58 protein-coding genes, 1 tRNA gene and 1 other annotated feature (1 of these 60 only partly in view) are annotated in these 57671 nt (G+C 37.5%); of the genes, 43 read left to right on the top strand and 16 right to left on the bottom strand.

All coding sequences use genetic code 11. From position 1 onward, the window contains the following. Positions 1–85 carry the 3' portion of a serine hydrolase domain-containing protein gene (locus IGM09_RS01760; protein WP_010821382.1) on the top strand. Its footprint begins 905 nt before the window's first position, so only the last 85 of its 990 coding nucleotides appear in the window; its start codon lies beyond the left edge, outside the window; its stop codon occupies positions 83–85. Positions 86–94: 9 nt separating this feature from the next. Next, positions 95–514 (top strand): PTS sugar transporter subunit IIA, encoded by a 420-nt coding sequence (locus tag IGM09_RS01765; RefSeq protein WP_016617052.1) that lies wholly within the window; start codon positions 95–97, stop codon positions 512–514. Between the two features lie 178 nt (positions 515–692). Here IGM09_RS01765 and IGM09_RS01770 read toward each other — a convergent pair whose 3' ends face one another. Next, positions 693–1502 carry a DUF1189 domain-containing protein gene (locus tag IGM09_RS01770; RefSeq protein WP_002355344.1) on the bottom strand — a complete coding sequence of 270 codons (810 nt, stop codon included), beginning with the start codon at positions 1500–1502 and terminating at the stop codon, positions 693–695. A 193-nt stretch (positions 1503–1695) separates the two neighbouring features. On the opposite strand from IGM09_RS01770, the gene IGM09_RS01775 reads away from it, so the two are divergent. From IGM09_RS01775 to IGM09_RS01805, 7 genes are all read left to right on the top strand, one after another. Next, on the top strand, positions 1696–2304 hold the full coding sequence (locus IGM09_RS01775) for a superoxide dismutase (RefSeq protein WP_002361201.1): 609 nt from the start codon (positions 1696–1698) through the stop codon (positions 2302–2304). A gap of 147 nt (positions 2305–2451) precedes the next feature. Next, positions 2452–3432 carry a diaminopimelate epimerase gene (dapF, locus tag IGM09_RS01780; protein WP_010775544.1) on the top strand — a complete coding sequence of 327 codons (981 nt, stop codon included), beginning with the start codon at positions 2452–2454 and terminating at the stop codon, positions 3430–3432. A 149-nt stretch (positions 3433–3581) separates the two neighbouring features. Beyond that, on the top strand, positions 3582–4790 hold the full coding sequence (locus IGM09_RS01785) for an LCP family protein (RefSeq protein ID WP_002383706.1): 1209 nt from the start codon (positions 3582–3584) through the stop codon (positions 4788–4790). Between the two features lie 129 nt (positions 4791–4919). Next, positions 4920–5621, top strand: coding sequence for a glucosamine-6-phosphate deaminase (gene nagB, locus IGM09_RS01790; RefSeq protein WP_002355352.1), 702 nt, complete (start codon positions 4920–4922; stop codon positions 5619–5621). A 95-nt stretch (positions 5622–5716) separates the two neighbouring features. Further along, positions 5717–6418: an MgtC/SapB family protein gene (locus tag IGM09_RS01795; RefSeq protein ID WP_002355354.1), complete on the top strand. Its 702-nt coding sequence runs from the start codon at positions 5717–5719 to the stop codon at positions 6416–6418. A 299-nt stretch (positions 6419–6717) separates the two neighbouring features. Next, positions 6718–7287 (top strand): LemA family protein, encoded by a 570-nt coding sequence (locus IGM09_RS01800; protein ID WP_002385314.1) that lies wholly within the window; start codon positions 6718–6720, stop codon positions 7285–7287. 45 nt (positions 7288–7332) lie between these two features. After that, entirely contained in the window at positions 7333–8619 is a 1287-nt protein-coding gene (locus tag IGM09_RS01805; protein WP_033624805.1) for a TPM domain-containing protein, read from the top strand. A gap of 39 nt (positions 8620–8658) precedes the next feature. On the opposite strand, the gene nrdF is transcribed toward IGM09_RS01805, so the two are convergent. From nrdF to IGM09_RS01825, 4 genes are all read right to left on the bottom strand, one after another. Then, the gene (gene nrdF, locus IGM09_RS01810) at positions 8659–9624 is read right to left on the bottom strand and encodes a class 1b ribonucleoside-diphosphate reductase subunit beta (RefSeq protein ID WP_002355357.1); all 966 of its coding nucleotides are present in this window, start codon (positions 9622–9624) and stop codon (positions 8659–8661) included. A 200-nt stretch (positions 9625–9824) separates the two neighbouring features. Then, a complete protein-coding gene (gene nrdE / locus IGM09_RS01815) occupies positions 9825–11984 on the bottom strand; it encodes a class 1b ribonucleoside-diphosphate reductase subunit alpha (RefSeq protein ID WP_002355358.1) in 2160 nt (719 codons plus the stop codon). Then, positions 11965–12342, bottom strand: coding sequence for a class Ib ribonucleoside-diphosphate reductase assembly flavoprotein NrdI (gene nrdI, locus IGM09_RS01820; RefSeq protein WP_002355359.1), 378 nt, complete (start codon positions 12340–12342; stop codon positions 11965–11967). Before nrdI ends, nrdE begins: the two co-directional genes overlap by 20 nt. Before the next feature lies 1 nt (position 12343). Next, a complete protein-coding gene (locus tag IGM09_RS01825) occupies positions 12344–12568 on the bottom strand; it encodes a redoxin NrdH (RefSeq protein ID WP_002355360.1) in 225 nt (74 codons plus the stop codon). A 512-nt stretch (positions 12569–13080) separates the two neighbouring features. On the opposite strand from IGM09_RS01825, the gene IGM09_RS01830 reads away from it, so the two are divergent. The 12 genes from IGM09_RS01830 to IGM09_RS01885 all read left to right on the top strand — a co-directional run bounded on the left by IGM09_RS01830 (position 13081) and on the right by IGM09_RS01885 (position 27811). Next, complete coding sequence (locus tag IGM09_RS01830; protein WP_033597419.1) at positions 13081–13554, top strand: ferrous iron transport protein A; 474 nt, start codon at positions 13081–13083, stop codon at positions 13552–13554. Further along, a complete protein-coding gene (gene feoB / locus IGM09_RS01835) occupies positions 13551–15701 on the top strand; it encodes a ferrous iron transport protein B (protein WP_002355363.1) in 2151 nt (716 codons plus the stop codon). Before IGM09_RS01830 ends, feoB begins: the two co-directional genes overlap by 4 nt. A 6-nt stretch (positions 15702–15707) precedes the next feature. Beyond that, the gene (locus IGM09_RS01840; RefSeq protein ID WP_002355364.1) at positions 15708–15845 is read left to right on the top strand and encodes a hypothetical protein; all 138 of its coding nucleotides are present in this window, start codon (positions 15708–15710) and stop codon (positions 15843–15845) included. Positions 15846–15926: 81 nt separating this feature from the next. Next, positions 15927–16000, top strand: a tRNA-Lys gene (locus tag IGM09_RS01845). A gap of 278 nt (positions 16001–16278) precedes the next feature. Beyond that, positions 16279–17154: an aldo/keto reductase gene (locus tag IGM09_RS01850; RefSeq protein WP_033921793.1), complete on the top strand. Its 876-nt coding sequence runs from the start codon at positions 16279–16281 to the stop codon at positions 17152–17154. Between the two features lie 22 nt (positions 17155–17176). Continuing rightward, positions 17177–17659, top strand: coding sequence for a VOC family protein (locus tag IGM09_RS01855; protein ID WP_033624808.1), 483 nt, complete (start codon positions 17177–17179; stop codon positions 17657–17659). 166 nt (positions 17660–17825) lie between these two features. Beyond that, on the top strand, positions 17826–19271 hold the full coding sequence (gene cls, locus IGM09_RS01860) for a cardiolipin synthase (RefSeq protein ID WP_002355443.1): 1446 nt from the start codon (positions 17826–17828) through the stop codon (positions 19269–19271). Between the two features lie 291 nt (positions 19272–19562). Beyond that, positions 19563–19777: a binding site (T-box leader), on the top strand. Between the two features lie 191 nt (positions 19778–19968). Further along, a complete protein-coding gene (gene tyrS, locus IGM09_RS01865; RefSeq protein WP_002355444.1) occupies positions 19969–21225 on the top strand; it encodes a tyrosine--tRNA ligase in 1257 nt (418 codons plus the stop codon). Positions 21226–21523: 298 nt separating this feature from the next. Further along, on the top strand, positions 21524–23386 hold the full coding sequence (gene tdc, locus IGM09_RS01870) for a tyrosine decarboxylase (RefSeq protein ID WP_002355450.1): 1863 nt from the start codon (positions 21524–21526) through the stop codon (positions 23384–23386). A 202-nt stretch (positions 23387–23588) separates the two neighbouring features. After that, positions 23589–25007 (top strand): tyrosine-tyramine antiporter, encoded by a 1419-nt coding sequence (gene tyrP, locus IGM09_RS01875; protein WP_002355453.1) that lies wholly within the window; start codon positions 23589–23591, stop codon positions 25005–25007. Positions 25008–25131: 124 nt separating this feature from the next. Next, positions 25132–26538: a Na+/H+ antiporter NhaC gene (nhaC, locus tag IGM09_RS01880; protein WP_002363118.1), complete on the top strand. Its 1407-nt coding sequence runs from the start codon at positions 25132–25134 to the stop codon at positions 26536–26538. Between the two features lie 355 nt (positions 26539–26893). After that, positions 26894–27811, top strand: a complete 918-nt coding sequence (locus IGM09_RS01885) for a hypothetical protein (protein WP_033624809.1) — start codon at positions 26894–26896, stop codon at positions 27809–27811. A 52-nt stretch (positions 27812–27863) separates the two neighbouring features. On the opposite strand, the gene IGM09_RS01890 is transcribed toward IGM09_RS01885, so the two are convergent. From IGM09_RS01890 to IGM09_RS01900, 3 genes are all read right to left on the bottom strand, one after another. Then, the gene (locus IGM09_RS01890) at positions 27864–28313 is read right to left on the bottom strand and encodes a YehR family lipoprotein (protein WP_002355456.1); all 450 of its coding nucleotides are present in this window, start codon (positions 28311–28313) and stop codon (positions 27864–27866) included. Positions 28314–28463: 150 nt separating this feature from the next. After that, on the bottom strand, positions 28464–28970 hold the full coding sequence (locus tag IGM09_RS01895; protein ID WP_002355457.1) for a phosphatidylglycerophosphatase A family protein: 507 nt from the start codon (positions 28968–28970) through the stop codon (positions 28464–28466). Positions 28971–29101: 131 nt separating this feature from the next. Further along, positions 29102–30055: an L-lactate dehydrogenase gene (locus tag IGM09_RS01900; RefSeq protein ID WP_002358635.1), complete on the bottom strand. Its 954-nt coding sequence runs from the start codon at positions 30053–30055 to the stop codon at positions 29102–29104. Positions 30056–30222: 167 nt separating this feature from the next. Here IGM09_RS01900 and IGM09_RS01905 point away from each other — a divergent pair, with 167 nt between their 5' ends. Both IGM09_RS01905 and IGM09_RS01910 read left to right on the top strand, forming a co-directional pair. Further along, positions 30223–30585 (top strand): DUF4809 family protein, encoded by a 363-nt coding sequence (locus IGM09_RS01905; protein ID WP_002363122.1) that lies wholly within the window; start codon positions 30223–30225, stop codon positions 30583–30585. 15 nt (positions 30586–30600) lie between these two features. Further along, positions 30601–31011 (top strand): DUF4809 family protein, encoded by a 411-nt coding sequence (locus IGM09_RS01910; protein WP_002367972.1) that lies wholly within the window; start codon positions 30601–30603, stop codon positions 31009–31011. A 46-nt stretch (positions 31012–31057) separates the two neighbouring features. Here the strand turns inward: IGM09_RS01910 and IGM09_RS01915 are convergent, their stop codons facing one another. Then, positions 31058–31885: a LysR family transcriptional regulator gene (locus IGM09_RS01915; RefSeq protein ID WP_010713921.1), complete on the bottom strand. Its 828-nt coding sequence runs from the start codon at positions 31883–31885 to the stop codon at positions 31058–31060. A gap of 141 nt (positions 31886–32026) precedes the next feature. Here IGM09_RS01915 and IGM09_RS01920 point away from each other — a divergent pair, with 141 nt between their 5' ends. Continuing rightward, on the top strand, positions 32027–32995 hold the full coding sequence (locus tag IGM09_RS01920; RefSeq protein WP_002355462.1) for a TDT family transporter: 969 nt from the start codon (positions 32027–32029) through the stop codon (positions 32993–32995). Positions 32996–33015: 20 nt separating this feature from the next. Then, positions 33016–33975: a GDP-mannose 4,6-dehydratase gene (locus IGM09_RS01925; protein WP_033624811.1), complete on the top strand. Its 960-nt coding sequence runs from the start codon at positions 33016–33018 to the stop codon at positions 33973–33975. A gap of 152 nt (positions 33976–34127) precedes the next feature. Here the strand turns inward: IGM09_RS01925 and IGM09_RS01930 are convergent, their stop codons facing one another. After that, positions 34128–34478 (bottom strand): winged helix-turn-helix transcriptional regulator, encoded by a 351-nt coding sequence (locus IGM09_RS01930; protein WP_002409129.1) that lies wholly within the window; start codon positions 34476–34478, stop codon positions 34128–34130. Between the two features lie 111 nt (positions 34479–34589). Between IGM09_RS01930 and IGM09_RS01935 the strand changes: the two genes are divergently transcribed. After that, positions 34590–35207 carry a nitroreductase family protein gene (locus IGM09_RS01935; RefSeq protein ID WP_002355466.1) on the top strand — a complete coding sequence of 206 codons (618 nt, stop codon included), beginning with the start codon at positions 34590–34592 and terminating at the stop codon, positions 35205–35207. Positions 35208–35394: 187 nt separating this feature from the next. Beyond that, positions 35395–36408, top strand: a complete 1014-nt coding sequence (locus IGM09_RS01940; RefSeq protein WP_002389569.1) for a lipoate--protein ligase — start codon at positions 35395–35397, stop codon at positions 36406–36408. A gap of 70 nt (positions 36409–36478) precedes the next feature. Here IGM09_RS01940 and IGM09_RS01945 read toward each other — a convergent pair whose 3' ends face one another. Continuing rightward, positions 36479–37333: a M48 family metallopeptidase gene (locus IGM09_RS01945; protein WP_002382951.1), complete on the bottom strand. Its 855-nt coding sequence runs from the start codon at positions 37331–37333 to the stop codon at positions 36479–36481. A gap of 182 nt (positions 37334–37515) precedes the next feature. After that, a complete protein-coding gene (locus IGM09_RS01950; protein WP_002409133.1) occupies positions 37516–37794 on the bottom strand; it encodes a hypothetical protein in 279 nt (92 codons plus the stop codon). 291 nt (positions 37795–38085) lie between these two features. On the opposite strand from IGM09_RS01950, the gene IGM09_RS01955 reads away from it, so the two are divergent. From IGM09_RS01955 to IGM09_RS01990, 8 genes are all read left to right on the top strand, one after another. After that, on the top strand, positions 38086–38370 hold the full coding sequence (locus IGM09_RS01955; protein ID WP_002382953.1) for a hypothetical protein: 285 nt from the start codon (positions 38086–38088) through the stop codon (positions 38368–38370). 4 nt (positions 38371–38374) lie between these two features. Further along, a complete protein-coding gene (locus IGM09_RS01960) occupies positions 38375–39310 on the top strand; it encodes a LacI family DNA-binding transcriptional regulator (protein WP_002361227.1) in 936 nt (311 codons plus the stop codon). Positions 39311–39480: 170 nt separating this feature from the next. Beyond that, entirely contained in the window at positions 39481–40077 is a 597-nt protein-coding gene (locus IGM09_RS01965; protein ID WP_002355475.1) for a nitroreductase family protein, read from the top strand. Between the two features lie 42 nt (positions 40078–40119). Then, positions 40120–40965: a VOC family protein gene (locus tag IGM09_RS01970; protein WP_002358647.1), complete on the top strand. Its 846-nt coding sequence runs from the start codon at positions 40120–40122 to the stop codon at positions 40963–40965. A gap of 128 nt (positions 40966–41093) precedes the next feature. After that, entirely contained in the window at positions 41094–41855 is a 762-nt protein-coding gene (locus IGM09_RS01975) for a DeoR/GlpR family DNA-binding transcription regulator (protein WP_002375902.1), read from the top strand. Between the two features lie 12 nt (positions 41856–41867). After that, the gene (locus tag IGM09_RS01980; RefSeq protein WP_033624812.1) at positions 41868–43268 is read left to right on the top strand and encodes a M24 family metallopeptidase; all 1401 of its coding nucleotides are present in this window, start codon (positions 41868–41870) and stop codon (positions 43266–43268) included. Positions 43269–43355: 87 nt separating this feature from the next. After that, a complete protein-coding gene (locus IGM09_RS01985) occupies positions 43356–44006 on the top strand; it encodes a uracil-DNA glycosylase (protein ID WP_002355481.1) in 651 nt (216 codons plus the stop codon). A 174-nt stretch (positions 44007–44180) separates the two neighbouring features. Beyond that, positions 44181–45521, top strand: a complete 1341-nt coding sequence (locus tag IGM09_RS01990) for an MATE family efflux transporter (RefSeq protein ID WP_033624813.1) — start codon at positions 44181–44183, stop codon at positions 45519–45521. 24 nt (positions 45522–45545) lie between these two features. Here IGM09_RS01990 and IGM09_RS01995 read toward each other — a convergent pair whose 3' ends face one another. After that, positions 45546–47372, bottom strand: coding sequence for a M3 family oligoendopeptidase (locus IGM09_RS01995; RefSeq protein ID WP_002399760.1), 1827 nt, complete (start codon positions 47370–47372; stop codon positions 45546–45548). A gap of 127 nt (positions 47373–47499) precedes the next feature. Here IGM09_RS01995 and IGM09_RS02000 point away from each other — a divergent pair, with 127 nt between their 5' ends. From IGM09_RS02000 to IGM09_RS02010, 3 genes are all read left to right on the top strand, one after another. Then, on the top strand, positions 47500–48009 hold the full coding sequence (locus IGM09_RS02000) for a VanZ family protein (protein WP_002366143.1): 510 nt from the start codon (positions 47500–47502) through the stop codon (positions 48007–48009). Positions 48010–48139: 130 nt separating this feature from the next. After that, positions 48140–48868 carry a YebC/PmpR family DNA-binding transcriptional regulator gene (locus IGM09_RS02005; protein ID WP_002409141.1) on the top strand — a complete coding sequence of 243 codons (729 nt, stop codon included), beginning with the start codon at positions 48140–48142 and terminating at the stop codon, positions 48866–48868. A 52-nt stretch (positions 48869–48920) separates the two neighbouring features. Further along, on the top strand, positions 48921–49391 hold the full coding sequence (locus tag IGM09_RS02010) for a C-GCAxxG-C-C family protein (protein WP_016617067.1): 471 nt from the start codon (positions 48921–48923) through the stop codon (positions 49389–49391). 74 nt (positions 49392–49465) lie between these two features. On the opposite strand, the gene IGM09_RS02015 is transcribed toward IGM09_RS02010, so the two are convergent. Beyond that, on the bottom strand, positions 49466–49639 hold the full coding sequence (locus tag IGM09_RS02015; protein ID WP_002355495.1) for a hypothetical protein: 174 nt from the start codon (positions 49637–49639) through the stop codon (positions 49466–49468). A 112-nt stretch (positions 49640–49751) separates the two neighbouring features. Next, the gene (locus tag IGM09_RS02020) at positions 49752–50726 is read right to left on the bottom strand and encodes a ring-cleaving dioxygenase (protein WP_002358652.1); all 975 of its coding nucleotides are present in this window, start codon (positions 50724–50726) and stop codon (positions 49752–49754) included. A 30-nt stretch (positions 50727–50756) separates the two neighbouring features. On the opposite strand from IGM09_RS02020, the gene IGM09_RS02025 reads away from it, so the two are divergent. Beyond that, a complete protein-coding gene (locus IGM09_RS02025) occupies positions 50757–51329 on the top strand; it encodes an alpha/beta hydrolase (protein WP_002358653.1) in 573 nt (190 codons plus the stop codon). A gap of 65 nt (positions 51330–51394) precedes the next feature. Here the strand turns inward: IGM09_RS02025 and IGM09_RS02030 are convergent, their stop codons facing one another. Continuing rightward, positions 51395–52921: a UDP-N-acetylmuramoyl-L-alanyl-D-glutamate--L-lysine ligase gene (locus IGM09_RS02030; protein ID WP_080270518.1), complete on the bottom strand. Its 1527-nt coding sequence runs from the start codon at positions 52919–52921 to the stop codon at positions 51395–51397. 203 nt (positions 52922–53124) lie between these two features. Here IGM09_RS02030 and IGM09_RS02035 point away from each other — a divergent pair, with 203 nt between their 5' ends. The 4 genes from IGM09_RS02035 to IGM09_RS02050 all read left to right on the top strand — a co-directional run bounded on the left by IGM09_RS02035 (position 53125) and on the right by IGM09_RS02050 (position 57543). Further along, a complete protein-coding gene (locus IGM09_RS02035; protein ID WP_002364837.1) occupies positions 53125–54774 on the top strand; it encodes a putative polysaccharide biosynthesis protein in 1650 nt (549 codons plus the stop codon). 108 nt (positions 54775–54882) lie between these two features. Continuing rightward, positions 54883–55617, top strand: a complete 735-nt coding sequence (locus tag IGM09_RS02040) for a pseudouridine synthase (RefSeq protein WP_033624815.1) — start codon at positions 54883–54885, stop codon at positions 55615–55617. 133 nt (positions 55618–55750) lie between these two features. Next, positions 55751–57166 carry a dipeptidase PepV gene (gene pepV, locus IGM09_RS02045; protein ID WP_002371462.1) on the top strand — a complete coding sequence of 472 codons (1416 nt, stop codon included), beginning with the start codon at positions 55751–55753 and terminating at the stop codon, positions 57164–57166. A 143-nt stretch (positions 57167–57309) separates the two neighbouring features. Next, complete coding sequence (locus IGM09_RS02050; RefSeq protein ID WP_002373309.1) at positions 57310–57543, top strand: hypothetical protein; 234 nt, start codon at positions 57310–57312, stop codon at positions 57541–57543. Positions 57544–57671: the final 128 nt, after the last annotated feature.

Consider the following 57671-nt stretch of genomic DNA (forward strand, 5'->3'; position numbering starts at 1 on the left):
TTTGTTGACGAATCGGATTCATCCCACTCGTGAAGAACGTGGCTTTCTGAAAGCGCGAACAAAAATTTATCAGCAGTATTTTTAGGAGGATATGATGAAACCAAAATTAATTTTAATGAGCCATGGACGGATGGCAGAAGAAACCTTAGCTTCTACTCAAATGATTGTCGGGGAATTAGCAAATGCTGCGATTGTGTCAATGACCGCAGAAGATGGCTTGAGCGGCACGCAAGCAAAACTGGCAGCAATCTTAAAAGAAGCTGGCAATGTCCCGACGCTTGTATTAGCTGATTTAAAAGGAGGAACACCTTGTAATGTGGCTATGATGGCCATGGGCACTTATCCGCAATTGCGAGTAGTCGCTGGACTTAATTTAGCAATGGCAATTGAAGCAGCCGTCTCACCTGTGGAAAATGTGGATGAATTAGCTGCATATTTAACACAAATTGGCCAATCTGCGGTGACCACGATTGACTTACCTGAATTAACAGATGAAGAAGAATTTGAAGAATAGAAAGAGGTCGGGACGGAACCGTTTAGCTCCGAGAAATAAGAAGGAATTTCCGAAAATTGCTTTTTAATTTTTGGAGAATTTCGGCTTATTTCCGAAGGAGTTGGTTCTGTTCCCGCCGTTTATCAGGTTTTGAGCCTGGAACAAAAATCCAAAGTGATTTTTGTCCCAGGCTCTTTTTTTAAGAACCAGGGATATTCCGCGGTTCGTTTTTGGTTGTAACAAAGAAAAAGAACAGACTCAGTAAAATAACTAGGATGCCATCGTTAAACATCGGATTTACGAAGTTTAAAATAGCACTTAAGATGACCGGCACGGTAGCACAATACGTAATAATTTTTAAACAATCAATCAAACGTAAAGAATAAAAACGTAATTTTGAATAGAGAGATGCACCGATAGCGGCAATCAGTAAGTCTAAAACTAAACCGATTAGAACAGGGTAGATAGCCACTAAAAAGACAATGAGTTTTGTCCACCAAGGGATTGCTGCTTCACTTAGCGCAGTCTTGATACTCTGAGCGTTAACGCCATCTAAGGTTCCTTTGCTATAGGGGAAGATAAATTGGTCGGTGCCTAGAATTGATTCAGTTGCGCCTGAATTTGGTAAGGCGACTACAAATTCATCTTGTAAAAAAGCCAAACCAAACGCATTACCAATTAAATCTTTTTGGACATCAGCGGCTGTACGCTTTCCATCTGGATCAAACGTAAAAATAATCGAGTCGGTTTGATAAATAAAGCCAGATTCTTTAGCCTTTGTTTGCAACGTGCCATTTTCAATAGAAAAGTCAGGCAACTTTTCTGCAATTTTTTGGCCATCTTGTTGCACCTCTTGTAGCACAGAAAAGACTTGTTTGGTAATAGGTAGTGCTAAAATAGCACTTAAAAAAACAGCATAGAGAATTACTTTCCAAAACGCCATTTTTTTCGCATGCCGTAATTCTGAAACTGAAAAAAAGGCCTGCTTAAATAATTGCAATGTATTCATTTATTTACTCCTCACATCATTCTTCTACAGGTCATTCTAGCGAATTTATGAGGGAAACACAAGGTAATCTCCCTCTTTTGTAAAACTTTTCTTTTGGCAAGCAAACTATTTTGTAGAAAGCGGTTCACTCTGTTATCATAATAGTTGTATGAAAGACGTATGTTACATACTAAAAAATAGGGGGATTTAAAAAATGACTTACACATTACCAGAATTACCATATGCTTATGATGCATTAGAACCTTACATTGACGTGGAAACAATGCACTTACACCATGATAAACACCACAACACTTATGTGACTAACTTAAACGCAGCGATTGAAAAACATCCAGAATTAGGCGAAAAATCTGTAGAAGACCTAATTTCAGATATGAATGCTATTCCTGAAGATATCCGTACTGCCGTTCGTAACAATGGTGGCGGTCACGCAAACCATACATTCTTCTGGGAAATTATGGCACCAAATGCTGGTGGACAACCAACTGGCGCTATTAAAGAAGCAATCGATGAAACATTTGGTAGCTTTGATGAAATGAAAGCTGCTTTCAAAACAGCTGCAACTGGCCGCTTTGGTTCAGGTTGGGCTTGGTTAGTTGTGAATAACGGTAAATTAGAAATCACTTCAACACCAAACCAAGATTCACCATTAATGGATGGTCAAACACCTGTTTTAGGTCTTGACGTTTGGGAACATGCGTATTACTTAAAATATAAAAACGTTCGTCCAGATTACATTGAAGCATTCTGGAACGTTGTTAACTGGGATAAAGTAAACGAACTTTTTGCAGCAGCAAAATAAGTTTGCCAATTGTGAAGGAAAGAGTCAAATGACGGCTGTCATTTGACTCTTTCCTTTTACAAATCCAGGGTCGAAATAGTTGTTCGTTTATGGCATACTAAAGTAAGTAGGGAAAGATAACGGATACATAAAGAAGGAGCTAAAAAAATGAATGTTATGATGCAAAAAGTACACGGGTCAGAAAATGATTTCTTTTTATTGGATGAAACACAGTTTGAGCGTTCTTTAACCGCTGAGGAAATTGAGCAATTGCGCATCCAGTTATGTTCGCGGGAAACAGGATTATTGGCGGGAGCAGATGGGTTACTTTTGGTAGGAGAAGGGACTCACGGCACGTCCAATGCTAGAATGCGAGTGATTAACAGCGATGGTAGTGAAGCAAGCATGTGCGGGAACGGCTTGCGTACGGTTGCCCGTTATTTAGCTGAAAAAAACCAAGAAAAATCATTTACAGTTGAAACAATGTTTGCAGATTTGAAAGTACGTCAAGCCCCCAATTTAGCTGAAGAAGTAGCGACTTACCAAGTGGAAATTTCGCCAGTAAGTTTTGAAGCAGTCACTATCCCAATGCATTTAGGGGTCCAAACATTAATTGATGAAATCGTACCAGCCTTATCTAAAACCATTCGCTTTACAGCGGTAGCAGTGCCTAATCCGCACCTTGTAGCATTTGTGGATCACGAAACCTTAAATGGTCCAGAATTTGAACGAATCGCTACCTATGTAAATAATGAAAATCCATATTTTCCAGAAGGGATAAATGTGAGTTTTGTTGAAATTCTTGGCAAAAATCAACTATTTGTTCGAACGTATGAACGTGGTGTAGGTTTTACAAGTGCTTGTGGGACAGCTATGTGCGCAAGTAGTTTACTTTATACGTTATTGAAAGATGGTGTTTTTTATGAAGAAATAACCGTCAAAAATGCTGGAGGTATGGTGAAAACAGTCGTCCACGAAACGTCTGATGGCAGTTATTGGATGGAATTAATTGGGAATGCCACGATTACGCATTTGATTGAAGGATCACTGACTGATTTACTAAACGGTGCATTTGAGAAAATAACTATCACTGAAACGAATGAACAGAAATATTATCAAGAATTTCTGCAAACACTTTCTCAAAAATAACAATTGTTCCTTGATAAAGCGCTCTTTTATTTTACAATTGTGTTAAGTTCTTGTTCCAAAAAATAAAAAATATTGCTTGAATAAGCAAACTATGAGAAAATAAAGGGCATGAATTAAGAATTATTCTTAGATAAACGAGGAAGTGTCTTATGAAACTATGGAAAAAAGTAGTACTGGGCTTCTTGAGCGTCTTGCTAGTGGTAGTAGCTGGGGTATGTGCTTACGGGATTAAGATGTATTCAGATGCCAATTCAACAATTAATGGGATCTATCAATCAGTTAACCGTAAGTCCAATAAAGGAGCCACGGCCAATATTGATGCGCAAGAACCATTCTCTGTTCTTTTAATGGGGATTGACACAGGCGATTTAGGCCGAACAGAACAAGGTCGTTCAGATACTACAATGGTTGTAACCATCAACCCGAAAGAAAACAAGTCCACAATGATCAGTTTGGATAGAGATATTCTAACAGATATTGTTGGAAATGACACACAAGACAAATTGAACCATGCCTATGCATTTGGTGGCGCCGAAATGGCGATTAATACAGTCCAAGAATTACTGGATATTCCCATCCATCACTATGTATCCATCAATATGAAAGGGTTAAAAGACCTGATTGATGCGGTAGGCGGTATTGAAGTAGATAATACGATTGGTGAATTTACGTTGGACGGTATTACTGTTCCAGCAGGTAAAATCAAGTTAGATGGCACGACAGGTTTGGCTTATGCGCGGATGCGTCACGAAGATCCTGAAGGAGATGTGGGTCGTCAACGCCGCCAACGAGAAGTTGTTGAGAAAATCGTGCGCAAAGTCATGAGTTTTGATGGTGTTTCAAAATATCGAAAAATTCTTGATGCTGTTGAAGCCAACGTAAAAACAGACTTAACTTGGGATGACATGATGGACATCCAATCAAAATATTTATCTGCCTTTAAAACAATTGACTCTGAACAATTACAAGGATACAGTGCAACCATTGATGATATTTATTATCAAGTCCTAGATCCAAATAGCTTATACAAAACACAAACAACGCTTAGAAAACAACTTGGTTTAAAAGAACATGCTTCTGAACGTGAAAAAGATTTAGCCTTTTATAATCAGTTTAGCTATGCTGTTACAGATACTGCACTGATTGGTGAATCTGGTGATTCAAGTGCCAATAGCTCTACTAGTTCGAGTAGCACAGCGGACACCACAGCCGGTCAAACAGAATACAACGGCAATACGCAACAAGCAGCAGAAGGAGCCTATGATCCGAATACGTACGTTGACCCAAATACGTACACAGATCCAAACGCTTATGCTGATCCAAATACGTATGTGGATCCCAACGCACCACAATATTAATCTGTTAAACAAGCTCGAAAACTTCTATTTCTGATGGAAATAGAAGTTTTTTTCTTTTATTCTAGAAATTTTTTTCAGAAGGTGTTATAATTGGACTATACCAAAATAAACCGTAAGGAGCGTGTCAAAATGCAAATTATCCGTGTAGCAAATGCAGAAGAAGGCGGCAAAAAAGCGTTTGAATTAATTAAAGAAGGTATGAACAATGGTGCGAAAGTTTTAGGCTTAGCAACAGGTAGTACACCAGAAACATTATATAAAGAAATGACAGCAAGTGATGTCGACTTTACAGAAATGACTTCTGTAAACTTAGATGAATATGTTGGTTTAGGTGGCGAAGATGAGCAAAGTTACCGTTATTTCATGAACAAACACTTATTTGACAAAAAACCATTTAAAGAAACATTTGTACCAAATGGTAAAGCAGAAGATTTAGATGCTGCTTCCGCAGAATATGAAAAAATTATCGATGCACATCCAGTAGATATCCAAATCTTAGGTATTGGTCAAAATGGACACATTGGTTTCAACGAACCAGGCACACCTCTAGATAGCTTAACACATGTCGTTGAGTTGACTGAATCAACAATCAACGCAAACAAACGTTATTTTGACAAAGTAGAAGATGTCCCAACACGTGCTGTTTCTATGGGGATTGGCTCAATCATGAAAGGTAAAAAAATGATTTTAATGGCTTATGGCGAAGCAAAAGCAGAGGCCATTAAAGGAATGATTGACGGACCAGTAACAACAGACATGCCAGCAAGTGCATTACAAAACCATCAAGATGTTGTTGTAATCATTGATGATGCAGCTGCAAGTAAATTATAATCGTTGATTAAAAAGAACTTGAAACATAAGGATTTCCTTATGTTTCAAGTTCTTTTTTTGTTATACTGGAAGTAATAGAAGAAGAGGTGAAAAGGATGTTACAGCTAACAATTCCAGAAATTATTTTACGGTTAGTCCTAGCGATGGTGATGGGTGGCGCAATTGGTTTTGAAAGACAATATAAGAATCGCCCAGCAGGGATGCGCACTCACATTTTAGTTTGTATGGGCGCGGCTATTATTGCGTTAATTCAGTCGCAAATTGCAATCAATGCATTGAAAGATGCGTTAGCTAATCCGGCTTTGACGGGGGTCATTCGTTCAGATCAAGCAAGATTGATCGCACAAGTTGTAAGTGGAATCGGCTTTTTAGGTGCTGGAACCATCATTGTAACGAAACAAAGTGTCACCGGATTGACGACAGCAGCGTCACTATGGACCGTTGCTGGTTTAGGGATCGCGGTGGGCATGGGCTACTATACGATTGCCTTAACAAGTTTTATCGGTGTATTATTTGCCTTAACCATTGTCAAACGAATTATTCACGTACCAACAATCAAAAAATTAGAAATTCGCTATCAACATAAACAAGAAACCAAAGAATTTATTAATCAGTATTTTGAAGAAAAACATATTGAAATTTATGATGTGAACTTCAATGTTTCTTGGGTGGATGATACAAAAATCTATACGAATATCTATACTATTGATTTGCCTAAAGGCCTAACGTATGCCGATGTTATCGAAGATCTATCTGTTTCAAATAATGTAACAAAATTACGATTGATTAATGTGTAGAAACATCTATTTATAATTAATGACAAGAGGTCGGGACAGAACCGTTTAGCTCCGAGAAATAAGAAGGAATTTCCGAAAATTGCTCTTTAATTTTTGGAGAATTTCGGCTTATTTCCGAAGGAGTTGGTTCTGTTCCCGCCGTTTATCAGTTTTGAGCGTGGAACAAAAATCCAAAGTGATTTTTGTCCCACGCTCTTTTCTTCTAGGACCTAGGACTGATTTTTTAAGTTTAATATTTCAAAAAGATTACAAAAGAGTTATGATTGTATTACGAGTTAGAAAGAAAGGTGATAAGTAAGATGAATAAAAAAAATAAATTTCTTAGTATTATTGTTGTTGTCGTTGTGATTATTGGTGCATTTGTGATGAAAGCTTATAATCAATTGATTACTTTAGATAATAAAGTCGAAGCAGAATGGTCACAAGTAGAGAATGTAATGCAAAGACGTGCTGATTTAATTCCGAATCTTGTCAGTAGTGTTCAAGGCAGTATGACTCAAGAAAAAGAAGTTTTAAAAGAAATAACGGAAGCACGTAAAGCATACGCAGGAGCAAAATCTTCTTCTGAAAAAGGGCAAGCAAATGAGCAAATTGAAAAAGGATTAGGTAATTTTGTTACAGTATTGAATGAAGATTACCCAAAGTTAGCTTCTTCTGAAAATGTCAAAACCTTAATGACTCAATTAGAAGGATCTGAAAATCGAATTTCTGTTGAACGCCGTAACTATATACAAGCTGTTGAAACATATAACCAACAGATTTCAAAATTCCCTGATAAAATAATTGCAAAACTTTTAGGATTTGAGAAGAAAACTAACTATGTTGCGACAGAGCAGGGAAAAGAAGTGCCACAAGTAAAATTTAAATAAAAAAATTATAGAAAATTTGGGTTAAAAAGAAAGAAGTGAGGAAGGTTGGATAAAAAAGTCGAAAAAATTCAAGAAAAAGTTCGTTTGTTTTATAAAAAGCATCAGCGGAATACAACGATTGTTGTGGTAATTAGTTTAAGTATGATTTTAATATTAGGAATGGCTGCTTGGCATGAAGGAAAGGGAATCTCCTATGAAGCAAAACAAACTGCACTGAGAGAGAAGCAACAAGTCTTACAAAAAAAGAGAGACGATATTTTAGCAGGGAAAATGACTGAAGCGTCAACCCAGACAACAATAAATAACTTTTCTAAACAAGAAATAACTGGTGAAAATGAATTAGTGACAATTACTGGAACGAATGGGCAGTTGAACATTAATGATGCTAATATCTATGTTTCAGATAATGCAGGTATTGTCTCAAATCAACTTAAACAGAAAATGTTTCAATTGAATCAACAATTGTTGGAAAATGCGAATGGCGCACAATTTATGCTTATTACCGTTCCTGCGTTACCTAGTGGGGAATCTGTTGAATCTTACAGCAATAAGATTGCTAATCAATTAGGTGTAGGGGATCGTGAAAAAAATAATGGTGTGGTTTTTCTAATGGCAATTGAGGATCGCGAGTCTCGCTTGGAAGTTGGATATGGCTTAGAGAGTATTTTAACGGATAGCTATGCGGATGATATTATTAATAATGAAGAAGTAAAAGAGACTTTTAGAGACGAGGATTATAATACAGGTCTCAATAAAATTATTGATCAAGTATCGGCTGCAATCAATTCAAAAACCGCACAAGTGGATAATGAATTAACAAATATACAAGCAGAGTTAAACACTAACACAACGAAAAGAAATGTTCTTTTAATGGCAAGTATTGCTGGGATGCTCATTTGTGCTGTTTATATTTTACAAATTTTAAGAACAAGAAAACTTGTTAAAAAAATGTATCAAGATTATTTGAATTGTTTACCAACAAAGGCTGTCCTAAATAACTCAGAACAGACAAAGAAAGTATTAAATAAGATGAAAAAGACTTCTTTTTATTGTTTATATCTTAATGGAGCAACGTTATTTGCCACAAAAGGGAAAATAAGACGTGCCACTAAGCGTGGTTCTTTACTAAGTATATATCCAAATGCAAAAAAACAATCTTTTGGGCGTTTATTAGTAGGAGATACTTTATATAGTTATGATGGTAGTGTTTTGACGTATGCTTATTTAAACTCACAATACAATCCGTCTAATCATAGTAGTTCTGGTAGCAGCAGTGGTGGTTCATTCGGTGGCGGCTCATTCGGCGGTGGCGGTGCCTCTGGAAGTTGGTAAAATAAAAAGCTAGAAACGTTAATCGTTTCTAGCTTTTTGCTATTTATCTAAACCGTAAAGATAGTCATCATCTTTCATGGCTTCAACTGTTCCTAGTAAATAGCCATTTCCTACTTGAGAGAAGAAGTCATGGTTGCTAGTTCCTGTCGAAATACCATTCATTACAATCGGGTTCACATCATTGGCTGTATCCGCAAATAAGGGATCCATACCTAAGTTCATTAAAGCTTTGTTGGCGTTGTAACGTAAAAAGGTTTTTACTTCTTCGGTCCAACCTAAGTCATCATATAATTCTTCTGTATAACGTTCTTCGTTTTCGTACAATTCGTAAAGTAAATTATACATCCAGTCTTTTAGTTTATCTTGCTCATCTTCTGGTAATTCATTAAATCCTAATTGGAATTTATAGCCAATATACGTGCCGTGCACTGATTCATCACGGATAATCAATTTAATAATTTCAGCGACGTTCGCTAGTTTATTGTTTCCTAAATAGTAAAGGGGAGTGTAGAACCCAGAATAGAATAAAAACGTTTCTAAAAATACACTAGCAATTTTTTTCTCTAACGGAGTACCGTTTTTATAAATTTCGTTAATCCGTTCTGCTTTATATTGCAGATGTTTATTGGTATTTGTCCACTCAAAAATATCATCAATCTCTTTTTTTGTATTTAATGTACTGAAGATAGAAGAATAACTTTTGGCATGGACAGATTCCATGAATTGGATGTTATTTAAGACGGCTTCTTCATGGGGCGTCCGCACATCATTTCTCAGTTGATCCATGCCGCTTTCTGATTGAACAGTATCTAATAAAGTTAAACCGCCGAAGACGTAGCCGACAGTAGTTTTTTCTAAATCGGAAAGAGTCCGCCAATCATCTAAGTCATTGGATAACGGAATCCGTGTATCTAACCAAAATTGTTCGGTTAATTTTTCCCAAGTGGATTTATCAATGACGTCTTCAATGGCGTTCCAGTTAATTGCTTCATAATACGTTGCCATGGTTATTCCTCCTGTATGCTGGGACAGCAGTCTGTTTGACTAGTTGTCTCGTTTCTTCGCTTAAAACGTTCTACAGAGTCCAAATAGGAGCGTGCAGCCGTTCTTCTTTGTCCAGTATATCTGAAAATGTCCTGTTTAAAAAGAGAACATTCCTAAAAAATAAGACGCTCAAGCAGAACGCCTTATTTAAGTGCTTTTCATTAAATCACGCAAGACTCACATTGATTGCTGCCAATTTCTTCAGCATCATCTGTAAATGTACGAATATAGTAAATTGATTTAATCCCTTTGTTGAACGCATAATGACGTAAAATGTTCAAGTCACGGGTTGTTTGTTTTGGTGTTTCTTTCCATTCATACAAGCCTTCAGGGATTTCTGAACGCATAAACAAGGTTAAACTCATTCCTTGATCAACGTGTTGTTGCGCTGTTGCGTAGACATCAATCACTTTGCGCATATCCATGTCGTAAGCAGAAGTATAGTAAGGGATTGTATCATTAGCTAAATAAGGCGCTGGATAGTAAATCTTACCAATTTTCTTCTCTTGACGTTCTTCAATCATGCGAGTAATTGGATGAATGCTGGCACTAGTATCATTAATATATGAAATTGAACCATTTGGCGCTACGGCTAAACGATTTTGATGATAAAGACCATCTTTTTTCACAGCATCGCGTAACGCAGCCCAATCTTCAGCCGTTGGAATCTGAATGTCTTTGAAGATTTCTTTCACTTTATCAAATTTTGGTGTAAAATTGCCTTCAATATATTTATCGAAGTAAGCACCAGAAGCATAATCTGATTTTTCAAAATTATGGAAGACTTGGTTACGTTCTTTCGCAATTTGGTTACTTTCCATTAAAGTCCAGTAATTTAATAACATGAAATAAATGTCTGTAAAGTCTAATGATTCTTCAGAGCCGTATTCCATATGATTTTTAGCGAAGAAGGTGTGTAAGCCCATTGCGCCTAGTCCGATTGTATGGCTTAAACGATTTCCATTTTGGATAGTTGGCACGACATCAATTTCAGAAGCATCTGTTACAAAAGTTAACGCACGCGTCATAGCGCGGACAGATTTTCCAAAGTCAGGACTTTCCATTAAATTAACAATGTTAGTTGAACCTAAGTTACAACTAATATCTGTTCCTAAAACTTCATATTCTTGTTTCCCATTAATAACAGAAGGCGTTTGAACTTGAAGAATTTCAGAACATAAGTTACTCATGATAATCTTGCCATCAATCGGATTGTTTTTGTTAGCTGTATCAATATTGATGATATAAGGATAGCCAGATTCTTGTTGTAATTTAGAAATTTCATTTTCTAAGTCACGGGCTTTAATTTTACGTTTACGTATGTTTGGATTGGCCACTAGGTTATCATATTCTTTGGTAATATCTACATAGGAATAAGGTACACCATATTCACGTTCCACACTATAAGGACTAAATAAATACATATCTTCGTTGTTACGCGTTAATTCGTAAAATTTATCTGGAACAATAACACCAAGAGACAACGTTTTTACACGGATTTTTTCATCAGCGTTTTCTTTTTTAGCAGATAAGAACATTTCAATATCTGGATGGAAGACGTTTAGATAAACCACACCAGCACCTTGACGTTGACCTAGTTGGTTAGAGTAGCTAAAGCTATCTTCAAATAATTTCATAACAGGGACAACACCACTTGCTGCGCCATCATAACCTTTGATTGGTGCGCCCGCTTCACGTAAGTTTGAAAGAGTAATCCCTACGCCACCGCCGATTCGTGATAATTGAAGGGCAGAATTAATTGAACGCCCAATGCTATTCATATCATCTGTTACTTGAACTAAGAAACAAGAAACCAATTCACCTCGACGTTTACGCCCAGCGTTTAAGAAAGAAGGTGTGGCTGGTTGATACCGTTGATGGATCATTTCATCCGCCAATGTTAAAGCCAACTCTTCATCGCCATCCGCAAAATACAAGGCATTAAAGGCAACCCGATCTTCATATGTTTCTAAATACTCTGTTCCGGCGTTGTTCTTTAAAGCGTATTGAGAATAAAATTTATAAGCCGCCATGAAAGACTTGAATTGGAAATGTTGTTCATCTAAGAAAGCATATAATTTTTCAATAAAGTCCATTGAATATTTTTCGATGAATTCAGTTTCAATAAAATCTTCTTTCATTAAAAAGTTGATTTTTTCTTCAGCAGAGCTGAATTTACGTGTATTCGGTTCTACATTTTCTTTAAAGAAGGCTGCGAGTGCTTCTTTATCTTTATTTAAAGGGATTTGACCATCAACAGGACGGTTAATCTCGTTATTCAGTTTGAAATAGCTGACATCTTTAATTTCTTTTAGACTCAATTTCTTCCACTACTTTCTTAAAGGTCTCCACGTCTTCGTCTGTTCCGCTAAACTCAAAGGAGTATAGAAGCGGAACGTGGTAATCGCGGGCAATATCTTTGGCGGTATAGACAAATAATTCAGCAAAATTACGGTTGCCCCCACCAGCTACACCAACTAACAGTTCTTGGTTACTTTTATAATCAAGAAAGTCATTCACTACCTCTGTAATTTCTGCATCATAGGTAGGAATGACAAGAATAAAAGGCTCATTTATTTCAAAAAAAGGATTCGCTGGCTCAAGTTCATAAGCAGGCAAATCCAATTTTTTAATAAAGCGCCTTGTTTGACCGGTGACTGAAAAATAAACAAGTTTCATCTTAGCTAGCCAATTGTTTTAATTGGTCTGGACGGAAGCCAACAACGGTTGTTGCTTCAGATGTGATTACCGGTACGCTTTGGAACCCTTGTTCTTTTAACCAGTCGATAGCATCTGGTTGTGCGTCGATATTGATTTCTTCAAAAGCGATGTTATTTTCACTTAGGAAACGTTTCGCCATTTTACATTGGATACAGTTATTTTTTGAAAAGATTTTTACGTTCATTGAAAGTTCCTCCTCTTTTTTTCTACATAGACTAGTATAAATCTATGTAGAAAAAAGTCAACACTTTAACACTATATATTGTGGTGCGTTTTTCTCATAATACTAGTTTTTGTGTTTTTGAAAGAAAAATGAAAACACGTGAATCCTCGTTTTTGGGAGAAAAAACACATTGGTCAGTGTTTGACAAACAAAAAAATTAAAATTTTGAAAGAGAACATTTAGTGAAAAAACACTAAATATTGTGTTGACATTTGAGTTAGGCACAAGAAGAAAAAATAAGCGGATTTGTTATTGAATGAGTGGAATTTTATAGTAGCTAGTAACATAAAAAACAAGAGCTGACTTTTTTCAAAAATGGTAACCTGAAAAAAGTGTCTCTATATAGAAGGAAAATAGAAGAAAACAGGAGATACATCCAGAAATTCATTGACTTTCCGTGTAAGCAAGCGTATTCTTTTAATTGAGAACGATTCTCATTTTCGTTTGAAACTTTTTCACATGGAGGAAAGTAAATGATTACGTTAGCGCAGGCAGAAGTTGGTAAAGTCTATACAGTCGAAAGCGTCCAAGCAGATGTTCAGACAAAGAAACATCTGAACAATTTAGGTGTCGTTGCAGGCCAAGCAGTTGTCCTTGTCAATTATCAGAATCAAAATGGTATTGTTTTATTACATAATAGTCGAATTGCGCTGACAGATACGATTTTACAAGCGATTCATGTGGAGGAGCGCTCGGTGAATGAGAAAGTTTGGGTCTCCTTGGATACCTTGAAAGTTGGAGAACGCGCTACAACAGTAGGGATCCACGGACAAGGAGCGGTGAAACGTCGGTTGATGGACATGGGCTTAACAAAAGGAACAGTAATTTTTATTCGTAAAGTAGCTCCTTTAGCTGATCCAATTGAAATCAATGTACGTGGCTACGAACTAACGTTACGAAAAAGTGAAGCGGAACTAATCTTGGTTGAAAAGGAGGAAAGCGAATGACTCAGCAAATTGCACTAGCCGGCAACCCTAATAGCGGTAAAACGACAACGTTCAATATGTTAACAGGAGCCAACCAATATGTTGGAAACTGGCCAGGGGTGACTGTGGAACGCAAAGAGGGGGTGGCAAAGAAAGATAAGACACTCATTATTCAAGATTTGCCAGGGATTTACTCTCTTTCTCCTTATACGCCTGAAGAAATTGTGGCACGAGATTATCTTTTGGAGGACCAACCTTCAGTGATTTTGAATATTCTCGATGTGACCAATTTGGAACGGAATCTTTATTTAACAACACAATTAATTGAAACTGGATTACCGGTTGTTTGTGCGTTAAATATGATGGATTTGTTGGAAAAAAACGGCCAAACATTGAATAGTGAAAAGTTAAGTTATGGCTTAGGCGTGCCTGTCGTTGAGATTAGTGCTTTGAAGAATCGTGGGTTGGATCATGCTTTAAAACAAAGTAAGCAGCGAGCGAATGCCATAGAGACAGAGGTTATTTATCCTTCTTATGATAATCGCTTAGAAGCAGCACTTGCTGAAATTGTTGATATTTTAGGAAATACTGTTCCTGAAACGCAACAGCGTTGGTATAGTTTAAAACTTTTTGAACGAGATGTTCGAACCAAAGAGCAATTATTATTGAGTTCTTTTCAAGAAAAAGAAATTGAAGAAGTCATACAAATTACCGAAAAAATCTTTCAAGATGAAAGTGAAGCCATTATCATTAATGAACGCTATGCCTTTATTGCTCGATTAATTGCTTTGTGTGCGACGAAAAAAACAGAAATGACATTTACTCACAGTGATAAGATTGACCGAGTGGTAACCAATCGGTGGTTGGCGTTGCCAATCTTTGCGTTTGTGATGTGGTTGGTCTATTACTTGTCTATTCAAACGGTTGGTACAATGGGGACAGACTGGTTAAACGATGTCTTTTTTGGGGAATGGGTTCCTCAATTTGTGGGAAATTGGTTGGCGCAATGGCAAGTAGCGCCATGGATGCAAAGTTTAATTTTAGATGGGATCATTGCAGGTGTTGGGGCTGTGTTAGGCTTTTTACCACAACTGGCCGTCCTGTTTTTATGTTTAGGTTTTTTAGAAGATTGTGGCTATATGGCACGGATTGCCTTTGTCATGGATCGCTTGTTTCGGAAATTCGGCCTATCTGGTAAGTCGTTTATTCCAATGTTAATTGCGACAGGTTGTGGGGTCCCAGGCGTGATGGCTAGTCGAACGATTGAAAACGAACGCGATCGGCGAATGACTATTATGGTCACGACTTTTATGCCGTGTTCGGCGAAGTTGCCAATTATCGCTCTGATTGCAGGTGCATTTTTTCCTAACCAAAGTTGGGTCTCGCCCTCTGCTTATTTCTTAGGGGTTGCTTCCATTGTGTTATCAGGAATTGCTTTAAAAAAGACCAAGCATTTTTCGGGAGATCCAGCACCATTCATTATGGAACTTCCCGCCTATCATTTGCCACAGCTTAGAAGTGTGGTTCGGCATGCCTATGAACGATGTCGCTCATTTGTAAAAAAAGCAGGTACGATTATTTTTGTTTCCAGTATTCTCATTTGGTTCATGTCCCATTATTCTGTGACGTTTCAACCCGTTCCAGAAAGTCAAAGTATTCTAGCATTTCTAGGAAAAGGGTTGGCGGTGCTATTTATCCCATTAGGCTGGGGTAATTGGCAAGGGGCAGTTGCCACAATTACAGGATTGATAGCGAAAGAAAATATTATTGGTACCTTAGGCATTTTATTTGGCAATGTGAAAGATGTTTCTGAAAACGGGGTAGAAGTCTGGGGCGCACTGCAACACACCTTTACGCCAGTCGCGGCCTATTCGTTCTTAACTTTTAACTTATTATGTGCACCTTGTTTTGCTGCAATTGGCGCAATTCGTCGTGAAATGGGAGACCTCAAATGGACATTAGGAGCCATTGGTTATCAATGCGGTTTGGCTTATATGGTTAGTTTTGTGATTTATCAATTGGGCCATGTGTTAGTCGAAAAAGGCACACTAACTCTGGGGACTTTTTTAGCGATGGGTGTTGTTTTAGCTGGATTTTATTTCCTTATAAGAAAACCAAAGCCAGGCAAAGAAAGTGTCCAAGCAATCACTTCTTTAGAAAGAGGGTAATAACGGATGGCAACAATTATTTTATCCATTTTAATTTTTGGAACAGCAGGAATCATCACCTATCGACGAATCAAAAAAGGGGAAAGTTGTGAAGATTGTCAAACAGCTTGTCCTGTAAAAAAAGAACAATCTTCACAAGAATAACAACTGAAAAAAATTCCCTCTTGTATAAATAATAGCGGAGTGCTACAATATTGAGGTAGCTGAAAAGCTATTTTATACAACGGGGGCATAGCTCAGTTGGTTAGAGCATCTGACTCTTAATCAGAGGGTCTAGGGTTCGAATCCCTATGCCCCCATTGGGTGCCAAACCCACGAGAACGGTATTCTGTCGGCGTCTTAGGACGTTTCGAAGACGGAGTACGCGTTCTCTTTTTTTACATAAAATGTCGTGTGTCGTGAGAGATACACTAGTTAAATCGGTTAAAGAATGCTACGCTTAGAAGAGCGAGAAAGTACGTTATATAAAAAAAGTTAAAAATTTTTCAGGCTAAAAAAGCGAATTTAACAAAAAGCGCACTTTTTGGTTCCTATGAAACGAAAAAGTACGTACTATACAGCATGTACGGCACGGTATATGATGATATCAGAAAACGTTAAAGGAGCGAATCAAATGATTACATCACTAGCAGATACAGTAACATTAAACAACGGCACTAAAATTCCAGGAATGGGTCTCGGGGTATTCCAAATACCAGATGAAGAGACAGCAAAAGTGGTCGAAGAAGGGATTATCAATGGTTATCGTTTAATCGATACAGCGCAAATCTATGGCAATGAATCTGGCACAGGAGCGGGAATTAAAGCAGGCTTAGCGGTAACTGGTTTGAACCGTGAGGACTTATTTGTTACCTCGAAAGTTTGGAACGCGCATATTTCCTATGATGAAACAATTCAAGCTTTCAATGATAGTTTGGAACGTTTAGGTTTAGATTATTTAGATTTGTATTTAATTCATTGGCCAGGAAATAATTCTTACAAAGAATCATGGCAAGCTTTAGAAACTTTATATGCTGAAGGAAAAGTGAAAGCAATTGGTGTCAGCAACTTCCAAGTTCATCATTTAGAAGATTTACTTTCTTATGCAAAAGTTGTTCCGGTAATTAACCAAGTGGAACTACATCCAAAATTGGATCAAAAAGAAGTGCGTGATTTCTGTGAAAAACATGATATCAAAGTCCAAGCTTGGTCACCATTGATGCAAGGCCAATTATTATCGAATGAAACCATTTTGGCGATTGCTGAGAACCATAATAAATCAGCAGCGCAAGTGATTTTACGTTGGGATATTCAACAAGATATCTTATTAGCCGTGAAATCTGTCCACAAAGAACGGATGATTAGCAATGCAGCGGTCTTTGATTTTGAACTAAGTGCAGAAGAAATGGCACAAATTAACCAATTGAATGAATCGTTACGTGTGGGACCAGATCCAGACACGTTTGATTTCTAAAAATTAACTAGGAGGAGATACAATGAGTGAAGCAGTTAAAGGTTTTTCAGTAGTCAACCACGTGGGGATTACAGTCAGTAATTTGGATGAATCAGTAAAGTTTTATGAAGCATTAACAGGAACAAAAATCGCAAATCGTGATGAAATTGGTGGAAAACGGATGGCCCAAACACAAGGGTTAGATGATACATTAATCAAGTATGCCAATGTGCATCTAGAAAACATCAATATTGATTTATTAGAATATGTTAAACCAAACTCAGAAAAAGCTTCTTATTCCAACGAACAAATTAGTGCAATGCATATGTGTTTCGAAGTGGAAGATATTGATGCAGCTGTTGCACGTTTAAGAGCGATTGGCGTAGAACCTGATGGAGAGCCGATTACATTCCAAGAAGAAGATGGCTTGAAGAGCGGTTTTGGTACAGGTGTCGCTTACTTTACCGATCCAGATGGTACAAATTTAGAATTGATTGCTCCTAAAGGTCCATTTACACGAAATTAAGTTAAAAGACTTTCAAACAAACATCAAAAAGCCCCCCCGCATTCTAGTATCACTAACTAGAATGGGGGCTCTTTTTATTTTTTGAGACAGAAGTCGCTAAAGAAAAGATATTCCAAATCCGTAATTGATGGTATACTAAAACGTAACAAATAAAGGAGGAAGACAATTGATTCTTAGCGTCTTAACAGTTATTTATTTTATTAATGCAATTATTGCGGGAATTACCATTTTGTTAAAACCTCGAGATGTAGCAGCAATTTGGGCATGGCTACTCGTACTGATTGCTCTACCCGTTTTTGGTTTTTTCTTATATTTATTCTTTGGGCGCGGTTTAACCGACAAAAAGAAATTTTATTTGCAACAAAGTGATTTGCGGGAATTAGAGAATTTTCAGAATTTCCAAGAAGAAAGTTTTGAACTTTATAGTCAAAAGATGCCGACGGAGGAGCAACAACAGTTTACAGACTTTTTTTCCTCGTTGAATAGGATGCCTCTGACTAAGAAAAATGATGTTCAAATTTTTACGGATGGTACGGAAAAATTCAATGCGTTGATGGCGGACATAAAAAAAGCTCAGCACTCCATTCATATTGAATATTATGCCTTTGTAACGGATCATATCGGCACCAAAATTTTGAACTTATTAGAAGAAAAGGCGGCTGAAGGGGTTGAAGTGCGGTTGCTTTACGATGCCTTTGGCTCAAAGGGCACCAAGGTTCATCATTTGAATGAATTGAAAAAAAACGGTGGTTTTGTCCAAACGTTTATTACTTCTCAAAAAGCACTTTTGAAGTTTCGTTTGAATTATCATGATCACCGGAAAATTGTTGTTATTGACGGAAAAGTAGGCTACATTGGCGGCTTTAATGTTGCCGATCAATATGCCGGAACGACTAAAAAGTTTGGCTATTGGCGGGATACACATTTACGGATTCAAGGGCCAGCAGCCTCATTACTGCAAATGCGTTTTTTAATGGATTGGAACGTCTCTTCCCCCGAGAAAAATCGTGTGGCGTATCAATTGGATTATTTCTTTAAACTTGAAGCATTGGTGCCAGAGGCAAATACATCCATTCAGATGATTGCCAGTGGTCCTAACAGTGACCGTGAACAAATTAAATTGGCCTTTATTAAATTGATTACTTCTGCCAAGAAAAGAGTCTGGATTCAAACGCCGTATTTAGTTCCTGATGATAGTGTCTTGGCTGCTTTAAAGGTTGCTGCGGCTTCAGGAGTAGATGTTAAAATTATGATTCCAGATAAGCCCGACCATCCGTTTATTTATCGAGCAACACAGTATTACGGCCGCTTATTGATGAAAGAAAATATTGAAATTTTAATTTATAACGGTGGTTTCTTACATGCGAAAACAATGATTATGGATGATGAAGTCTGCACAGTTGGTTCAGCCAATCAAGATATCCGAAGTTACAAATTAAACTTTGAAGCAAATGCTGTGTTATATGATAAAAAAATCATTGATCAATTAGAAGCAATTTTCTTAGAAGATCGAAAAAAATGTACAACAATGACTCCAGAAGTTGTTCGCGACATGTCAAAATGGTTGATTTTTAAACAACAAATTTCACGATTATTTTCACCAATTCTTTAAAACTGTTTTTCACAAAATGACGAACTTCTGATCCGAAGTTCGTCATTTTTCTTCGGGAATTTTATAAAAGTATAGAAAATCACAAAAAAAGTCAAAAAAATTTTAAAGAATATTTTTTAATTTTATTCGTTATTTTTTTATCTGTATTTGCTGTTAAAACGAATAAATCTTATTGTTAATTTGTTATTTTATTTTTGTGAAAAAGGGACATCTTTTGTAAAAGTAAAAAAAATTAAGCAAAGAGTGTTGACAAAAAAAACGAAAAGGAATATGCTACATGTACAAGTTAAATACAAAGCAATGACAGAAAAGCAGTAGAGAAATAACCACTGTTACAGAAAGCTAGTGGCGCTGGAAACTAGTACACGTTATTTATCGAATTACATTCTTGAGCTTCTGCCTACAGGGCACGGGTAACAGCGTTATTTGTTAAGAGGTATATAGTATTTTAAATAAATTAAACTATGTATAAATTTGGGTGGTACCACGAGAAATTCGTCCCTAAGTCGTTTTGACGGCTTAGGGATTTTTTGTATTCTTTTTTTGAATACGTGGCAGACCAAAGAAAATTTCGTGAACCCGTGTATACATAGAAATAAACACGGAATATCGTGTAAAAACAAGTGTGTTAATCGTTTGTTTATTCAAATGAACGATTTCCTATAAAGAGATAATTATAAATATGGAGGGTGATAACATGAATATCATTGACGAGCTAGCATGGCGTGATGCAATCAATCAACAAACAAACGAAGAAGGACTAAGAGAACTTACAGAAAATACGAGCATTTCGCTATATTGCGGTGTCGATCCAACTGGAGATAGCATGCATATTGGACATTTAATTCCTTTTATGATGATGAAACGATTCCAATTAGCAGGTCATCACCCATACATTTTAATTGGTGGCGGAACTGGAACAATTGGTGACCCAAGTGGACGAACAACTGAACGTGTTTTACAAACGATGGAAGCTGTGCAACATAATGTGGACAGTCTTTCAAATCAAATGAAAAAATTATTTGGTAAAGATGCTGAGGTAACAATGGTGAACAACTACGATTGGTTATCAGAACTATCTTTATTAGATTTTTTAAGAGATTACGGGAAAAACTTTAATGTCAACACGATGTTGGCAAAAGACATTGTTGCTAGTCGTTTAGAAAGTGGCATTTCCTTTACAGAATTCACATACCAAATTCTTCAATCAATTGACTTTTACACATTGCATAAAAAACATAATATTCAATTACAAATTGGTGGCGCTGATCAATGGGGCAATATCACTGCAGGATTAGATTTGATTCGTAAAAAAGAAGGACCAGAAGCCAAAGTATTCGGGTTAACCATTCCTTTAATGCTAAAAGCAGATGGTACAAAATTTGGGAAAACAGCGGGTGGCGCTATCTGGTTAGATCCTAAGAAAACCTCACCATTTGAATTCTACCAATTCTGGTTAAACCAAGATGATCGTGATGTCATCAAATACTTGAAATTCTTTACTTTCTTAGATAAAGAAGAAATCGATGCGTTAGCTGAAAAAGTTGAAAAAGAACCAGGTAAACGTGAAGCACAAAGACGCTTAGCTGAAGAAGTGACACGATTTGTTCACGATGATGCAGCATTAGAAGAAGCGCAAAAAATTTCAGAAGCTCTTTTCTCAGGCAACATTAAAGACTTAACGATTGAGGAAATCGAGCAAGGGTTAGAACATGTGCCAACTGTTGAAATTACCAAAGATGCTAAAAACATTGTAGATTGGTTAGTTGACACAGAAATCGAACCATCAAAACGTCAAGCTCGCGAAGATGTGAGCGGAGGAGCTATAAGTATTAACGGTGACCGAGTTACCGATTTAGATTTTGCAGTCGATCCAACACAACATTTCGATGGAAAATTCGTTGTTGTACGGAAAGGGAAGAAAAATTACTTTTTAGCAAAAGTAATGGATTAGAAATTGATAATAATTTCACGAAGAGAAGACGTGTGATTATTTGATCAAAGTTAAAATTCTATTTCTCCTTACAGGTAGTGGTGAAACCGTTAATACACCTAATAAGAGTGGGATTGTACACACAATCCCACTCTTATTTTTTTATATAATGGTTCTGACAAGACACCTTGTGAAAAAATTATAAAATTAAAGAGCTATGATAACCATTGTTATTTTTCTTCTTTACACTTTAGCCGTTTGGGTGTAAGTTGTGAATGCAAAATCTAATTCATTAAAATTTGTAAGGAGGAATTTTCGTATGAAAAACGAAAAATTAGCAAAAGGCGAAATGAACCTTAATGCACTATTCATTGGGGACAAAGCCGAAAACGGACAATTATATAAAGACTTGTTGATCGACTTAGTAGATGAACATTTAGGATGGCGTCAAAACTACATGCCACAAGACATGCCAGTTATCTCTTCTCAAGAACGCACATCTGAAAGCTACGAAAAAACTGTCAACCATATGAAAGATGTATTGAATGAAATCTCTTCTCGCATGCGTACACATTCAGTTCCATGGCATACAGCAGGTAGATATTGGGGACATATGAATTCAGAAACATTAATGCCTTCTCTATTAGCTTACAACTTTGCAATGCTATGGAACGGGAACAACGTTGCCTATGAATCTTCTCCAGCAACTTCTCAAATGGAAGAAGAAGTAGGACATGAATTTGCTCACTTAATGAGCTACAAAAATGGTTGGGGACACATCGTTGCTGATGGTTCTTTAGCTAACTTAGAAGGCTTATGGTATGCCCGTAACATTAAATCATTACCATTTGCTATGAAAGAAGTAAAACCAGAATTAGTTGCTGGCAAATCAGATTGGGAACTATTGAACATGCCAACAAAAGAAATTATGGACTTATTAGAATCAGCTGAAGATGAAATTGATGAAATCAAAGCTCATTCAGCTCGTTCAGGTAAACATTTACAAGCAATCGGTAAATGGTTAGTCCCACAAACTAAACACTATTCTTGGTTAAAAGCTGCTGATATTATCGGTATCGGTTTAGATCAAGTTATCCCAGTACCAGTTGACCATAACTACCGTATGGATATCAACGAATTAGAAAAAATCGTTCGTGGCTTAGCAGAAGAACAAATTCCAGTGCTAGGTGTTGTCGGTGTAGTTGGTTCTACTGAAGAAGGTGCCGTTGACTCAATCGATAAAATTATTGCTTTACGCGATGAATTAATGAAAGACGGTATTTACTATTATGTACACGTGGATGCTGCTTATGGTGGTTATGGACGTGCCATCTTCTTAGACGAAGACAACAACTTCATCCCTTACGAAGATTTACAAGATGTTCATGAAGAATACGGTGTCTTCAAAGAGAAAAAAGAACACATTTCAAGAGAAGTGTATGATGCATATAAAGCAATCGAATTAGCAGAATCAGTAACAATTGACCCTCATAAAATGGGTTATATCCCTTATTCAGCTGGTGGTATCGTTATCCAAGATATCCGTATGCGCGACGTTATTTCTTACTTCGCAACTTACGTATTTGAAAAAGGTGCCGATATTCCTGCATTACTAGGTGCTTATATCCTTGAAGGTTCAAAAGCTGGTGCAACAGCTGCTTCTGTATGGGCTGCACATCACGTTTTACCTTTAAACGTTGCAGGTTATGGTAAATTAATTGGTGCTTCAATTGAAGGATCACATCATTTCTATAACTTCTTGAATGATTTAACATTCAAAGTTGGCGACAAAGAAATCGAAGTCCACACATTAACTCATCCAGACTTCAACATGGTTGACTATGTGTTTAAAGAAAAAGGCAACGATGATTTAGTAGCAATGAACAAATTAAACCATGATGTATATGACTATGCATCATACGTTAAAGGAAATATTTACAACAACGAATTCATTACTTCACATACTGACTTTGCTATTCCAGATTATGGCAACAGCCCATTAAAATTTGTAAACAGCTTAGGATTTAGTGACGAAGAATGGAACCGTGCAGGTAAAGTAACTGTGTTACGTGCTGCTGTAATGACTCCATACATGAACGATAAAGAAGAATTTGATGTTTACGCTCCTAAGATTCAAGCTGCTTTACAAGAAAAATTAGAACAAATTTACGACGTAAAATAATTGAATCTTAAACGGAAAAAAGAAATGGTAACCGAACGAGGGAACGTTGGTCTGGTTGATTTATTCAATAGATAAATCAACCAGACGGCTAACCTCTTAACCAATTCTTTGTCTGGGTAAGAGGCAGTCGAATGACTGTTTTACTCAGCGTATAACAGTCATTCATGCTCCTTATCCAAAATCTTATAAGGAGTGTACAAAATTGGATAAACAACAAGTTAAAAAAATTGAATTAGGTACTTTTATCGGTTTAACAATGGCATTGTGTGCAACTGTACGTAGTATCCCAACACTTGCTGCTGTTGGTTGGACATTAATTTCTTACACAATTTTCGCGGTCTTATTCTTTGCTGGTCCAATCGCATTGATATCTGGTGAATTATCTACGATGCTTCCTCAAGAAGGTGGCCCTCAACTTTGGGTTAAAACTGCCTTAGGTAGCAAATGGGGTTTTGTTGTCGCTTGGTTACTATGGGTGCAAATGTTCCCAGGAATGGTAATGGTTGCTTCTACATTAGGCCCTTTGCTAGGTAATACATTTGGTAATGTTCATTTAGGTGAAAATCATTGGTTCGTATTAGGTTGTATCTTAGTGATTTACTGGATTATTACAATCTTGAACTTGAAATTTGACATGGCGAAAGTTGGCGGAAATATTGGTGTTTGGCTAGGTGTTTACATCCCAGTATTAGTTATGTTTGTTTTAGGTCTTCTTTCAATGATTAAAGTAGGCTTAACACCTGGCGGCTATTTAGGTGCCTTCTCTTGGTCAAAAGTTTTACCAAACTTAGAAAATATGGACACATTTAAATATCTAGCAGGGATTGCGTTTATCTTTGTTGGGATTGAAATGTCTTCTGTTTATATTCCTCGTTTGAAAGATGCAACAAAAAATTATACAAAAGGCGTTTTCATTTCATTAATTGGTTTAGTTTTATTAAACGTTATTAATGCAATGTTTGTTGCTAATATTGTTCCAAATGGCAAAATGGAATTGTCTAACATTACACAACCAATTTTGCTTTATTGTGACGTTTTAGGTTTACCAACAATTATTGGTAATATCTTTAGTTTCATGGTCTTCTTAGGTGTGTTATTACAATTATCTGCTTGGGTTACTGGACCATCAAAAACAATTATTCAAGTTGCTCGTGATGGCTTATTGCCACCAAAATTTGGTTTCCATCGCGAAAATAAATATGGCGTTTCTCGTAACGTTGTGTTAACACAATCTGTGGTTATCTCATTATTCGCTTTACTTTATGGGGTAATGGATGATGTCAACGCTGTATTCTTAACTTTAACAAATGCAACAACAATTATTTATAGTATTGTGTATGTATTGATTGCGATTTCCCTAATTAAATTACGTAAATCTCAACCAGATACACTACGTCCTTACCGAATTGGTAAAAAAGGTAATGGCTTAGCTTATTTAGTGGCAGCAATGTTAATTTTTAGTGTTATCATTGTTATTTTCGCCACATTAGGTACAACAACCGTGACTGATGCAGTCTTAGTTGCATTAATCACTATTGTCATGTTTGTGATTCCGTTAATCATTAATCGCTTTAAAAAAGCAAGTTGGGCAACGGAAGTAAAAGAAGATTTAGGTGAATAAAAAGGCTAGCAATTATTTTGCTGAGTGCCTCTTCATCTGATGACTATAGTAAATTGTCGTTTGGAAACTGAAGCAAGTTCGATTATTGCTTCAGTTTTCGCTTTCCATAAAAGGAGGTTTTCATATGAAATCAACGAAACCCACTGTTTCGTTCGCTGAAAGTTTAGGCATTTTGATTGCCTTGTTAGCGATTCTCGGGTACTTAATTATTGGTCAAAAATTAACCCCTCACATACCGATTCTTTTTGTATTCATGTTGTTGTTGCTTTATGGCAAATGGAAAGGATTTTCTTGGGATGAGATCCACGAGGGCATTGTGGAAGGGATCAAACCAGGGATCATTCCGATTATTATTTTCTTGCTGATAGGTGTCTTAGTTGCTACTTGGATCTTGTCTGGGACGATTCCAACAATTATGGTCTATGGTTTTAAAATTATCTCAGTGAAGTTCTTCTTACCAACCGTTTTTGTGGTCTGTGCACTAGTTGGTGTGACGGTAGGGAGCTCCTTTACGACTGTTTCAACTATGGGGATTGCCTTTCTAGGTATTGGACATATTCTTGGATTCGACAATGCGATGACAGCTGGTGCAGTTGTTTCAGGTGCCTTTTTGGGGAACAACATTTCACCGTTATCTGATACAACAAACTTAGCTGCTGGAATTGGTGGCGTGAACCTTTTTGAACATATACTAAACATGATGTACACTGTTATTCCGGCGTTTATTATTTCGATTGTCGGCTATATCTTCTTGGGACATCAATCTGGTTCGGCGGATTTACAATCGGTTGATGCAATGGTCCAAACGTTACATCAAGGATTCTGGATTTCACCGATTACATTGTTGCCAGTAGCGGTTTTATTCTTATTCGCTTGGAAAAAGGTACCGGCTATTCCAACGTTACTAGTCGGCTCTACAGTGGCGGTCATCTTAGCTTTTATAAATGATCATCACCTAAGTTTAGCGAAAGTTTCTACCATCTTAATGAGTGGTTATGTGGCAGATACAGGGGATCAAAGTATTGATACACTTTTATCTCGTGGTGGGATTGAAAGCATGTTAGGTTCTGCTGCGTTGATTATTTTGGCATTAGGTTTAGGCGGCTTGTTGATTAAGTTTAACATCGTGGCTACTTTAATTGATAAAATTAAAGGCTATGTGAATAATCCAGCCAAATTAATCGCTTTAACTGCCTTAAGTTCTGTGGGAATTAACTTACTAGTTGGCGAACAATATTTGTCAATTATTTTACCAGGGGAAACATTTAAATCCTCATTTACTCGTTTAGGTATTGATAAAAAATATTTAACTCGTACTTTGGCAGATGCTGGGGCGGCAGTCAACTCGTTAATTCCTTGGGGAGTTAGTGGTACCTTCATTATGGGAACGTTAAAAGTTGGTGCACTAGAATACTTACCGTATGCCTTTTTCCCATTGCTTTGCCCTATTATTACCGTCATTCTGGGGATATTCTTAAAAAAACAACAAGGGGAAAACAAAAAAGCACCAGGGACTAACGTTGAATTGTGAGTTTTTTCAGATAATTAAACAATTGGTTACGATTGAACCTCAGTGTCTCTGCTGATTGGTTCAATCGTTTTTTCGTCACAGATTTTTTACAATTCTTCATATAATCTTTGAAGCTCCTTAAAGGCAATTTAATTATTCTAAGTTATGATACAAAGGATCAATCAAATAGGTGGATGAACGTGGTGTTAAACTCATAGAGACTAACAGTAGTTTATTCTTGCTCAATGTTGAGGTGTAGGTTCGAATCCTACCGTCCACTTTCTGTTATTTAAACCAACTAGAACGAAACACAAACAAGTGACGGATACACATGATTAAGGTACAATAGGGGTAGGGAAAACAAGGAGGAATTCTTATGAAAAAGATAGGGCTTATTTCTAGTGCTTTTCTTTTAACCCTTGCTTTAGCAGCATGCGGCGGCGGAAAAAGTACAGAAAATACGGATAGTCGTTCCAGTGCTGCGGAAAGTACCACAGTCGAGAGTACAAAAGCATCTGCTACAAAAGAATCAAGTAGCAAAGCAGCAACGAAATCTAGTGATGCGAAACCGTCAGGAACAACGACAGCTGATTCGAAAGCAACAGCTTCTTCTACGAAGGAAGCGGTAAATAATGGCTCAGCAGAAAAACAATCACCCGCGAAAAATGCGAATCCAGATGACCAAGCCAAGCAAGTGCTTAACCAGCTAGCAAACATGTTTCCTGGTCAAGGCTTACCGCAGGCAATTTTAACGAGTCAAACGAATAACTTTTTAACTGCAGCGACAACTTCACAAGCGGATCAAAACAATTTCCGTGTTTTATATTATGCAGAAAAAGAAGCGATTCCGGTGAATGATGCACGTGTCAATCAGTTAACGCCAATTAGTTCTTTTGAGAAAAAAACATATGGCTCTGATGCCGAAGCAAAAAATGCAGTGAACCAAATCATTGACAATGGCGGTCAACCAGTAGATTTAGGTTACAATATTACTGGGTATAAACAAGGGGCGGCAGGTTCTAGTTACTTATCTTGGCAAGAAGGCAATTGGAGTTTAGTCGTACGGGCCTCAAATATCAATGGTGAATCGCCTGATGATTTAGCGAAAAATGTTGTCAACATTTTGGAACAAGAAACGTTGCCAGCACCGAATACCGTTGGTCAAATCACACTGAACGTGGCAGGAACCACTGACTATAATCGAAACTCAGTAGTTTGGCAAGCCGGTACAGTCGTTTACTCTGTCCATCATTTTGACCCAATTCAAGCAGTGAAGATGGCAACATCAATGTAATTAATAAAAAGAAAGCGTGCGACAATGCCCATTGTCGCACGCTTTCTTTTTATTATTTTTGTTCTGTATAACCTTGTGACTCCACCAATTCTTGGCTTTTCTTCATGCTAATTCCCTTAGAAGAATCTCCATCAATCTGGATACCATCTACTTTTTTGGCTTTATCATAATCAAGTTTTTCATAATTAATCGTCAATTTTTCGATGGCTTGTTTGTCCTCATAGGTCAGTTTGTAATCAAGCCCTTTGATGTCCTCATATTGTTTAGAAACGGGTTCCAACGCTGTTTTTGCCTCTTCTTTTGTAATCCCCAATTTGTCATAAGAAACAATGTTTTTAGCCGTTTGCGTTAAGACTTTATCTCCTTGGTACGTATAGGTTAAGGTGGAATCAATCCCATCTTGTGGCGAACCTACAAAGGTTTTTGTCTCTATTTTTGAACCGCAACTTGCAAGAAAAAATACCCCAATAAAAATTAAAAATACGCGTAAAAACTTTTTCATTTCTAGATAACCTCCTTTAGCTGTTTATTCTTGACTGTAACATAACACGGCAAATAATTACTGTTAAGTAGAAAGCTTGTGAGAAGTCCAGCAAATAAAACTAAATAAAAAAACTTGCCTCTTCATTTTTATGAGAAGAGGCAAGTTTTTTTATTTAGTAATATCACTTAAATCTGGTTGTGAGTGAGCCAATCGACTGGCAGCCGCAGCTGCAATTGCGCCCACGATATCATCCAAGAATGTGTGGACATGTTCGCCATCATGCGCATTTAACTCTTTTAAAATGCCTGGTTTTACCTTGTCGATATACCCATAGTTCGTAAAACCGATAGATCCATAAACATTTACAATGGAGAGCGCCATAATTTCATCAATGCCATAAAGCCCTTCATCTTCCGTTAAAATTTCTTGTAACGGTGAGAGTAGCTTGTTTTCTTCCGCCAGAATATCCAGTTGGACACCTGTAATAATCGCGTTGTGTACTTCACGCTTTGTTAACACGGCATCAACACTTTCTAAACAAGTATCTAATGTTAAATTGTCAATATAATCTTTTTGTAAAAATAACACAAGTTCAGCTAAATCATTCATTGTTACGCCACGTTCTTGCAATAAACGACGTGCGCTATTTTCTAACGTATCTCCTTGGATTACCATTTTTTGTCCTCCTAATTTCTGCTTTAGTTGAAGTTCTTCTTTCATGGTACCAAAAAGAACGATAAAGGGGAATTAGAATCTATTTTGGTAGAGAATAATTTAGTTGAAGTATTATTTTTAGTTAAAAATTACTAAGCGTTCGGTTGTAACGATGCCATCACTTGTTTTAATTGTGTCACTGATTTTTGGAAGAGTTCTTTTTCAGCGGCATTCAGATTCAATTCAATAATGTCAGTCACACCTTGATTGCCAACGACTGCAGGAATCCCTGTAAATACATCTTGTTGCCCATATTGCCCATCTAAGTAAGCTGAGACAGGTAAAATAGCTTGTTCATTATTTAAAATGGCTTTAACAATGCGTGCAGTACTCATACCAATCCCATAATAGGTCGCTTGTTTGCGATCGATAATTTCATAAGCTGTATTTTTCACTTTATCAGAAATGATTGGTAAATCGTCACTAGTTAAGCGCTCTGTCGTATCCACAATTTCTAAAATAGGTTTTGTTCCAATCATGGTATGAGACCAGACAGCCACTTCAGAATCCCCGTGTTCGCCAATAATATAGCCGTGAACATTGCGTGGATCAATCGCTAAACGTTGAGACAGTTCTTTGCGGAAACGAGTTGTGTCCAAAGTTGTACCAGTTCCAATTACTCTTGAAACAGGTAAACCAGAAGCTTGCCAAGCCACATAAGTCAGTACATCGACAGGATTTGAGGCAATCACTAAAATTCCATCAAAACCAGATTTCATGATATTGTTAACAATTGTTTTCATAATTTCTGCATTGATTGAAACCAAATCTAGACGACTTTGCCCAGGTTTTTGATTAGCGCCAGCTGTAATCACGACGATATCGGCATCTTGGCAGTCTTGATAGTCGCCAGCCCAGACGTTTACATTTTCTTGACCCCAAGACACACCATCTAATAAGTCAATTGCTTCGCCTTCAGATTTGGCTTTGTCAATATCAACTAAGATTAATTCATTCGCAATCCCTTGGTTGATCATGGAATAGGCAATACTTGTGCCAACAAAACCAGTACCAATAATTGCGACTTTTTTGTTAAATACTTTCATCGTTCATCTCTTCTTTCTGTAATATTTCTTTCTTAGTGAATTATATCACGAACTTTTTAGGTGTGGTTATACCAATCTGTAATAGTCTTTATTAACAATTTAAATAAGGGAAGCGTGCTTTTTTTGTTATGATAAGAGTAGGAAAATAGAGGAGATAAGGAGGCAAAATGACAACGACAACAGTGTATTATGCAAGCAATAATGAAAAACAGCCGAACCGTTTTCAACTAGTTATCGGTAGCTGTAGCTATGAACTTCCAAAAATAGAAATCTACGAAATCCTGGAATGTGTCGCTTCAGCATATGGCTATCAAAAAGAACCATTCATTGAAGAACAAACAGAATGTTTTGTTAAAGGCAACCGTTGTATACATGTTTCCCAACAAGCGACGACGTTGACTTTTGTTGTGAATGATCTGCGTTTAGTAATGGAAAAACAATGCCGGAATCACGAAGAAGTCTTTCAAGAAGTTAATCATATTTTATTGAATATTTTTGAGGAGACCCCTTGTGTTTTTCTCGAAAAGTAGGAAAGAAGGATTAAGATGAAACAGGTGAAAATAACAACTACCTCAGACTTGATTAATGGCGGCTGCAATGCCTGTCCGAATGTGAAGTGTACGAATTATCTTGTTCATGTAGAAGATGAAACAATTGCGTTAGAAACGCTAACGGTTGCAGATTTAGTAACTTTATTAGCACTCAAAGAAGGGTTTCGTCAAAAATTAGTTATGGAAATGTTCGAAGAATATACGATGTTTGAAAGGGAAACTCATCAAGTTGTATTTAAGGAAGAGGAAACGAGAATTCTTTTTCAATCAAAAAAACAGACCATTCAAAGCACTCTTTTGTGTAAAGAGCCACAACAAGTGTTCCAAGAAACCCAGCAAATTTTACACCAACTATTTGAGTTAGAACCTTTTGAATTTGAATTGGTAGAGGAAACTGATAAATAAAAAACAGGAAAACGATTTAGCGAAAGCTAAGTCGTTCTCCTGTTTTTTAGGCTTGTCGTTCACGAATTTTTTCAACGATTCGGTTATAAACTTCAGAGAAGGAAGTATTGGCATGGTGATCGGTCTGGACAATGAAAATTTTTCGAGAAGCAAAGGACTGATCAATTGGTTGACAAGGGATCTCATCGGAAATAGATAATCGAGAAACAATTGATTGCCCAATGTTATTTTTTAGCAATTGTAACAGGACTTCGTTGTTGTTTAATTCGATAATTGGTAAGTTGATGCTGTGTTCGTTGAGATAAAGCTCATTGAAAAAACGTAAGCCAGAGTTCTTTTCTCTTAAGAGCCAAAATTTTGAAGCGGCATCTCCTGCTAGAACTAGTTGGTCTTCATAAACAATTTCTTTGTGTAGATTTTTGGTTTCAATGGGTTTTTCAATTAGCCCAATGTGGGCATGATTATTTTGAACCATATCCACGACTTCGTTTGAATTCATCAGTTGAATCGAAAAGTTGATGAGTGGAAAAGCGGTAACCAAACTCTCCATAATATCTGGCAATAAATAAATAGCAACTGTATTTGAAGAGGCTATAATGCAGTCTTCTTTAAAATTCTCTTTTTCTGCAGCTTGCGCAAAAGAAGTAGTTAAGCTTTCAATAATCGAGAGCATTTTTGGATATAAAAAATCAGCTTCTTTGGTAGGAATAACCGATTGTTTTCCATTACGATAGAACAGCTTGATCGAAAAGTGTTGCTCTAATTTCTTGATTTGCAAAGAAACAGTTGGCTGAGAAATATACAATTGTTTGGCCGCCGCACTAAAATTTTTGGTTTCATACACAGCAATAAATGTTTTGATCCATTCGAACATAAAATCGCCTCTTTCTATTTACTATCTTAATAGTTGGTATTGCAAATATTTATTTTACAAATATAAATATTTCATTTAGTATAATAACATACTTTTGATTAATATCAATAATAATAAATAAAGACGGAGTGTGACTACATAATGGTAGAAAGTGCGAAAAAATTCTTGCGGAAAGTCCCGATTCCCATTTGCGGACTAATTTTAGGGATGGTTTCTTTGGGGAATTTACTTTATTCCTTGGGATATGCAACAATTGGGACCATTTATTGTGTACTTGGCAGTCTCTTAATGATTTTAGTTATTTTAAAAATTATTTTTACAATGAAACATGCATTAAGCACCTTAGATGATCCAATTATTGCTTCGGTATCACCAACATTTACAATGGCTTTAATGGTTATCTGTGTTTTCTTAGATCGGATATTTACCAATGCTGCTTGGATTAATGTGTTGTGGATTGGCGCAGTGATTTTACATTTTATTTTAATGATTTATTTTGTAGCGGTGCATATTTTTCCAACAAAAATCGAACTGGAACATATTTATCCAAGCTGGTTTATTACGTTTGTCGGCATTGGCGTTATTCCTAATACTTCTCAATTGTTTATCAATGAGTTGGGAAAAATTGTTTTTTGGGTAGCGTTGTTCTTTTATTTACTCTTGTTACCAATTTTAATCAAGAGAATTACGAAGTCGAAAGAAATGCCTGAATCGACCATTCCTTTATTGACGATTATGACAGCGCCAGGTTCGTTATGTTTAGCTGGCTATATTTCAATGGGTGGTCATTTGTATATGCCATTAGTTGTTTTCTTGCTAATTTTATCTCAATGTATTTATGGGATTGTAGTTGTGAATCTATATAAAATTATGCAAGTGACATTCTATCCAAGTTATGCTGCCTTTACATTCCCATTAGTGATTTCTGCGACAGCATTAGTCAAAGTTAAACCTTTATTTGCAGAAAAGGTAGGCCTAACGAGTCTGCTAAATATTTTGTCTACTTTTGAACTTTTATTAGCTGTGGCTATTGTAAGTTATGTGTTCATTCGATATTGCATTTTTTTATTCCAAAGAGAAAATAACACGAAAAAAGTGGAATTAAATTAAAAAAGAGAGGAAGCAAAGAGGTGAAGAAACTATTAATTACTGGAGGAGCTGGCTTTATTGGTTCTAATTTGGCTAATTTTTATAGTCAACAGTATCAAGTTTTTGTGATTGATGATTTGTCCATGGGGCGAGTGTCAAATTTGCAACAAACTGAGCAGTTGGTTTTTATTAAAGGAAGTGTGACGGATCAGCAATTATTGGACGAAGTACTTTCAAAGCATTCGTTTGAGTATATCTTTCATCTTGCGGCCGTGGCAAGCGTGGCAAGTTCTGTGGCACAGCCTCTAGAGACCCACGAGGTCAATTTTTTAAGTGTATTGAAAATATTGGAATCAATAAAAAAATATCAAAAAGAGCTCAAACGTTTTGTTTTTGCTTCGTCGGCAGCCGTTTACGGTGCAGAGCCAACGTTGCCTAAAAGAGAAACTTCGGTGATTTGCCCTTTGAGTCCCTATGCTATTGATAAGTTTGCTGCTGAACGTTATGTTCTCAATGAATACCATTTACACGGGGTACCCACGAGCGCAGTTCGCTTCTTTAACGTCTATGGTCCCAATCAAAATCCTTCTTCACCCTATTCTGGTGTCCTGTCCATTTTGATGGATCGTTATATCCAGTTAGAACAAGGGCAAGCGAGCCAATTTCAAATATTTGGAGATGGTCAGCAAACACGTGACTTTATCTACATTGAGGATGTCCTAACTGCATTAGATTTAGTAGCAACCAAAAGTGAAGCGTTGGGACACGTTTATAATGTGGGTACCGAAGTTGCCATTTCCCTTAATCAATTAATTGAAGAAATGAACCAATTAGTGGGACTTTCTTTGCCAGTTTCTTATCAAAAGGAACGAGATGGCGATATAAAATATTCTCTTTCAGATAGTTCTGCTTTGAAAGGCTTAGGTTTTTCACCCGTTTATTCAATTCAAGAAGGACTTCAAAAATATCTTAAGTTTACCCATAATACCCAAAATAGATAAAAAAAGAGCCTGGGACAAAAATCACTTTGGATTTTTGTCCCAGGCTTAAAAATTGATAAACGGCGGGAACAGAAGCAACTCCTTCGGAAATAAGCCGAAATTCTCCAAAAATTATAGAACAATTTTCGGAAATTCCTTCTTATTTCTCGGAGTTAAACACTTCTGTCCCGACCTCTTTTTTGTGCAAATGTTTCGCCCCAATGGCAAAGTGAAGAGAGGGCATCGTAAAGAGCATATCCTTCCGGAGTGAGCGTATATTCCACACGCGGGGGTAGTTCGTTAAAGGATTCTCGATGGACTAGGCCATCTTTTTCCATTTCTCTCAAGCGATCTGTCAGGACGCGCTGAGTGATTCCGTCGAGCGCACGCATCAATTCACCGTTGCGCTTGGTTCCTTGGAATAATTCATCCATTAATGATAATTTCCATTTGCCGTTAATGGTGGAAAGGGCTAAGTTGATACTGGTTTGTTTATCAGTGGTCATAGTTTCTCCTTGTGACACGTAATGGTTACTTTTTTCTTCCTAGGTGAATAAAAAGTGCGTACTTTTTTTCTCCATCATAGTGAGTAATAATAACTATGTCAAGTAAGGCAAGAGGAAGGAAGAAGAAATATGATGTATCAAGATGTTGTTCGCAGCCGCCGCTCAGTTCGGGATTTTATGCCAGATGTTGAGATTCCTAAAGAGGAATTAATGGCCATAATTGAGGAAGCGATGTTCGCGCCAAATAGTACCAATTTAAATTCATGGCGTTTTTTAATTGTCACAGAAAAAGAACAAAAAGAGGCCCTTTACGAAGTTTCGATGCAACAACCAGCAGTTAAAGGGGCAGCGGCGGTGATTATTTTATTAGGTGATTTGACTGCTTATACAGTGGCCAATGCAGATGAAATCAGTGCTAAAGCTGTCGCACAAGGAACGATGACGGAAGAAATTCGTCAAGGAATTAATGAAAATGTTTCTTGGTACTATGATGTTAGCGAAGAACAAAAAAGAGAGTGGCTAATGTTAGACCAAGGCTTAGTTGCGATGCAGCTGATGCTTTCTGCAAAAGATCGAGGCTATGATACTGTGGCGATGTCTGGTTTTGAAACAGAAGCTGTTCGCAAGTTATTTAATATTGAGGATCATTTAGTGAACGGACTGATTATTCCGATTGGCAAAGCTCAAACACCCGGCTTTGAAACAGTCCGACGAGATGTTTCAGAAGTAGTAACTTGGTTAGACTAAAAAGCTAAACAGTTCTGTAATTGCTGTTTATTAGATTTTGAGCGTGGAACAAACATCCAAAGTGATTGTTGTCCCACGTTCGTTTTTTTGTTGATCATCCGCTTTTGAGAATGGCCAGAGAAGACGTTTAGTGAACCAATTTTGAAAGAAAGTGATACACTAGAAGAAAAAGAAGTGGGGCGACCTTATGCGTTATGTCATAATGCAGTCACGAGATATTCGTGAAAATTTAGCAACGGAAGATTATCTATTAAACACTCTCTCTTTTGAAGAGCCCTTAGTATTGTTTTATATTCAGGAACCCTGTGTTATTTTAGGCCGAAATCAAAATGCTTATGAAGAAATTGACTTAGCTTATGCTAGAGAGAAGGGAATCGTTATTACTCGCCGTTTATCGGGCGGTGGTGCTGTTTATGATGATCTCGGGAATGTCAGCTTTAGTTTTGTTGTTCAGGAAGGACATCAAGCTTTTGGGGATTTTAAAGCGTTCACTAAACCAATTATTGAAGCATTACATAAAATGGGCGCAACGGGGGCCGAGATTAGCGGTCGCAATGATTTATTAATTGATGGGAAAAAATTTTCTGGCAATGCCATGTATACAAAAAAGGGGAAGATGTATACTCATGGTACCTTGATGTATGATGTTGATTTGGCAGAAGTTCAACGTGTCTTAACTGTTTCTAAGAAAAAAATTGAATCAAAAGGGACAAAATCTGTTCGGGGACGCGTAACCAATTTACGGCCGTACTTAGACGAAAAATATCAACAATTAACCATTGAGGAATTTCGCAATCGTTTACTGATGGAGCTCTTTGATGTCGAATCTCTAACTGAAATTGCGGAGAAAGAATATGTCCTAACCAAAGCAGATCAACAGGAAATTAGGAAATTGGTCGCTGAAGTGTATGGCAATGAAGCTTGGATTTTTGGTGAAGCGCCTAAATTTACGATCAAAAAAGAAGAAAAGTTTAAAGGCGGCATCGTGGATGCACGTTTGACTGTTGAAAAAGGTAAAATAATTGAGTTAACGATTTATGGTGATTACTTTGCCAAAAAAGAAACAGCGGAAATCGTTGCAGCTTTATTAGGTGTGGACTATCAGTATTCATCAATTTGGCAAGCATTAGCAGCGTTTAACTTTGAAGACTACTTTGTAAATATCACCAAAGAAGAATTTGTTCATTTATTGGTGGATTAATAAACGTGCTGGGACAAAAGTTAAAGAATCTTTTGTCCCAGCACGTTTATTTAATGATGGTTGGCTCTTGCTAGAAAAATTTCCCATGAACATCCCAATTGCCAGTATCTTTGGCTTTTTTCAATGTTTGCATTCGACGGAAGCCAACAGGATGATCGGATAAGAAGTTACTCAATTTAAGCCAGATGGTATCATCATGTAAATCAATACTGTGAAAGTATTCTTCTAAATCCACACGACTGCCCATGTATTTTCCTGAAAATAAATAAATCATACTTAAAGCACCTTCTTCGGCGTAGTATAAACCTGCGCGATCAGCGGTATATTCTTGCGTTCTTGTAAAACTTTTATCTAACGCAACTGGTTTCAAAATAATGGATAACATTAGCCGCCATAAATTAGTGTGTCCACATTTATGGTGTCCTAGCTCGTGTGCCAAAATAAAGCGAATCAGCGAAAAATCGCCTGTATTGTACGCGATATCCAACAAATCACTGTGAATGACAACATAGCGTCTGTGTAAAGAGCATTTTGCCGCAAAAGCGTTTAAGACACCATTCCCGTTGATTAAATAAAGACGTGGCATCCTTAATTTTTTAGTGCCAAAGCCCATTTCTTTTGCTAAATCAATATACAAGGAATAAATTTCTGGTAATTGATTTTCTGTAATTTCCACTCCGTTAGAAGCAGTGTCCATGTACATATAACGAATGGTAAAAAAAGCAATGACTGGCGCAATTGGTGCAATTAAGACAATTAATAACCAGTCAGGAATCGGCAAATCACTCAATATTAATAAGGCAACTAACCCCAATGCGAAAAACAATAAAACAAAACCAATGATAATCATTGGTACTTCAAAACGATAACGTAACTTAGCAACAGAAATTTCTTTCTTTTTTTCCTGCGGTTGACACATAAACATTCCTCCCCAAACATTTCCCAAACACTTTTTCAAATAAAATGACTTACCTGTTACTTCTAATATACCATTGGTTAATCGATAATGACAATGGTGGGAACTTGAATAAAGGTAATTATATCAAGTGATTAATGAAAGGGACTCGTTGTACGCAGGGAATTGGTCTATCTTGATTAAATAAAATTTTAATAATCTAACTGTTTTAGACGTAATAAAGTAGTTTCTGGAGTTAATTTTTTAATAACATATAAACGCAAAATTGCATGTTCAATTTTTTGTTCTTCTGGCGATAGCTCCGAATTTATATAGGATAACTTCTCGATTAAATAGGTTAAAAATGAGCCAGCACCTTGGCTGCCCACTAAAAAGCCAATTTCTTCCGTTTCGGTTAATTGTTGTTTTTTTAAGTGGTAAATTTCTTGTGCAAGTGCCCTCGAGGCTGAGACAAAAGTGTTTAGCTCCAAGAAATAAGAAGAAATTTTTGAAAGTTGCTTTTTGACTTTCGAGGAATTTCAGCTTATTTCCGAAGGAGCTACTTTTGTTCAGCTGATTATCTTAAAAGTTATAAAAGAGTTTGCTTGTTCAAATTTGTTAGTAAGTCGCTTTTTGTTGCTACTGTAACAGTTTCCATTGCACTCATCCTTTGCTTTTATATGATACATCTAGTATAACATGGTCTCACTTTTTTTTATTTTTCCTCTTGCTCTGGTACGCGTTTCATAAGGTAAGATATGTGTATCAAAATATTGGAGGGCATGAAAATGAATGTTATAGTGGAGATAAGCGATAGACTTGGTATGGATTACTATTTTGTCTCGGTGACTACGACGGCCAAAAGTCTGCAGTTAGATAGTCCCAAAAAATACTATAAGATTTGGCATCAAGAAATTCCGTACCATCAGATAACGGAGTGGCACTTGACACAGCAGGAGGATATTCAGGAAATTTCTTTTGCTTGGCAGGAGACCTTTTATCGTTTTGTTGATTACGGGACAGGGATTGTGCCTTATTTAACTCAATTTTGTAAAGTAATGAGGTGAAAGTATGACAACAATTCGAGAAATTGCGCGCCTTTCAGGATCTTCAGTTACGACTGTTTCGCGTGTGATTAATCATCATCCGTATGTTTCTGAAGAAAAACGACTGAAAATCCAAGCAATTATCGATGAGTTGGGCTATAAGCCCAATATATTAGCGAGAAATCTTAGCTTTGGGAAAAGTAATACATTAGGTGTCATGGTTCCTTATACGAATCAACCTTATTTTGATGCTATTTTAAGTGGGATTATCCACCAAGCATTTCAACAAGGGATGATGGTCAGTTTATTACCAACGGATTATGATAAAGAAGTTGAAAAAAGTTACTTGGAAAAAATGGCCACGGGTGCGTTTGATGGCATGATTGTTTTGTCAAAGGCAAATCCTTTAAGTGTGTTTGCTCCATATAAAGAGCAAGTTGTTTTTTGTGAAAAAATAGAAGACCCTAGTTATGCTAGTATCTATATCGATCGTTTAACCGTTTATCGGCGGGTTTTCCAAGCATTGAAACAACAAGGATGTAGTGAAGTGGCAATTACGATTAACCGTGCACCAGAAAAAAGTACAAGCGCACGCTATTTAGTTGACGCATATCAGGAAATTTATGGAGCGATTCCTGAAAATCGGTTATTTAAGGACTGTTTAACCTATGAAGATGGGTGTGAAGTAGGACGTCACTGTGGGCAAGATCCAACGCTCCAAGCGGTTGTGACCAACGGTGATGAAATTGCCGCAGGGATTCAAGCCGTTATTGAAAGACCACTCTTTTTAGTGGGACAGGAGCAAACTTTATTAAGTGAAATTTTAAATTTTTCAACAATCTGTCATCCATTAATGGAGTTAGGGGAAAAAGCCACACACTTATTTCAAGAAAAACGGCCGAAAACGATTCAATTGACTTCTACATTTATTAATCGACAACCAGATTTTTCTTTTTCTTAGAAAAAAGCTGGTTGTTTTTTCTTTGGTAGAATAAGGTTTTTCACTAAAAAATAAAAAAACTTACAAAAAGTAAGACAAAAAGCTTTACTTACTTTTAGTAAGGTAGTATAGTAAGCATGTAAACAAAATTAAATGAATTTACTGAGGAAATTCGAAAGGATGAACATATTATGTCAAAATTTACTGAAATGATGAAAAACCGTCGTTCAATCTATGCTTTAGGAGAAAACTTACCAATTTCAAAAGAAGAAGTAACTGCTTTAGTAAAAGAAGTTGTTAGAGAAAGTCCAACAGCTTTTAACTCTCAAACACAACGCGTTGTGTTCTTATTCGGCGATGCTCACAAAAAATTATGGGCAATGACTGAAGATGCCTTAAAACCATTAACTCCAGCAGAAGCATTTCCAAACACACAAGCTAAATTACAAGGTTTTGCAGCTGGTGCGGGCACAATTTTATTCTTTGAAGATACAGATATCGTGAAAAACTTACAAGATAGCTTCCCATTATATGCGGATAACTTTCCTGTTTGGTCTGAACAAGCAACTGGTTTAACACAAGCGAACGTTTGGACTGCCTTAGCGCAAGAAAATATTGGCGCAAACTTACAACACTACAACCCAGTCATTGACGAAGCGGTTGCTGCAGAATGGTCAATTCCTGCAAACTGGAATTTACGTGCACAAATGGTTATTGGTTCCATTGAAGCGCCAGCTGGCGAAAAAGAATACATGGAAGATAGTGCTCGTTTTAAAGAATTCAACTAAATCATTGCTTTAGTAAAACGAAGAGGAAAGGAGTGAAAGCAAATGGTTCAAGCATTACCAAGTAATATTGGGATTCAACAAGTCACTTTGAAAGTGGCTGATTTAGATAAAATGGTAAACTTTTATACGAAAACAATTGGCTTAAAACTTTTAAAACAAGGAGAGGGACGTGCTTGGCTAGCGCCACAAGGCACCAACGATGCAATTCTTGTCTTAAAAGAACTAACAGCTGGGGAAGAAAATCAGGGTACCACTGGCTTGTACCATATTGCTTTCCTGCTACCAACCCGCAAAGATTTAGGCAATATGTTGCTGTGGCTTTTGCAGGAAAATGTGCAAATTGGCGCAGCAGATCATGGCTATAGTGAAGCCCTTTACTTAAGTGATCCAGAAAATAATGGCATCGAAATTTATTGGGATAAACCAGAAGAAGTCTGGGATATTCGTCCAAATGGTGAAATTATCGGTGTGACAGAAGAATTAGACGGTGATAGTTTAGCTGCAGAAGCTGACGGTCACTGGCTAGGAATTTCCGAAGGTTCTAAAATTGGGCACATTCATTTGAAAGTGGCCGATTTAGATGCCACTGAAACGTTCTATAAAAACTTAGGGTTTGGCTTAAAGTCTAACTTTGGTCAACAAGCGAAGTTTTTTGCAGCGGGTCAGTACCATCATCATATTGGGACAAATACATGGAGCGGCAAACAGCTGCCAACGATTCAAGAAAATCAATTTGGCTTAGAAAATTACACCTTCCGTTTGCCAACTGCGGCAGATTTAGAGATAGTCCAAGCCAATGCGGAAGAAGCAAAGTTACATTTTATTGCCAAAGATCATTTACTTGCGTTAGAAGATCCTAGCGGCATGATTATTCAATTTACCTATTAAAACCACTCTCAAACTAGCCCTTCGTTAGAAAATGAAGGACTAGTTTTTTTGTCTTTTTTGCATTATTTTGCATTTGTTTGCAAAATAATGCAAAAGATGCTATCTTTACTTAGAAGAGGTGAGGAAGCATGTTGATTGAAGAACGTTTAGCCAAGATTCAAAAAATAGTGAATGAACAAAAAAGTATTTCCATGGAAGCGTTAGCGGAGCAAGTCTCCGTTTCAAAAGATACTATTCGACGAGATTTAATTCGTTTAGAAAAGGAAGGACATTTAAAGAGAACGCACGGTGGCGCTATCTCAGTGCAGTCTGAAGCAACTATTTATGATTATGCTCAACGAATAATGAAGCATCCAGAGAAAAAACAAGCCATTGCCCAAAAAGTTTGGGCAAATATTCCCAAACAAGCGTCCATTTTTTTTGATTCATCAACCACGGTGGAAGCAGCTATTCGAGCGATGGAAAATAGTCCGATTCACGCGATCACGAACTCTCTCAGTCATGCGCTACTTCTAGCGCAAATGGATCAGACAAAAATTACAGTATTACCTGGGCAACTGCATAAACAACAACTCTTTTTGTTTGGGGCAGAAACAGTCGCTAAGGTTGGGGAATTTGCCCCTGACTATACATTATTAGGTGTGTTTGCGTTATCTGAACAAGGATTATTTATTCACACAGAAGAAGAAGGTCAAGTCAAACGGCGAATGATTCAACAAGGCAAACAAGTCATTGCCTTAGCCGACCAAACGAAATTAAACAAAACGGGTTTATTTAAAATTTGCGAATTAACAGAAATTGATTGTTTAGTGACAGATACACGACCTGATGAAAAATTCTGTGAGCAGTTAGCGCAAGCAGGCGTAACGTTGATTGTCGCAGATGAATAATGGAGGATAATAATGAAGCGAAAAATTAATTATACACATATTGCTGAACCTACTGTTTTTGAGAATGTTTTTCCAACGTATTTGACGAATGAAACGATGATGGCGCGTAAGCAGAAAGTATTACAACGAATGGAAACAGAAAAATTCGATCAATTGGTCTTCTATGCAGACAAAGAGCATGGCAGTAATTTTGAATACTTAACTGGCTTTATTCCGAGGTTTGAAGAAGGACTCCTTGTGTTAAATAAGGATGGTGCGGCGACAGTTATTTTAGGCAATGAAAATTTAAAACTGTGCCAACATGCCCGCATCTCAGCCGATTTAATTCATTATCCAGCTTTTTCGCTACCGAATCAACCAATGGCTGGGGAACAAAAGTTGTCGCAGATTTTTGAAACGCTTCTCGATGAAACTGCTCAAAAAATAGGTATCGTTGGGTGGAAAATGTTTACAACACAACAGCAAGAACCTGCTACGATGTTTGATGTGCCACATTTTATTGTCGAAGCACTGAAAAAAGCGCTGCCGAAAGAAGCTCGTTTACTAAATGGGACCCACTTATTGATTGGAGCAAAGGGGGCCCGCACAACAAATAATGCTAACGAATTGGCGCACTATGAATATGGGGCGAATTTGGCTTCTCGCAGTATGTTAAAGGCCTTAAATGCAATTGAAATAGGACAGCGTGAAACGGACATTGGGGCTTTGTTAAATGATGAAGGTCAAACGCCGACGGTAGTAACCATTGCGGCAACTGGTCAACGTTTTGAATATGCAAACATGTATCCGACTGCCAAAGAAATTCAGTTAGGTGATGCCTTATCATTAACTACAGGCTACAAAGGCGGCTTGTCTAGCCGAACAGGTTTTGTTATTGAAAACGAGCAGCAATTGCCAGAAGCGCAACGTGATTATTTAGAACGCGTAGCAAAACCCTATTTTCAAGCTGTCGTTCACTGGCTTGAAACCATTCGAATCGGACTGTTAGGGCGAGAAATGTACCAAGCGATTGAAGAACAGTTACCAAAAGAAATCTATCACTGGCATTTGAATCCTGGGCATTTAGTTTCGGATGATGAATGGATGTCGTCGCCTATTTATCCAGATTCAGCCATTCGCTTGGAAAGTGGCATGCTCTTTCAAGTGGATATTATTCCTTCTGTACCTGGTTATACAGGGGTGAGTGCAGAAGAATGTGTGGCTTTGGCTGATGAAACACTGCAAAAAGAGATTCAGCAAACTTATCCAGACATGTGGCAACGGATTACGACACGCAAAGCCTATTTAAAGGAGACATTGAAGATTGACTTACCAACGGAGGTTTTACCAATGTCTAATTTAGTTGGTTACTTACGGCCTTTTTATTTAGCTAAAGACAAAGCTTTGTGTGTAGAAAAACCAGCGCTTAAATGAATAGGCTCCTTTTTTTGAGTTTCTTTTGGGCCTTATTTATAATCAATATAGCGAAGGAAGAATACCAGAAGAGAGGCGTGATGGTAAATGCACTATCCTGAACATCTGAAAAAAGCAGTTTTAGCTAAAGCGAAAGACTTACCATTAGAAGGTTTTGTGGAAGGTCAAGGTCCGCAACAGCCAAAAGTGATGCTGATTGGGGAAGCCCCTGGAAAAGAAGAAATTAAAGAAAACGTACCATTTATAGGGCGTTCAGGTCAATTGTTGATGGAACAATTACAACAAGTTGGCTTAAGTCGTGAAACGGTGTATATCACCAGTGCGGTTAGGAGTCGGCCTTTTTCTGTAAAAACGAAGCAGATTGCAAAAACGGGAGAAAGAGTAACCAAGTTTCCTAATCGAACGCCCACCAAAGAAGAAATCAAAATTTTTGCGCCTTTGCTTGATTGGGAAATCGCTGTTTGCCAACCTGAACTAATTTTGACACTGGGGAATATTGGGTTGCAACGACTTTTAGGACCAAAGCCAACAATCACTGCAGTGCACGGAACGGTCATTCAGTCGCCCATTCAAACATTTGATGAGCAATCACAAAACTATCATTGGACGCAGAAAACCTATCAAATCATTCCACTCTTCCATCCAGCGGCTGTCTTTTATAATTATCGTTTAAAAGAAGTCGTGAAAGAAGATTGGCAAGTGGTTCAAAAACAACTGCAACTGCTTAAGAAAGTTTAAAATGAGAAAAATAGAAGGATGGTTGTTTTTTCGAAGAGAGAATGCTACCCTAGAAGTATCAATAAATAGACAGATTATTTAATCGCTGGGTTGAATAATTGAAGGATTCTGATTTTTGCGTAAGCCTTGAAGCAAAAAGAATGAGTCCTTTTTTTGTTAGAAGGAGATTTGGGTATGGAGCAAACACAGCAAAACCATTTTACTGCGTTGTTTTATAAAAATGTTCTGTTAGGAATTTTAAGTATGGCGGCGCAATCAATTTTTATTTTGGCGGACACATTTTTCATTGCAAATGGGATCGGCACCGAGGCATTGGCGGGGCTTAACATTGTCTTACCACTCGTTAATATTATTAATGGATTAGGTTGGATGTTTGGCGTTGGCGGCGCTACGTTGTTTTCGACCACGGTTGCGCAAAAAGAAATCAAAAAAGCCAATCAGTATTTTAGTTTAACGATTGGGTTAGTTTTCGTTATAGGGAGTCTCTTTACTTTAGCGAGCTTGATTTTTTCCGATCAAATTATTCGGGGACTTCAGGGGACCGGTGTCTTGTTTGGTTTGGCAAAGGAATATTATATGATTTACCTTAGCTGTTCATTATTATTTATTTTAAACAATTGCCTGATTACTTTTTTAAGAAATGACCATAATCCTCGTTTGGCAACGATTGCTTTTGTCAGTGGGGGAATTGTCAATATTATTTTGGATTATGTCTTTATTTATCAATTTGGGTGGGGCATGGCAGGCGCGGCCATTGCAACGGTGATGTCACCGTTAACAAGCTTAATCCTGATTACGTTGCATAAGTGGTCGCCGCAACGAGTTTTACGTTTTGAAAAGTTTAAAGTGAAATTTCAGGATGTTCGAGAAATTATGTCGATTGGTTTTTCTTCCTTTTTAAATGAATTTTCTTCGGCCTTTGTCATGTTTTTATTTAATATTGTTTTGTTAAACTTAGTTGGTCATGTGGCGATTTCAGCTTATGCGATTGTTGCCAATCTCAATATTATTGTGATTGCCATTTTTACAGGGATTGGGCAAGGGGCGCAACCATTACTCAGCCGATACTATGGTTTAGGGGAAACGAAGGTGTTGCGTAAATTTGTTAAACTTAGCTTTATTACGTATTTGGTTGCCGGCTTCCTGTTCTTTTTAATCAGTCAAGTGTTTACGGGACAAATTATTGAGGTCTTTAATAGCGAAGGGAACGACCAGTTGGCGCAAATTGCTAGGACAGCCATCCGCTTATATGCGATTTCCTTCTTGTTTACAGGATTGAATTTTATGGGGATTTATTACTTTTCGGCAGTTCGTAAACCGAAAATGGCACTAATGATTTCCTCTTTGCGTGGGTTCTTTTTAATTGTGCCAGTTTTATTTATTTTGGTGAAATTACTAGGATTAACCGGTGTTTGGTTAGCCATGCCTGTGGTTGAATTTGTTACGTTTGGACTAATGCTTGTGGGCTACCTTGCGTATCGAAACTATTTGAAAAAAAGAGAAACAGTAACCTGATGTTGGTTACTGCTTCTTTTTTGCTTAGTTTACATAGTTTTCAGTTAAAGTCATGAATTGTTCCACATCTTTTAGGACTTGATCAATGCCGGCTTGCCAGAAATCAGGTTTTGTTAAGTCAACATTTAAATGTTTTTTCGCTAATTCTTCGCTTGTCATCGAAGCAGTGTCTCTTAATAACGCAATGTATTGGTCTTCAAAAGAGCTGCCTTGTTGATTGGCATACGCATAGATACCCATGCTGAATAGATAGCCAAAAGTATATGGGAAATTATAGAAAGGCACATCATCAATAAAGAAGTGCAATTTGCTCGCCCAGAAATGAGGATGATAACTGCCAAGACTATCTTTGTAGCTTTCTTTTTGCGCCGCTAACATTAATTCAGTAATATCTTCTTCCGCTACTAAACCTTTTTGGCGCGCTTGATAAAAATTATTTTCAAAGATAAAACGTGCATGAATGTTCATAAACATGGCAATGGCATTTTGCATTTTTGTGTCTAAAAGGTTAATCTTTTCAACGTCTGATTTGGCCTCTTTTAAGGTAGCGTCAGCAACAATCAATTCTGCAAAGGTACTAGCTGTTTCTGCTACGTTCATGGCATACTCTCGATTCAATGAAGGTAAATCCCACATCACGCTACTATGGAAAGCGTGACCTAATTCATGGGCTAAAGTAGCTACTTCGTTGATTGAATTGCCAAAGGTCATGAAAATCCGCGACTCTTGTGTTTCAGGTAATTCTGTACAATAACCCCCAGGACGTTTGCCTGGACGATCTTCAGCTTCAATCCAACTTTTTTCAAAAGCCATTTGGGCAAAATCGGCCATTTTCGGACTGAATTTACGGAAATTTTCTAAAATAAAGGCAGCGGCTTGATCAAAGGAATACGTTTTTTCTTCTAAATCACCTAAAATAATTGGTGCATCTTGGTCTTGCCAATCCATTTTTTCTTTGCCGAATAATTGCGCTTTGCGCGTTAAAAAGTCGACGAATGGTTGTTTATTTTTTTGGATGGTTTCCCACATAACCGTTAATGTTTCTTGACTCATTCGATTATAGTTTAAGGGATTTTCTAAATAATCTGTAGTGCCATGCAATTTGTAATCAGATAAACGGAACCCATCTAAGTGATTTAGGGTGTCTGCTAAAATTGAAGCTTTGCCACTCCAAGCTTTCTCCCATGCTGTAAACAAACGTTGACGAACCTCTTTGTCAGGATCTCCCATCATGCGGTTAAAGGCTTGGCCTGCAGATAGTTCTGTCACAGAGCCATCTTTTTCTTCAAAAGGAATCACGATGGAAGCAACAATCGTATCGTAATGTGTACTCCAAGCATTTAACCCATCTAGAGAAAGCGTATTGATGATATTTTCTTCTTGTTCGGAAAGCAGTTTTTTTCCATCACGGCGTAATTCATTTAAGCGAAAAGCCATTGTTTTAAACGGTTCTTCGGCTAACAGGGCTTGCCAATGTTCAGCTGAAATCTCGGTGATTTTTTTAGTAAAAATGGTTTCAGCTAATTGAATCGCTGGCAACAGATTGTATAAATCGCCTGATAAAATTTTGGCCTTGGTATCATTAGTATTAGCAGAAATTAAAGCAGTTAAAAAACTATTACATTGTGAAAAGCCATTTGAGATTTTCCCTTGTAACGTTAAGATTTCAGCAAATTGTTCTTTGCCTTGGGCACTTTCTGGTGTCCATTCTGTGATTAATTGATGGTACTCTTTTGTTTGTTCGGTTAATTGAGTCATTCGTTGGCTAAGTTCTTTGGACTCGCTCCCATTGGGGAAAATACTGTCTAAATCCCATGTAATAGAATAGGTCATATCCAATCCTTCTTTCATTTTTTTCTTTTCAGTATATCATAAGACCTAAGAGAAGTTGTTTCTTTTTCCCTCGAAACCGACTATAATAAAAAAGAATTTTCCGTGGCAGGCACGGGGCAACTTGAAACCAAGAAAAGAGGATTATATGAAAAATTATTTGAAAGATAGTAATTTATATTTAGTCATTGCGTTTGTTATTATGGCCATTTTATTTTTCAGTTCATCACAGACGTATGAACAGCAATCACAAGTTGGTCTTTTAGATAAACTTCTGAGCAGTCATCCTTTTGAAGAACAATTAAAAAATATTTCTTTTCAATATGCTGGCAGTGAAGTGAGCATTCAAGCTAGTGGTTATAGTAAATTTGTTGAATTTTTTATTCGTAAGGGAGCCCATTTTGGTACGTATTTTCTATTAGGTGGTAGTTGGTTTATTGGATTAGTACCAAGAATCAAAGGTCTGTTTTTAACAGCTGTTGTTTCCTGGCTAGCTGCTACTGGCTATGCAGGTTTAGATGAATTTCATCAAATGATCACAGGCGGAAGGACCCCTCTTTTTCAAGATGTTATGTTGGATGCCATGGGTGCTTTGACAGCCATCGTTATTTGTTTGGTGGTTCATGGTTTGAAGAAAAATAAAAAAAGAAGACGCTAATTTAGAAGAGCTTCGTTTATTCGTCAGAACGGTGGGTAAGCGAGGGTCTTTTTTTGGTAGCGCTTGTTCCTAACTGAAAAGAAGAGTAGAATATAGGAGAATAGTAACGAAAAGTCAGGAGGAATCAAGGATGTCAGGACACAGCAAATGGAGCAACATTCAAGGGCGTAAAAATGCACAAGATGCCAAACGTGGGAAAATTTTCCAAAAAGTTTCAAGGGAAATCTATATGGCGGCAAAAGCAGGTGGCCCTGACCCCACAATGAATCCTGCTTTACGTTTAGCAGTCGATAAAGCTAAGTCAGCCAATATGCCCAATGATAATATTGCGCGCGCCATAAAAAAAGCCAGTAGTGCTGGTGAAGGGGAACATTATGACGAGGTAACTTATGAAGGATACGGGCCAGGTGGCGTGGCAGTTTTAGTTCATGCACTAACAGATAACCGCAACCGAACGGCCACCAATGTTCGCGTCGCGTTTACTCGAAATGGTGGCTCTTTAGGTGAAACGGGTTCGGTGAATTATATGTTTGATCGTAAAGGCTATATTGTCATTAAGCGAGAAGATCATGCAATTGAGGAAGACGATATGCTAGAAGTCGTTTTGGAAGCAGGCGGCGAGGATTTAGAAACATCACCAGAAGTATTTGAAATTTACACAGCACCAGAAGATTTTACAGCGGTTCGCGATGCTTTAGAACAAGCAGGTTATTCATTAGCACAAGCTGAATTAACAATGGTTCCGCAAACCTTACTAACCTTGAACGATGAACAAAAAGCGCAATTAGAGCGCTTGGTTGACAAGTTAGAAGACGATGATGATGTGTCAGAAGTATTTACCTCTGCAGAAAATCTATAAAATAAAGGGATGCTTGGCGTCCTTTTATTCATAAAATGAAAGCGGATACAGAATGGAGGGCATTTTGAAAAAGAGAATTTGTTTACAAGCAATCAGGGAAGAAGCGGAAGCCTATTATCGTAACGGTGATTTTTATTGCTCGGAAGCGATTGTGGTGACCATTCGGCAACACTTCGATGCGGAGATTCCCATTGAAGCTGTGGCCATGGCTTCTGGGTTTCCTGTAGGTGTTGGAGGAGCGAAGTGTATTTGTGGTGCTCTTTCAGGCGGGGTTATGTGTCTGGGCTACTTTTTTGGTCGGACAGAAGCCAAAGGAGAACAAGTAAATAAAACGATGGCTTTAGCCAACGAATTGCATCAAAGTTTTCGACAAAAGCATCGAGTGGTTTGCTGCAGTATTTTGACAAGTAAAATGACGATGGGCTCACCTGAGCATATGGAACAATGCATTGGCTTTACTGGAGAAATTGCTGAAACAACCGCAAAAATTATTGCACGAGAACTTGCTTACGAATTAGTCTAGTAAAAATGAGAGAGGAGCAACCAGATTCAGGTGAATGAATCTGGTTGCTCCTCTCTCATTTAATGCGTAATCAATTAACCAAGTACTTTTTCATAAGCTTCCACTTGAGATAAGACACGTTGGAGCTGTAATTCATTTTCAATATAGTTGATTGAATTACCTAAATCTTCTTGGCGGTTTGTTTCTAAACGATCGACTTCTTTTTTTGCTTCGTTCAATAAGTGTAGAACTTCTTCCTTAGATAACATGTACTCACCTCCTTGCGCAGTTCATCTACTATTAGTGTACTCCTTTTTTTCAAAAAAGGGCAATAATAGGATATTAAAAAACAAAAATAGCGGTTAGAACCGCTATTTTTGTTTACTCATGGCGTTGTTGTGCTAAAATCGCTTCGATTCGTTCTCTTTGATCTGCCAAAAAGTGAGGCAAATAAAGGGGGATTTCATCAAAGTTTGAACTTTGATTTTCATAGGCTTCGGCATCTAGCAGGCCTTTTTGTGTGGCTACTTCAAATAACAAGTGGTTCGGTTCTCTAAAATACAATGATTTGAAAAATTCGCGGTCTTTAATTCCTGAGTTTGTAAAATTCTTTTCCTCTAACAGGCTATCAACTTGCGTTAATTCTTGCGTATCTTCCACCCCAAAGGCGACGTGATGAACGCCACCAATTCCTTCAATGGCAAGCGGATTGGTACGGTCATCAATGATGTGCACCTCTTGATAAAACTGTGGATGATGATTTTCCAGAACGGTTACTTCATGCGCAGTTTCAAAAAAAGGTACTGTTTCTTTTTCATGCCAATGTAAATAATCCACTAAAGGTTGTTTAGTAGCTGCGGCATATTGGACGCGTAATTGAATTGCATCAATGCCTAAAATTGCATGTTCTACTGGAATTTCGGAATGCTCAGCTGGAAAATAATCTTCCGCATTTTCAAATTCACGTAACGGAACAAGCGCCATTTGCGTATTATCGGGCGCTTCAAAACGCAAAATTGGGTGTTGGTTAAATGTTTCCACACCATAGTGGCAGATACCCGCTTGCTCAAGACGTTCTGCCCAAAAATCCAAAGAGGCGCGCGTTGGTACTTTTAAAATAGTTCGTTCAATTGTATTTGTCCCAAATGATTGATCTTGGCCATCATTCAATTCAAAAAAAGTTAATTCGGTACCTGTTCGTTGCTCATTATCTGAGAAAAATAAGTGATACATGGTGTGGTCATCTTGGTTGATCGTTTTCATTAGTAATTTTAATCCCAGTGTATTATGATAGAAGTCAAATGTAGGCTTTATCAATCGATTTAAAATAGAGATGTGATGAATTTGTGCATACATAGTAAAATTCCTTTCTTGGAGGTTTATTAAATGAAACAATTTTTTCAAAAAGGGTCGAAACCTAATCAATTAGTTGTCGCTTTCCATGGTACTGGTGGCAATGAATATCAATTATTAACGACCATCGCAACCCTTTATCCAGAAGCGAGTGTTCTAAGTTACTTAGGGACAGAAGGTGTAGGCGAACAGCGACGCTTTTTTGCGCCATTAGTTAATGGAGCCTTACCTCGTGCTAACTTTGATGAGCGAGTGACTGCGTTTCTAGAAGAAGTTTGGCAACCGCAAAAGTTATACGATGAAGTTATTTTTATAGGGTACTCTAACGGTGCCAATTTTATTTTAGGCCTGTTAGAAAAGAACCCGACTATTGCTAACACTGTTATTTTACTGCATCCAAGCAATTTAGGCTATCAATATGTATCTGGTGAGTTTGCGACAAAAGTGATTGTCACAACAGGGGCTCAGGATGAGTTGAGTATTCCGGGACAAGTTCTTTCTTTAGCTAATCAATTAAAGAAACATTTTCCAGTCGACTTTTTACTAGTGGATGGCGGTCATGGTTTATCGGAAGAAGAAGTAACGAAAATAAAAGAAGTTCTTTAAAAACAAGCTGCAACCTCTGTTGATAAGTGGTTGCAGCTTGTTTTTTTCATGTGTGTTTAAATGATTTAGTTCTTTTTATTAATGAAAGATTCCGCAAGGGCAAAGTCTCCTGCGTAAGGTTCATCTACGCCGTTTACTTTTTGATAAAGGTCGGCACCTTTACCAGCTAAGACAATCGCATCATCAGCCGTTGTGCTTAAAGATAATGCGTGAGCAATTGCTTCGCCACGATCTAAAACGGTGTAAACAGGCATTTCTTTGGTAATATGGGCTTGAATTTCTTGGCAAATTTTTGCTGGATCTTCACTGGCTGGGTCATCGGTTGTTAGGACTGCAACATCAGCCAATTCAGAAAGAACCCTACCAAAGTCTTTGCGGCGAGAAATCGCTTTGTCTCCCGTGCTACCGACAAGAACAATTAAGCGGCCGTCAGGATGTTCTTCACGGACAAAGGTTAAAAGATTCTTCAAACTGTCATAATTATGAGCGTAATCAACATAGACGGTTGCACCGTTGGTATTCGTTAAAGATTCCATCCGGCCAGGGACGGTGGTTGCTGCGATTCCTTGTTGACACTCTTCTTTTGAAGCTCCCACAAGGACACTAGCAATCGCCGCACTTAACGCATTACCTTTGTTAAAATCACCACCTAAACGAAGGTGATAAGAGCCGGCCAATCCTAACGCATCTGCAGGACTTTCAACGATAAAACGTAAGGAATCCTCTGAAGAAACAGCGAATGAATAGTCTACTTCTGGAGCCGGCTGACTGCCATAGACAATGGCTGGGACTTTTTGCTGTTGTGCAGTTTCTTTAAGTAATGGAAAATAATCAGCTTCGTGATTCAACACAATGACTTTAGAATGTGTAATCAATTGACGTTTGCAATAAAAGTAATCGTCAAAGGTTGGATGTTCAATTGGACTGATATGGTCGGGGGTAATGTTTAAAAAAATGCCGACATCAAAAAACAGCTTGTAGACACGATTAGTTTTGTAGGCTTGGGAAGAAACTTCCATAATAAAATGAGTCATCCCGTTAGCAACAGCGGTTGCCATCATTCGATACAAGTCCAAAGATTCGGGTGTAGTCAATGCAGATTTAAAGAATGTTTTGCCATCTAATGTCGAATTCATGGTAGAAAGCAAGGCTGTTTTTTGTTGTGTAGCAACATCTAAAATATATTTGGTGAAATAAGCCGCTGTTGTTTTACCTTTGGTTCCAGTAAAGCCAATCAGTTTTAATTTATTTTGTGGATAATCATAAAAAGCCATGCTTAACACAGCCATTGCTTTTTTAATGTCAGTCACGATAATTCCTAGTTGCGCCGGAACCTCATAAGGCACCTCAGAAACATAAATTTCTAGGCCGTCTTTTACAGCATTTTCTAAATAGATTTCTTTAAAGTTTAATCCTTTACAAAAAAAGAGTGTTTCTGCTGTTACGTCTCTCGAATCGTAAGAAAGAGCCGTTACTTCTCGTTGACCTAACGTGTCGGAAAGGGTCAAGTGCCAGCCTTCTGGTGAAATAAATTCTTTTAATAAATCTTCTTTTTCTAAGCAATCGCGAATTGCGAATAATGAAATCGTCACTTTTTTTGCCTCCAAACGTTTCAACGAAATTTCAAAACTGATGTCATTATAGCATTATTTTTCTTTTAAAAAAACCATCTCGTTAGCGTGAGAAAATCCATGAGAAATGTTAAAATAGGATAATTCTTCGAGAAAGTCGTTGCATATCCCAAGATGAACAATTAAAATAAAGAAAGCATACTCAAAGAATATTGGAGGACAAAATGATCAATCAACCAAATTCAGTTGATCAACCAATCCTGACGAACCAAGAAAAAATGGTCAAAGGCTCAGCTTGGATGACAGCTAGTAATATTATCTCCCGCATGTTAGGGGCGATTTACATCATCCCCTGGTACGCTTGGATGGGCGAGCACGGAAACGAAGCGAACAGTTTGTTTTCAATGGGGTATACGATTTATGCCTTATTCCTAATGATCTCTACCGCCGGAATTCCAGGTGCGATTGCCAAGCAGACCTCGCATTATAATTCATTGAACGAATATAAAATTAGTCGACAGCTTTTTTATCGTGCCTTACAACTAATGGGTGGCTTAGGTGTGGTTTTTGCTATTGTGATGTATTTGGCATCTCCGGCATTAGCAGCTTTGTCTGGCGGAGGTCCTGAATTAGTTCCAACAATGCGTTCATTAAGTTTAGCCGTTTTAGTTTTCCCAAGCATGAGTGTCATTCGCGGTTATTTCCAAGGAAATCAAGAAATGATGCCCTTTGCTTTATCACAAATTGTTGAACAAGTAGCACGAGTTTTTTACATGTTATTAACCGCTTTTATTATCATGAAAGTCTTTGAAGGTAATTACGTTACAGCGGTGACTCAAGCCACTTTTGCGGCATTTATTGGGATGCTCGCAAGTTTTGCGGTTTTAGGTTATTACATGTACAAACAAAAACCATTATTTGATTATTTAGAAGAACACAGCGCCAATGAACATGAGATTGCCCCAAAAGAGTTATTGATTGAAACTTTTAAAGAGGCGATTCCTTTTATCGTAGTTGGCTCAGGTGTGACGGTCTTTAAACTTGTCGATCAGTTTACTTTCTCAAACTTTATGCGTTTGTTTACGGATTATTCAGATACCCAATTACGAGAGCTTTTCGGTATTTTTAATGCCAATCCGGACAAATTAACCATGATTGTCGTGGCTTTAGCGACTTCGATTTCGGCTACTGGATTACCGTTAATTACAGAAGCGGTCACCTTAAAAAATCACCGTGAGTTAGCGCGTTTGATTAGTAATAATTTACAACTTTTTGTGTTTGTAATGTTGCCAGCAACGTTCGGCATGATTGTTTTAGCGCAACCACTATACACTGTTTTTTACATGCCAGATGCTTTAGGCACTTCTTTATTAGTGCAAGCTTGTTACGCTAGTTTATTCTTGGGCTTGTATATGTTAGTGTCAAATATGTTGATGGGGATGTATGAAAATCGTGACGCAATGCGTTATTTAGGAATTGGTTTAGCAGTGAAATTAATCGTGCAATTCCCCGCAATCCGTTTATTTGAAGTTTACGGTCCGTTATTAGCAACGATGATTGGCTTTACGGTTTCTTGCGTATTGATTCTAAGAAGAATTCGTCAAGTGACACGTTTTAATTACAAATTAACCTTACGGCGAACATTGTTAATGTTCTGTATTACAGTCATCATGATGATTATCGCTTTGATTTTCCGTCAGTTCTTGTATCTATTTTTAGATCCAACTAGACGTTTCCAAGCCTTCATTATCGTTGTAATTGTGGCTGCTGCAGGAGGCGCTTTTTATGGCTATTCGGTCTTGAAGATTCGCTTAGCTGATCGTTTATTAGGGAAAAATGCCGCAAAATTACGTGCAAAATTCAATATTAAATAATAGCTGATTGAACTCCTTTCAGCAGATTCTCTTAAGAGACAAGGCTTGAGACATCGATCGATTCGATTTATGTCCCAAGCTATTTTTTTAAAGGAAAGAGGAATGACGATGCGTTTAGATAAATTTTTAGCCGATGTTGGTATCGGTAGTCGTAAAGAAATCAAACAATTGTTAAAGAAAAAAGTCGTTACGGTGAATGGTGACGTCGTAAAAGAAGCCAAAACACAAGTAAATGAAGAAACAGATCAAATTGCCTTGATGGGAGAAATTCTTACGTATCAGAAATTCTTTTATTACATGTTGCATAAACCACAAGGTGTCATTTCTGCGACGGAAGATCAGCGAGATGAAACGGTAATTGACTTGTTAACTGATCAGGATTACCGTGCCGACTTGTTCCCAGTTGGTCGCTTGGATAAAGATACTGAAGGCTTGCTTCTATTAACAAATGATGGCCAGTTAGCGCATCAATTATTATCACCCAAAAAGCATGTGGATAAAGAATATTTAGCTGAAGTTGAGGGACTTGTGACAGCGGAAGATTGTCAACTGTTTGCGCAAGGATTTGCCTTGAAAGATGGAGAAATGGTTAAACCAAGTCGTTTAGTCATTGAGACGATCAATGAGGAAGAAGGGACTTCCGTAGTCCGTTTAGTGATTCAAGAGGGGAAATTCCATCAAGTCAAACGGATGTTAGCCACTGTAGGCAAACCTGTGATGTATTTAAAACGATTACGAATGGGCGAACTATGGTTAGATGAAACGTTAGAACTAGGGGAATATCGGCCCTTAACAGAAGCCGAATTACAACAACTACAACCTAAACAATCATACCTCAATTAAAATAAACAAAAACCCAGCCCTTTCTGCGGAAAAGATAAAAAATTTCTCGAAAAATAGTGTCGGGTTTCTTTCTTTTTCTGCATAAAATGGTATGATTGACTATGTAGAACTTTATGAATAGGAGTGACAACAAATGACAATTGATTGGACAAAAGAAGTCGAAGCACGTAAAGACGACTTATTAGAAGATTTACAAAACTTATTACGGATCAACAGTGAACGTGATGATGCACAAGCAACACCTGAAGCGCCCTTTGGACCTGGGCCAGTTGCTGGCTTAAAACACATGTTAGCGTATGGTGAACGTGATGGCTTTACGGTGAAAAATGTCGACAATTACGCTGGACACATTGAATATGGTGAAGGCGACGAAACGTTAGGGATTTTTGGTCATATGGACGTTGTTCCTGCTGGTGATGGTTGGGAAACAGATCCTTATGAACCAGTCATTAAAGATGGCAAAATTTATGCACGTGGCGCGAGCGATGATAAAGGCCCAAGTATGGCTGCTTATTACGCAATGAAAATTATCAAAGAATTAGGCTTACCCGTGTCTAAAAAAATTCGTTTCGTAGTAGGAAGTGACGAAGAAAGCGGCTGGGGCGATATGGATTACTATTTCCAACATGAAGAAGCGCCAGACTTTGGTTTCTCACCAGATGCTGAGTTCCCAATTATCAATGGGGAAAAAGGAAATGTGACTATTCGTTTAACTTTCCGAGGCGGTAACGGCGCTGATTATAAATTAGAAAGCTTCAAATCTGGTTTACGTGAAAACATGGTTCCGGGAACAGCAGATGCTGTTGTAACGGCTGCTTCAGCAGACGAAGCGGCTTCACTAGCTGCTAGCTTTGAAACATTCATCAAACAAGAAGCAAAAATTTCAGGTAACGCAGAACTTTCAGATAAAACAGTGACTTTCCATGTAGTTGGTAAAGGTGCTCACGGGGCTAGCCCACAATCTGGAATTAACGCAGCGACTTTCTTGGCAACTTTCTTAAATGATTACAGCTTTGCAGAAGGCGCATATAGCTTTATTAATACCATTGCTGAATTTATCCATGAAGATTTTTATGGTGAAAAATTAGGCGTGGCTTTTGAAGACGAAAAAATGGGTAAATTGACAATGAACGCTGGGATTGTTAACTTTGATCCAGAAAACCCTGAAAATAGCTTAGTAACATTAAACTTCCGCTATCCAAAAGGAACTTCAGCAGAAGAATTACAAGCAAAAGTTCAAACAACAGTCGGTGAAACGGTCACTGCAACACAAGGAGATCGCAACCAAGAACCGCATTATGTACCAGTTGATGATCCATTGGTGGCAACGTTACTACAAGTTTACGAAGACCATACAGGCGAAAAAGGCCAAGAACAAATCATTGGTGGCGGTACTTATGGCCGCTTATTAAAACGTGGTGTTGCCTATGGCGCAATGTTCCCTGGCTACACAGACACAATGCACCAAGCCAACGAATTTATGGAATTAGATGACTTATTCCGAGCAGCTGCTATTTATGCAGATGCGATTTATCGTTTAGCGAAGTAAAGTAAAAAAGCTGTTTTCGATTTTCGAAAACAGCTTTTTTTGCAATTTTTGCCTTTTAAAAACCCAAAATCAGAACCGTCAATTTACTGAAAATTTCTTGCAAATCAACGGATCCCACGATACGATAAATAGGAGAAAAGGCAATGAGTGAAACACTTATTGTTAACTATTTAATCAAAGGACGTGTGAAGATGAACGTAGAAGAATTAGTTCAAAAAGCAAAAGATTTAATTGGAGAAGGCAACGTGGAACATGCGCAACAATTCATTGAAGAACATAAAGATGAATTAGGCGAACACTATCATAAAATTACAGCGCTGTTAGCTGATACAACGACCGATGGTTTGTTTGATAAAATTAAAGGATTGTTTCAATAGTCGTAATTAAAAAGGCAAAACACAGTTAACCACGCACTGTGTTTTGCCTTTTTTTGCCATGTAAAGTTTGATAATATCAACAAATAGTAAAAGATATTACCATACAATAAATATAGATTTGTTATTTT

The sequence above is a fragment of the Enterococcus sp. DIV0167 genome, from assembly GCF_050541555.1.
In the GTDB taxonomy this organism is placed as follows: domain Bacteria; phylum Bacillota; class Bacilli; order Lactobacillales; family Enterococcaceae; genus Enterococcus; species Enterococcus faecalis.

Excerpts from the sequence above, each read along its gene's own strand:
- IGM09_RS01840 (WP_002355364.1), top strand. The coding sequence starts at position 15,708 with ATGGCAACAATTATTTTATCCATTTTAATTTTTGGAACAGCAGGAATC.
- IGM09_RS01825 (WP_002355360.1), bottom strand. The coding sequence starts at position 12,568 with ATGAACGTAAAAATCTTTTCAAAAAATAACTGTATCCAATGTAAAATG.
- IGM09_RS01785 (WP_002383706.1), top strand. The coding sequence starts at position 3,582 with ATGAAACTATGGAAAAAAGTAGTACTGGGCTTCTTGAGCGTCTTGCTA.
- nagB (WP_002355352.1), top strand. The coding sequence starts at position 4,920 with ATGCAAATTATCCGTGTAGCAAATGCAGAAGAAGGCGGCAAAAAAGCG.
- IGM09_RS01830 (WP_033597419.1), top strand. The coding sequence starts at position 13,081 with ATGATTACGTTAGCGCAGGCAGAAGTTGGTAAAGTCTATACAGTCGAA.
- IGM09_RS01795 (WP_002355354.1), top strand. The coding sequence starts at position 5,717 with ATGTTACAGCTAACAATTCCAGAAATTATTTTACGGTTAGTCCTAGCG.
- IGM09_RS01980 (WP_033624812.1), top strand. The coding sequence starts at position 41,868 with ATGAAGCGAAAAATTAATTATACACATATTGCTGAACCTACTGTTTTT.
- IGM09_RS01770 (WP_002355344.1), bottom strand. The coding sequence starts at position 1,502 with ATGAATACATTGCAATTATTTAAGCAGGCCTTTTTTTCAGTTTCAGAA.
- IGM09_RS01885 (WP_033624809.1), top strand. The coding sequence starts at position 26,894 with ATGAAAAAGATAGGGCTTATTTCTAGTGCTTTTCTTTTAACCCTTGCT.
- IGM09_RS02005 (WP_002409141.1), top strand. The coding sequence starts at position 48,140 with ATGTCAGGACACAGCAAATGGAGCAACATTCAAGGGCGTAAAAATGCA.
- IGM09_RS02035 (WP_002364837.1), top strand. The coding sequence starts at position 53,125 with ATGATCAATCAACCAAATTCAGTTGATCAACCAATCCTGACGAACCAA.
- IGM09_RS01850 (WP_033921793.1), top strand. The coding sequence starts at position 16,279 with ATGATGATATCAGAAAACGTTAAAGGAGCGAATCAAATGATTACATCA.
- IGM09_RS01990 (WP_033624813.1), top strand. The coding sequence starts at position 44,181 with ATGGAGCAAACACAGCAAAACCATTTTACTGCGTTGTTTTATAAAAAT.
- dapF (WP_010775544.1), top strand. The coding sequence starts at position 2,452 with ATGAATGTTATGATGCAAAAAGTACACGGGTCAGAAAATGATTTCTTT.
- IGM09_RS01955 (WP_002382953.1), top strand. The coding sequence starts at position 38,086 with ATGAAAATGAATGTTATAGTGGAGATAAGCGATAGACTTGGTATGGAT.
- nrdF (WP_002355357.1), bottom strand. The coding sequence starts at position 9,624 with ATGGCAACGTATTATGAAGCAATTAACTGGAACGCCATTGAAGACGTC.
- feoB (WP_002355363.1), top strand. The coding sequence starts at position 13,551 with ATGACTCAGCAAATTGCACTAGCCGGCAACCCTAATAGCGGTAAAACG.
- IGM09_RS01905 (WP_002363122.1), top strand. The coding sequence starts at position 30,223 with ATGACAACGACAACAGTGTATTATGCAAGCAATAATGAAAAACAGCCG.
- IGM09_RS01975 (WP_002375902.1), top strand. The coding sequence starts at position 41,094 with ATGTTGATTGAAGAACGTTTAGCCAAGATTCAAAAAATAGTGAATGAA.
- tyrS (WP_002355444.1), top strand. The coding sequence starts at position 19,969 with ATGAATATCATTGACGAGCTAGCATGGCGTGATGCAATCAATCAACAA.
- pepV (WP_002371462.1), top strand. The coding sequence starts at position 55,751 with ATGACAATTGATTGGACAAAAGAAGTCGAAGCACGTAAAGACGACTTA.
- IGM09_RS01895 (WP_002355457.1), bottom strand. The coding sequence starts at position 28,970 with ATGGTAATCCAAGGAGATACGTTAGAAAATAGCGCACGTCGTTTATTG.
- IGM09_RS02040 (WP_033624815.1), top strand. The coding sequence starts at position 54,883 with ATGCGTTTAGATAAATTTTTAGCCGATGTTGGTATCGGTAGTCGTAAA.
- IGM09_RS02050 (WP_002373309.1), top strand. The coding sequence starts at position 57,310 with ATGAGTGAAACACTTATTGTTAACTATTTAATCAAAGGACGTGTGAAG.
- IGM09_RS01890 (WP_002355456.1), bottom strand. The coding sequence starts at position 28,313 with ATGAAAAAGTTTTTACGCGTATTTTTAATTTTTATTGGGGTATTTTTT.
- IGM09_RS01940 (WP_002389569.1), top strand. The coding sequence starts at position 35,395 with ATGCGTTATGTCATAATGCAGTCACGAGATATTCGTGAAAATTTAGCA.
- IGM09_RS01915 (WP_010713921.1), bottom strand. The coding sequence starts at position 31,885 with ATGTTCGAATGGATCAAAACATTTATTGCTGTGTATGAAACCAAAAAT.
- IGM09_RS02020 (WP_002358652.1), bottom strand. The coding sequence starts at position 50,726 with ATGTATGCACAAATTCATCACATCTCTATTTTAAATCGATTGATAAAG.
- IGM09_RS01900 (WP_002358635.1), bottom strand. The coding sequence starts at position 30,055 with ATGAAAGTATTTAACAAAAAAGTCGCAATTATTGGTACTGGTTTTGTT.
- IGM09_RS01945 (WP_002382951.1), bottom strand. The coding sequence starts at position 37,333 with ATGTTTATGTGTCAACCGCAGGAAAAAAAGAAAGAAATTTCTGTTGCT.
- IGM09_RS01935 (WP_002355466.1), top strand. The coding sequence starts at position 34,590 with ATGATGTATCAAGATGTTGTTCGCAGCCGCCGCTCAGTTCGGGATTTT.
- nhaC (WP_002363118.1), top strand. The coding sequence starts at position 25,132 with ATGAAATCAACGAAACCCACTGTTTCGTTCGCTGAAAGTTTAGGCATT.
- nrdI (WP_002355359.1), bottom strand. The coding sequence starts at position 12,342 with ATGAAACTTGTTTATTTTTCAGTCACCGGTCAAACAAGGCGCTTTATT.
- IGM09_RS01920 (WP_002355462.1), top strand. The coding sequence starts at position 32,027 with ATGGTAGAAAGTGCGAAAAAATTCTTGCGGAAAGTCCCGATTCCCATT.
- IGM09_RS01970 (WP_002358647.1), top strand. The coding sequence starts at position 40,120 with ATGGTTCAAGCATTACCAAGTAATATTGGGATTCAACAAGTCACTTTG.
- IGM09_RS02000 (WP_002366143.1), top strand. The coding sequence starts at position 47,500 with ATGAAAAATTATTTGAAAGATAGTAATTTATATTTAGTCATTGCGTTT.
- IGM09_RS01855 (WP_033624808.1), top strand. The coding sequence starts at position 17,177 with ATGAGTGAAGCAGTTAAAGGTTTTTCAGTAGTCAACCACGTGGGGATT.
- IGM09_RS01995 (WP_002399760.1), bottom strand. The coding sequence starts at position 47,372 with ATGAAAGAAGGATTGGATATGACCTATTCTATTACATGGGATTTAGAC.
- IGM09_RS01960 (WP_002361227.1), top strand. The coding sequence starts at position 38,375 with ATGACAACAATTCGAGAAATTGCGCGCCTTTCAGGATCTTCAGTTACG.
- IGM09_RS02010 (WP_016617067.1), top strand. The coding sequence starts at position 48,921 with ATGGAGGGCATTTTGAAAAAGAGAATTTGTTTACAAGCAATCAGGGAA.
- IGM09_RS01765 (WP_016617052.1), top strand. The coding sequence starts at position 95 with ATGAAACCAAAATTAATTTTAATGAGCCATGGACGGATGGCAGAAGAA.
- IGM09_RS01910 (WP_002367972.1), top strand. The coding sequence starts at position 30,601 with ATGAAACAGGTGAAAATAACAACTACCTCAGACTTGATTAATGGCGGC.
- IGM09_RS01965 (WP_002355475.1), top strand. The coding sequence starts at position 39,481 with ATGTCAAAATTTACTGAAATGATGAAAAACCGTCGTTCAATCTATGCT.
- IGM09_RS01985 (WP_002355481.1), top strand. The coding sequence starts at position 43,356 with ATGCACTATCCTGAACATCTGAAAAAAGCAGTTTTAGCTAAAGCGAAA.
- IGM09_RS02015 (WP_002355495.1), bottom strand. The coding sequence starts at position 49,639 with ATGTTATCTAAGGAAGAAGTTCTACACTTATTGAACGAAGCAAAAAAA.
- tdc (WP_002355450.1), top strand. The coding sequence starts at position 21,524 with ATGAAAAACGAAAAATTAGCAAAAGGCGAAATGAACCTTAATGCACTA.
- IGM09_RS01800 (WP_002385314.1), top strand. The coding sequence starts at position 6,718 with ATGAATAAAAAAAATAAATTTCTTAGTATTATTGTTGTTGTCGTTGTG.
- IGM09_RS01775 (WP_002361201.1), top strand. The coding sequence starts at position 1,696 with ATGACTTACACATTACCAGAATTACCATATGCTTATGATGCATTAGAA.
- IGM09_RS02025 (WP_002358653.1), top strand. The coding sequence starts at position 50,757 with ATGAAACAATTTTTTCAAAAAGGGTCGAAACCTAATCAATTAGTTGTC.